Source organism: Paragemmobacter amnigenus (assembly GCF_009908265.2).
Lineage (GTDB): Bacteria > Pseudomonadota > Alphaproteobacteria > Rhodobacterales > Rhodobacteraceae > Paragemmobacter > Paragemmobacter amnigenus.
The window spans coordinates 1-54,021 of sequence record NZ_JAAATX020000012.1 but is presented as its reverse complement, the minus strand read 5'-3'; the positions used below and the strand labels follow the sequence as shown (position 1 = coordinate 54,021).

Here is a 54,021-nt window from a genome sequence, read left to right as displayed (position 1 = left end):
GGCACGAAGACGGGGCAGGCGGTGGTACGGGGGATATTGGGGTCGCTGTTCCGCAGCCGGTAGGCGGCCCGTTCTCGCCGCGTTACGCAACGTCACGGGGCCAAACCCATCCGTCTGGATATGAAGCCCTGCTGTCGGGCAGTGGCGGGGCAGGCGGGCGCGGTCTATGTCCGGCACAGAGGTGTGGGATGATCGGGAAACGGCGCGAATTCATGGTGTTGGAGGGCGATGCCCCGCCTGCCCCCGAGGCGGGCCCAAAGGCGGGGCCGGACGCGGGCCCAGACGCGGGGATGGGGCATTATTTCGACCAGTCGGTCTTTGACCTGCATTACCGGCTGCTGGCGGCCAAGGCGCAGCGCCTTGCGCTGGAGGCGCGGTTCGATGCGGAGGGGTTCGCGGTCGACGCGCAGGGCAATGTGACGCTGAAGGCGGTGCGTTAGAGCGGGCGGACCTTGAGCCGCGTCAGGCGGTTCTCGCGGCGCTGGAGCACCTCGAAGCGGAAGCCGTGGAAGCTGAAGACCTGCCCCTCGGCGGGGATGGTCTGGGCCTCGTGGATCACGAGACCGGCGATGGTGTTCGCCTCGTCATCGGGAAGGGTCCAGTCGGTGGCGCGGTTGAGGTCGCGGATCGTCATGGCGCCATCGATGATGTAGTCGCCGGTTTCGGTGCTTTTCAGCCCGCCATCCTTGGCCACGATGTCGAATTCGTCGGTGATCTCTCCCACGATCTCTTCGAGGATGTCTTCGAGTGTGATGAGGCCCTGAAGCGCGCCGTATTCGTCCACGACCAGCGCGAAATGGGTGCGGCGTTTCAGGAATTCGCGCATCTGTTCGTCGAGCGTCGTGGTTTCGGGGATGAAGTAGGGCTTCATCGCGATGCGGACGATGTCGAGCTGCGCGAGGTTGTCGAGGCTGCCTGAAGTGTCGCCATCGCCGCGGACGAGGCGGTCGACCTCGCGCAAGAGGTCCTTGGCGTGGATGACGCCGAGGATGTTCTCGTCGCTGTCGCGGAAGATGGGCAGGCGGGTGTGCGGCGAGGCGAGTGCCTGTGTCAGGATCCTTTCCGGCGGGTTGTCGGCATCGATCATCTCGATCTGGCGGCGGTGGCGCATGATCTCGTCCACCGTGCGGTGGGTGAGGTCGAGCGCGCCCAGCAGCCGGTCGCGGGCGTCCTTTTCCACCGCGCCCTCGGAATGGCCGAGCGCGATGGTGCCGGCGATTTCCTCGCGGATGGCGGTGATGCGGCCTTCGTCATTGCCGCGGATGCCGATGGCGCGGAGGATGCCGCGCACCAGCAGCCGCACGATGGCCACGACGGGCGAGAAGACGAGGATGAGCACGCGGATGATCGGGGCGACGCGGGTGGCGACGGCTTCGGGATAGGTGATCGACAGGGTCTTGGGCAGCACCTCGCCGAAGATGAGGACGAGGACGGTCATCACCAGCGTCGCCAGCGCGACGCCGCTGTCGCCGAAGAGGCGCGTCAGGAGCGCGGTTGCCAGCGAGGCGGAGAGGATGTTGACGATGTTGTTGCCCAGAAGCAGCGCGCCGATCATGCGTTCGCTGTCCTCGGTCACGCGCATGGCGGCGTTGGCCCCGCGCGAGCCGCGATCCGCCTGTGCCTTGAGCTTGCCGCGCGAGGCTGCGGTCAGTGCGGTTTCCGAGCCCGAGAAGAAGGCCGAAAGGCAGAGCAGCACGAGGATGGCGGCAGAGGTGATCCAGAAGGCGGCGTCAAGGGTCATTGGCGGTCCGTTGTCGGGCGGGCAGGGCGCACTTGCGCCTGACGGCTATATTCGGTGCCCGGGGGGGCGGGTTCAAGTCTTGGGCGGGCGGGCAAGGGGGTGGTTTTGCAGGACCAGCGTCTTGAGATGGTCGTCGAGGACATGGGTGTAGATTTCGGTCGTCGCCACATCGGCATGGCCCAGAAGCGTCTGGATCACGCGCAGGTCGGCCCCGCCCGCCAGGAGGTGGGTGGCAAAGGCGTGGCGCAGGGTATGGGGCGTGACCTTGGCCGGAGAGACGCCCGCCGCGACGGCGATGTCCTTGATGAGCAGGTAGAAGTGCTGGCGCGTCAGGTGCCCTTCGGCCCCGCCGGAGGGGAAGAGGTGGCGGCTGGGGGCGTTGCCCTGTTTGCGGGCGGCCTCTTCGGCGGTGTCGCGATGGGCGAGCCAGCGGGTGACGGCCTCGCGCGCGGGGGCCGAGAGGGGGACCATGCGTTCCTTGTCGCCCTTGCCGCGCACGAGGATCATGCGCGGGTCGCCACGGACGGCGGCGACGGGCAGGCCGACGAGTTCCGAGACGCGCATGCCGGTGGCGTAGAGCAGTTCCATCAGGGCGCAGTTCCGCAGGCGTTCGCCTTCGGTTCTGCCTTTGGACCTTGCGGCGTCGAGCAGGCGGTCGACTTCTTCAAGGCTGAGCGTCACGGGAAGGCGGCGGGTGGCGCCCGGCCCCTTGATCCGGAGCGCGGGATTGTCGGCGCGCCAGCCTTCGTCATGGGCGAAGCGGTAGAGCTGCCGGATGGCCGAGAGGCGGCGGGCGCGGGTGGATTTGGACAGGCCCTGCGCCTCGCAGAAGATGATGTAATCCTCGACCATGGCACGGTCGGCGGTGGCGAGGGTCTGGCCACGCGGGGCGAGCCAGCCTGCGAAATCCTTGAGATCGCGGCCATAGGCGAGGCGCGTGTTGCGCGCGGCGTCGAGTTCGGCGGCCTGCGCGTCGAGGAAGGTCGATATCCAGAGGCTGTCGTCGCGCGGGGCCATGTCAGCCCCTGCGTTCCAGAAGGAGGAGTTCCAGCGCGGCGCGGCGGGCGGCGCGTTCCATGCCGACCTTGCGCAGGAGGGCGAGCCCGTCCGTCACCCCGTCGAGATCGCCCTGCACGCCGCGTTCGACCTTTTCGATGGCGGCAAGGATCGCCTCGCCCGTGCGGTTGTCTTCGGTGAGGCGGGTGAGATCCTCGCCCGGGCTGTGGTCGATGAAGGCGGGGGCGATGGCGCGCGCGAGGCTGTCGGGCGGGGTGAGGCCCGCGACCTGACCCTTGGCGAGGCCGATGAGGAAGGCTTCGCGGTCGTCACGGGGTTGGCGGGCGGCGGCGAGGGCTTCGAAATCGGGGGAGAGAAGGCCGAGGGTGAAGGCGATCTGGCCTGCCTCGCCGTCGAGCGGCAGGGCCGAGAGGCGTTTGCCGTAAAGGTCGGCAAAGGCGGGTTCCAGTTCGGCGGCGGTCATGTGCGACCAGATGTCGGGCAGGGCCAGCGCAATGGCGGTGCGGTCGCCCGATTGCAGGGCGGCGTCGAATCGCTGGAAAGCGGCGATGCGGTCCCAGACCCCGCCGGAGGCCGCGGGTTTGCGTTCGGTATAAAGGCCCAGCAGCAGGTTCGAGGGGATCACCCCCGCGCGGGCAAGGCGTTCGGCGGCCTCGACCTGCGATTTCCAGCCGGCCTGCGGGCGCAGTTCGGCATGGGCAAAGGCGATGGGCAGGGTGGCGGTGGAGAGGGGTTCGCCGATCGCCTCGAGCATGCGCCATGCAAGGGGGGTGATGGGTTTCGGCGCGACGAGGGGGGCTTCGCCTTCGTAGAGGTCGGGGTCGAGGAAGCGCGAGAGCAGCGCGTCTTCCTCGTCGCTGATATGGCCCAGAGCCTGACCGGTGCGGAGCGTCAGCGCGGCGGCGTTCCAGTCGCCCGAGCGGGCAAGGCAGAAGATGCGGGCGGGGAAGGTGGGCGCAAGGCCGGGGGATTCGACCATGATGCGGCAGCCGCGATCCTCTTCCCCCGTGAGGAGCGCCACGTCGAAGCTGCGCCGGAACAGCCCCGGATCGCGGCTGCCCGCGGCATCGAGCAGCGCGCGGGCCTGATCGAGCGCGCCCATGTCGAGCAGCTTGTCGATGCGGGCGGTCAGGAGTTGCGCGGTCTGTCCGGCATCGGCGGGCGGGTCGGCCTCGGCCAGCAGGAGCGTCAGAAGGAGGCCGCGCAGGGCTGGCAGGCTGTCGATGCGTTCGGCAGAGATGAGCGCCGCGATCTGGGCGCTTTTTCCGGGGCCCCAGAGGGCGGCGGGCAGGCCCGTGACCTGTGGCGAGAGAAGGCCCACGGCATCGGCGGAAGGCGCGCCGATGACCGAGACCGCGACCTCTTCGGGCGTGACGTCGGAAGTGGCGGTGGGTTTGGCCGGATCGACCGGCGCGGTGGCAGGGGCCGAGACGGATTGCGACAGCCAGTCGATGGCGGAAAGCGGTTCCTCGGCCCGCAGGGACGGGGCGGCGGCCGCCAGCAGGACCGCCGTGGCAAGCAGGCGGGACCGCGCGGTGTCAGTCCGCATTCAGCGTCACCGGAACCTTCACCTCGGCCTGATCGGGGCTGAGGTCTCCGAGATAGGCAAAGCCTGCAAGACCGGCAAAGGCGATGAGCGCGAGGAAGAAGAGTGCCTTGAAGATGCGTCCCATGTGCCGTGCCTCTTGTCTTTCTGTGCCCGTTCGCTGCGGGCCTTGTTTCGCGGGCCCCGTTGCGGGCCTTTGTGCGACCGCTGCCATCTGTCCGGACTGTTATCCGAACCGGAGGGGAAAGCCACGGCCCTTTGGTGCGATTATATATGGCTTTCGGGCGGAGTTCACGCCATTGAGAGGGATGAAGAGGGCCATCCGGCGGGCGGAATGGCGCCGGACACGCAGGTTTGAACTGGGCGGCAGGGGATGCGGCGGCTGAAGAAGACGGTCGTGATGGTCGGCATGATGGGTGCGGGCAAGACCGCGGTGGGCAACGCCGTCGCGCGGGCCTTGGCGGTGCCGTTCCTCGATTCGGACGAAGAGATCGTGCGGGCGGCCAGCCGGTCGATCGCGGAGATTTTCGAACGCGACGGAGAGTCGTTCTTCCGTGCACGGGAAACCGAGGTTCTGGGGCGGCTGCTGCGCGGGTCGCCCTGTATCCTGTCGACGGGCGGCGGGGCCTTCCTGTCCGAGGCGAACCGCGCGCTGATCCGCGAGTCGGGGGTGTCGGTCTGGCTGCGGGCGGATCTGGATCTTCTGTGGCAGCGCGTGCGGCACAAGACGACGCGGCCGCTCTTGCGGACGGCCAACCCGCGCGAGACGCTGCGCCAGCTTTACGAGGCGCGGGTGCCGTTCTACAGCCTTGCCGATATCGCGGTGGACAGTGCGGCGGACCTGTCGATCGAGGAGATGGCGTCCAAGGTGGTGGCCGCATTGGCGGCTCGGCCGGACGTTCTGGAAGGGGAATAGGGCATGGTCGTCGATGTGGTTCCGGTCGCGCTGGGGGCGCGGTCCTACGAGGTGCGGATCGGCGCTGGGCTGATGGACCGTGCGGGGGCGGAGATCGCGCCGCTGCTGAAGCGCAAGCGCGCGGCGGTGGTGACAGATGAAACCGTGGCGCCGCTGCATCTGGCGCGTCTTGTCGCGGCGCTGGAGGCCGAGGGGATCGCGGTGGCGACGCTGGCCCTGCCTGCCGGTGAAGGCACCAAGGGGTGGGAGCAGTTCTCGCGCACGGTGGAATGGCTGCTGGAGCAGAAGATCGAGCGGCGGGATATCGTCGTGGCCTTCGGCGGGGGGGTGATCGGCGATCTGGTCGGGTTCGCGGCGGCGGTGCTGCGGCGGGGGGTGCGCTTTGTGCAGATACCCACCACGCTCTTGGCGCAGGTCGACAGTTCGGTGGGCGGCAAGACGGGGATCAATACCGCGCAGGGCAAGAACCTTGTGGGGGCGTTCCATCAGCCGTCGCTTGTGCTGGCCGATATCGGGGTGCTGGAGACGCTGCCGCAGCGGGATTTTCTGGCCGGATATGGCGAGGTCGTGAAATACGGACTTTTGGGAGATGCCGCATTTTTCGACTGGCTGGAGGTCGAGGGGCCTGCCCTTTACGCCGACGCCGCAAAGCGGCAGCGCGCTGTGCGGCGGTCGGTCGAGATGAAGGCGGGGATCGTCGAGCGCGACGAGACCGAAGAGGGCGAGCGGGCGCTTTTGAACCTTGGCCATACCTTCTGTCACGCTTTGGAAAAGGCCACGGGCTATTCCGACCGGCTGCTGCATGGCGAGGGCGTGGCGATCGGCTGCGCGCTGGCCTTCGAGCTGTCCCAGCGGCTGGGCCTGTGTTCGCAGGAGGCGCCGAGCCGCGTGCGGGCGCATCTGCGCGCGATGGGGATGAAGGTCGATCTGGCCGATATTCCGGGCGATCTGCCGGGGGCCGAGGCCTTGGTCGCGTTGATGGGGCAGGACAAGAAGGTGGTGGACGGCAGGCTGCGATTTATCCTTGCGCGGGGGATCGGCGAAGCCTTTGTGGCGGAGGATGTGCCGCCTGCGCGGGTGCAGGCTTTGCTGGACGAGGCGCTGGCGGCGCGGCGCTGAGGCGCGCCACGCCGGAGGGCGGGTCAGAACAGCAGCTTGTAGCTGTTGCCCAGCGTGTCGGTGGCGGTGCCGTTACCGCTGGTGGTGCCGCTGCCCATGACGAAGGTGCCCTGCAGGCGGGTGCCGTCCTTGCAGACGGCGAAGATCTCGCCCGAGTTCACGCCCGCGACGGTTTCGTTGGTGCGGCCCAGACGGCCGCCCAGATCGCGGATCGACAGCGAGATGCCGCGTTCGCGCGAGGTGACGCGGGGGGCGACGGTGGACCATGTCCCCTTGCAGCGCGGGCCGTCGGGCAGGCGGAAGGTCAGCTCGCCCGAGGTGTCGGAGGCGTCGCTGGCCTTGGCCACGATCACGGGCGGCGGGGTCTGCGCGGCAAGCGGGCCCGCGGTCGGGTAGAGGCGCATGTCATTGCTGGACCCGCAGGCGGCAAGCAGGCCGAGCGCGGCAAGGGCGGACAAGGCGACGGGACGATGGGACACGGAACACTCCGGCAATGGCTGGTTTCGGGGTCAGGGTCTGGTTTCGCGCGGCAACCTAAGGGCGGCGGGGCGCGGGCACAATATGCCAAAGCGGTAGGGACCGATCACGTTTTGCGGGAGCGGATGCGGGCCTGACGGGCGCGGGCGGCGCGATCAGCCCCGCAGGCGCAGCATCGCGTCGAGGTCGTGCAGCGCGAGGCGGGCATCGCGGAAGATGATGTCGATGTCGGCCAGTTTGCGGATGGACTGGTCGGACATGGCCAGCGCTGGGGCGACACCGATGATCGCGGCAGGACGCAGCAGCCGCAGGGCAACCACCAGACGGACGAGATCGGCAAGCCGTCCTTCGGAGCTGAGCGAGAGGCCGATGATGGCCGGTTCGGTGCGGCGGACATGGTCGGTCAGCGCGGCGAAGTCGAGGTCGAGTTGCAGGTCGATGTCCCAGCCCGCCTCGCGGAAGGTGTCGGCGGCGATGGTGATGCCGATATTGTGCGTCTCGCCCGGGACCGAGGCGAAAAGGGCGTTGCGCCGGACGGGCAGCGCCGAGAGCACGTCGGGGCGGGCCGAGGGGAGCGAGCGCATGAGCGCGTAGAGATGGCCGGTGCCCACGGCCACGTCGAAGAAGCTGGTCCGGTCCGCATCCCAGCGCGCGCCGAGCATGCGGGCGGCGCCTGCGATATAGCCGTGGATGATGGTGTCGCGGGGAATGCCCCTGTCCTGAAGCCCGTGCAGGAAGTCGAGCGCGGCGGCCGCCGTGGGCTGCACCAGCACGTCGCAGAAGGCGGCGATCTCATTTTGGGAAATCGCGGGAGCGGCGGCCAGGCGGTCGGCGCGGTCGACCGAGGAGAGGCGGCGGACGATGTCCTGCGCCAGTTCCTTTACGGCATCCTGTGCCAGATGGGCGCGCTTTGCCTCGAACAGGGCAGAAGTGCGATGGAAAGCGTCAGCATCCACCTGCCCGCATCGGTCAGACATAGCCATCTGTTCCCCCGTCGTCGTCTCTCTGCCCGGACGGTTACCAAGGTCACCATGGCGCGCGGTTTTGCAAGCGGAACCTGTCGTGGCCTGCCGCGACAGATCAATCTGCGAGCGGTTTGGTGAAAAGAATCCAGTCGGTGGCATCGACCTGCCAGTCGCCCTTGACCACGGGACGGCGCGCGATTTCGCGAAAGCCCTTGGCCGCATAGAGGCGGAGCGCGTCAAGATGCGTGTCCTCGGCGATCAGGCTGATCTCGCGGTGGCCGGCGCGGGTGGCGACGGCTTCGGCATGGGCGAGGAGCGCGCTGCCCAGACCCTTGCCGCGGAAGGGTTCGTAGGTGGCAAGCACGTTGAGATACCACGAGGCGGGGGCGAGGGCCTCGAGTTGCAGCAGGGGGACGAAGATCGGGGGGGTGTCGGGGTCGATTGCGGCGGGTTCGGGGTCGGCCGGATAGCCCAGAAGGCAGGCGCCTACCTGACCGCCGGTTTCGGCAAGCCATGCGTTGCGGTAGGAGAAATTCCCCGTCTCGCGCGCGGCGCGTTCGCGGCCATAGGCCCAGGGGTCGGCACCGGCGCCTGCGGATTTCTTCCAGAAATGCAGCGGCAGATCGTCTGCGGCCATGTTGATGAAGCGCACCAGATGGTCGGCATCTTGCGCCGTCGCCGCGCGGATCAGCATGTGGGTCTTCCTTTCCTGCCTGCCCGTTCCCGTCCCGCGACCTGCGGGGCGGTCCGTCCTTTCCCCTTAGCAGCGGCCTTGGGACTTGTCAGCCTGTCGGGGGCGCAATAGGACTTGTCCCGCAGCCACCGGGATTGCTGGAGGAACATGACATGGGCGACACCGTTTTCCGCTTTCCCGCACCCGGCCCCGAGCCGATGGTGACCGACCTCGAGGGCTGGACCAAGGTCGAGGGCCATCCGACCATGAAGACATGGGTGCAGCACACGTCGCTGGATGGCAGCGTGATCAGCGGGACATGGGCCGCGACGCCCGGGACGTGGCATGCGGTCTACAAGTTCTATGAATTCGTGCACCTGATCGAGGGCGAGATCACCATAACGCCGGATGGCGGCGCTGCGGTGACGATGAAACCGGGCGACGGTTTCGTCGTGGAGCCGGGTTTTTCGGGCACGTGGAAGATCGAAAAACCGGTCACCAAGCATTTCTGCATCAAGCTGAAATAGGGCGGCGGGCGGGCGTCAGGTCGCGACGGCGCGGGCCTGCGACGGGCGCGTCGGGACCAGCAGCACCGCAGCACCGCCTGTGGCGATGAGGGCCATGCCGAGGATGGTCCAGAGGTCCGGCACTTCGGAGAAGAAGACGAAGCCCCAGAAGATCGCAAAGATCATGTAGGCATATTCCAGCGTTGCGATGACGGCGGGCTGGGGGGATTTGTAGGCATGGGCCACCCCGATGGAGACACCCGTCATCAGCACGGCGAGAAAGAGGATCACGGCCCAGTCGGCAGGGGCGAGCGGTTGCCATGTCGCAAGCAGGAAGGGGAAATCCACGCCGCGCAGCGTCAGGCCGGACTGGAGCAGCGCGGCCGCGATGCCGCCGGTCACGAGGAAGGCCACGTTCAGCCAGAAGCCCATGACCACGGGTTCCGCCCCCATGCATTTCGCGCGGGTCAGCACGGCGGCGCAGGCATAGCAGAAGGCGGCCGCGACGGGCAGCAGGATGATGGGCGTGAAGGCAAGGCCGAAGGGGCGCACGATGAGCAGGAGCCCCGCAAAGCCCACGAGGATCGCCAGCCATTGCAGCCCCGCGATCCTTTGGCCGAGCACGAGGGCCGACAGGCCCGCGATGAAGAGCGGCGCGGTGTAGAAGGCGGCACCGGCCAGCGACATGTCGATCAGGGGCAGGGCGGGGTACATCGTCAGATACATCAGGATCAGCGCAAGGCAGCGCAGCGCGATCCAGCCCGCCCCCGCGACCCGCACCCGCCCGCCTGCCATGACATAGAGGACCGGCAGCACGACAAGCGAGCGCAGGACCCAGATCTGCCACAGAGAGATGCCCGCGCTCCAGCTTTTGAAGATCGCGTCGGTCAGGGCCATGGCAAAGACCGCGGGGATGATGGCGAGGACGCCTTGGGGCAGACGGGGCAAGGCTTTCTCCTGCGTGGCGGGGGCGGTCGGGTTGCGGGGCGGGGTCAGAGTCCGAAGCGGCCGCGCAAGCGCGCGATCTCGCGCGGTTCGGGGGGGCGGCCCGTATAGATCTCAACGTAGTTGGGGATGCGGGTCAGGCGGGTTTCCAGCGTTTCGTCGGCCTGCGTGGCGATATAGCCGATCTGCACGAGATAGATGGTGCGGGCGCGGACATCGGCATCCTGCGCGTCATGGCCCCAGCGTTCCAGCATGGCGGTCAGGGCATGCAGGCGGCGGTGGTCGGCGTCGTTGATGCGGGCGAGGATGGCGGGATCTTTCAGGCCCCAGCCGCGCATGGCGAATTCCAGTTTCGCGTCGAATGTGTCGGCGCGCAGGAAACAGGCGATGACGTTCAGCATCGCCTCGGTCTCCGTCTCGGCATAGTCGGTGGTGGCGGTGACGAGGGGGGTGGTGGTGCGTGCCTCCCACATGTCGGCCAGAGCGGCCAGGAGTTCGGCGCGGTCCTTGAAGAACCAGTAGAAGCTGGTGCGCGAGAGTTTGAGCTGTTCGGCCAGCGGCAGGATCTTCACCGCCTCGACCCCTTCGCGGATCAGCGCGGCATAGGCGGCGTCGAGCCATCCCTCGCGCGATCCGCGCCAGCCGCTTTCGGGTTTGTCGCCGTCTGTCATGGCGGGCAGGTTAGGGCGATCGGCGGGGCGGCGCAAGGAAATGTGCGGTCATGGCTGTTATCTTGACATGACTGAACATTCTGCGCGAGAGTTCCGGTACTGACAGGAGGCCCCGATGTCCAACGACCCGCTGCTGCAACCCTATCGGCTGAAGCATCTGACGCTGCGCAACCGCATCATGATCACCAGCCATGAACCGGCCTATCCCGAGGACGGGATGCCAAAGGGCCGGTATCGGGCCTATCACGTCGAACGGGCCAAGGCGGGGGTTGCGCTGACGATGACGGCGGGGTCCGCCTCGGTCGCGCGCGACAGCCCGCCGGTGTTCAACAACATCCTCGCCTGGAAGGACGAGGTGGTGGGCTGGATGAAGCAGATGGTGGACGAGTGCCACGATCACGGGGCCGCCGTGATGATCCAGCTGACCCATCTTGGCCGCCGGACGCGGTGGGACAAGGGGGACTGGCTGCCGGTGGTGTCGCCCAGCCACGAGCGCGAGCCGTCGCACCGCGCCTTTCCCAAGAAGATGGAAGACTGGGACATCGACCGCATCATCGGGGATTACGCCGATGCCGCCGAGCGGATGAAGGCGGCAGGCGTGGACGGGGTGGAGCTTGAGGCCTATGGCCATCTGATCGACCAGTTCTGGTCGCCCCTGACCAATACGCTGGATGCGCCCTATGGCGGCGATCTGGACAACCGCCTGCGCTTTGGCTTTGACGTGCTGCGGGCGATCCGGGCGCGGGTGGGCGAGGATTTCATCCTTGGCCTGCGCTATACGGGTGACGAGATGGTCGCGGGGGGCTTCTCGAAGGCCGAGGGGATGGAGCTTTCGCACCGGCTGAAGAACAGCGGGCTGGTGGATTACCTGAACGTGATCCGCGGGCATATCGAGACCGATGCCGCGCTGACCGACGTGATCCCCGTGCAGGGCATGAAGAACGCGCCGCATCTGGATTTCGCGGGCGAGATCCGCGCGGCGACGGGGTTTCCCACCTTTCACGCGGCGAAGATTCCGGATGTGGCGACGGCGCGGCATGCCATCGCGTCGGGCAAGCTGGACATGGTGGGGATGACGCGGGCGCATATGGCCGACCCGCATATCGTGCGAAAGATCGTCGAGAAGCGCGAGGAGGATATCCGGCCCTGCGTCGGGGCGAACTATTGCCTTGACCGCATCTATCAGGGCGGGCTCGCCTTCTGCCTGCACAACCCCGCCACGGGGCGCGAGGAGACGATGCCGCATCTGATCCCGCAGGCGGCGGAGCGCAAGCGCATCACCATCGTGGGCGCGGGGCCGGCAGGGGTGGAGGCCGCGCGTGTCGCGGCGGAGCGCGGGCACGAGGTGACGGTCTTCGAGGCCGCCGACCGGCCGGGCGGGCAGATCCGGCTGACCGCGCAGGACGAGCGGCGGCGCGAGATGATCTCGATCATCGCGTGGCGGATGGCGCAATGCGAGAAGAAGGGCGTGACTTTCCATTTCAACACCTTTGCCGATGCCGATGCCGTGCTGGCCACCCGGCCTGACGAGGTCATCATCGCCACGGGCGGCCTGCCGCATACGGCCGTGCTGGCGGCGGGCAACGATCTGGTGCATTCGGCCTGGGATATCCTGTCGGGCGATGTGAAGCCCGGGACCGATGTCCTGATCTTCGACGATGCGGGCGACCATGCGGCGCTGCAGGCGGCGGACCTGATCAGCGCGACGGGCGCGGCGGTGGAGATCGTGACGCCGGACCGCAGCTTCTCGCCCGAGGTGATGGCGATGAATCTGGTGCCCTATATGCGGAACCTGCAGAAGCGGAACACCACCTTTACCGTCACATGGCGGCTGATGTCCGTGACGCGCGAGGGCAACCGGCTGCGCGCGGTTCTGGGCAGCGATTACGGGGATTTCACGCGCGAGCGGCTGGTCGATCAGGTGATCGTCAATCAGGGCACGCGGCCGCTGGACGAGCTTTACTTCGATCTCAAGCCGCTTTCGCGCAACCGTGGCGAGGTGGATTACGACGCATTGGCGACGGGCGGGGTGCAGGGCGTGCTGCGTAATCCCGAGGCGGAGTTCCGCGTGTTCCGGATCGGGGATGCGGTGGCGGCGCGCAATACCCATGCCGCGATCTATGACGCGCTGCGTCTGGTAAAGGATCTGTAGGGCAGGGACGGCGCGTGGCGCGCGCGGTCTATTCCCGCCCCGCGCGCCATTCCTTCCAGCGCAGATAGGCATTCGCCCCGATCGTGGAGAGCGGTGGCGGGGGAAGTCTCACCGGCTGTGCCTCTTGCAGGAAATGGGCGGTGACGTCGCTTTGGTGTCCGCAGGCCAGTTCGGCGGCGGCCATGCCGGTCAGCGTGCTGCGCGCGGTGCCGAGGCCGTTGCAGACGGCGGCGGCGTAAAGGCCGGTGTCGAGTTCGCGCATGACCGAGACGGCGTTTCGGGACAGGCACAGATGGCCCGCCCATGTATGGGCCATTGCAATGCCGCGCAGTCGGGGGAAGCGGTCGTCGAATTTCCGGCGGTGGACGGCGGCGGTTCTTGCAAGTGTCGCGGCGGAGGGTTCCATGCCCGGCTCGAAGCTGGCGCAGGTGCGGGTGATGATGCGATTGCCGCCCTGTCCGGTGTCGATCCGGCGCATGGTGGTCCCCATCGGATCTGCCGGAGTGACGCCCCAGCGGGGCTGGCCGCCCAGAATGGCTTGTGCCTCTGCGTCAAGCTCGACGGTCATGGAGGCATAGAGGAACAGGTGCATCAGGCGGTTCGCGGCAAAGCCGAAGCTTTCCAGATGGCCGTTATTGGCAAGGATGATCTTGCCCGCCGTCACGCGCCCCTTGGGTGTTGCCACGGTCCAGTGCGCGCCCTGCCGGGCAATCGCCGTCACCGCCGTCTGTTCCGCGACGGTCACGCCGGTGCGGCGCAAACCTTCGCCGAAGCCGCGGATATAGCCCGCCGGTTGCAGCATCACCGTGCCGGGCGTGTAGAGACCCGAGACATAATGGCGGCTGCCCGTCACCTCGGCCATCGTCTGCGCGTCGAGGTGACGGTTCGCTTCGCCCAGACCGTCCAGATGCCGCGCGTAGGAGCGGTTGAGCGCATCTGCCGCCGCGCTTGCCGCGCCGTTGATCTTGCCTGCGGGGTCGAAGAAATCGCGCGGGATGCCGAATTCCTCGACCACGTCGCGGGCAAAGGCGATGGCCTTGCGGTTCAGCGCGATCATGGTGCGGTCGTCGCCATGGCCTGCGTAATCGTCCGAGGTCAGTTCGTGCGGGAGGTCGATCATGAAGCCGGAATTGCGGCCCGATGCGCCTTCGGCCAGCCGCCCCGCCTCGAGCACGACCACCCGCGCGCGGGGGGCGAGGCTGCGGATGTGCCGCGCGGCGGAGAGGCCCGCGAAGCCGCCGCCGATGATGGCGACATCGGCCGTCATGTCCCCGGCAAGGGGGACGGGTGCGGGCTGGTGGGGCAGGATGGCCGACCAAGCGGCGGTGCCGTGCTGCATCGGGGTTCTGCGGGCGGGGTAGGTGGTCATGGGGTTTCCCCGTTCTGGCGGCTGGCCCCCGGAGGCGCCCCGAGGGGAGCCCGGATGCTTTCGGGCGTGACGAAGCTTTCGATGCGGGCGCGCGACAGGTCCCAATGCGCGACCGCAAGGTCGGCGGCGGCGTCGGCATCGCCGGCCTCGATCAGCGCGATGAACATGTCGTGCTGGTCGGCGGCGATGGACTGGGTGTCGGCCATGCGGAGGTGGCGGGGATTGTAGAAGGTCATCGCGATCCGTGTGTGGTCGATCAGCAGCCGCCGCAGGCTGGGCATGAGGAATTCGTTATCGGCCATCTCGCCGATGAGGGAATGGAAGCGTTCGTTTTCCAGCGCGCGGTCGGCGGCGTTGCCGTTGCAGATGGCGGCGCGAAAGGCGCGCTGGACCTGTTTGAGCCGGTCGATCTGCGGGGGTGTGGCATTCAGGGCGGCAAGGCGGGTGACGGCGGCATAGATCATCGGGGCTGCGACGAAGAAGTTTCGCAGGGTCTTGTGCGTCATGGGCGCGACCTGGGCGCCGCGGTTTTCGACCAGCCGCACATAGCCTTCGCCGGAAAGTTGGCGGAGCACCTCGCGCAGGGGCGGGCGCGAGATGCCGTAGCGGTCGGCCAGTTCGGTTTCGTCCAGCGAGCTGCCCGGTTCCAGTTGCTGGGTTAGGATCTGGCGGCGCAGGTCGTCGGCGCAGATGGATTTGCGGCTGCGGCTGTCGGCATCCAAGGCGGCACTCCTTTCGCCTGACGCGGTTCGCCGGCGCGGGGGTCAGGTCTGATGCCGGTCTTGTAGGGATGATAATACATAATGTCTACACATGCTGCGCTGTCGGGCCGGTCCGCAGGGCCGGGGGCGAGGGGCCGTCATGCGGGCCCCCCGACAGGCGCCCTCAGGGTGTCCGGTCGAAGAAGCGCACCATCTCGGCCGTGGCGTCGGGACCGGCCGGTTCGGTGTAGCTTGCGTCAGGATGGCCGCCGGACCAGCCATGTCCCGCGCCGTCGATGCGCCAGAGTTCCACGTCATGGCCCGAGGCGTTTCGCCCTTCGAGAACATCGTAGCGGCGTCCGTTCCGTTCCCCCGATCGTTCGCGGGTTTCGACCAGCGTTCCTGCAAGCCGCCCTGCATTCACCGGAGCGACGGTCCGGTCGGCAGAGCCGTGCAGGATGATGGCGCGGCCCGAGAGCGGTTCGGTTCCGGAAGAGGGATCCCCGCGCATGGCGGCGAAGGCACCGATGACGTCGGTTGCGCTGCCGGTCGGCAGGCCGGAATGGATGCCTGCTGCCGCGAAGACCTCGGGATGCGTGCGGGCAAGGATCGCGGCCATCGCGCCGCCTGCCGAAAGGCCAGCGACGAAGATGCGACCGGGGGGCACGTCATGGCGGGCCGCGACATGGCCTGCCAGATCGGCAAGCAGGGCGGGTTCGCCGCCCTCGCGTCTCTGGTCGCCGGGCCGGAACCAGTTCCAGCAGAGCGACGGATTGTCGGATCGGGGTTGCGCGGGATAGACGACGATCATGTCGCGGGCGGCGGCGGCCAGATGCATGGCGGTGCCGGTCGCGAAATCCTCGGGCGTCTGGGTGCAGCCGTGAAGCATGAGGATCAGGCCGCGGACGGGTTTGCCGGATGACCCGGGGCGGAAGGCCAGATAGCGGCGCGCGCCGTGCGGGGTATGGTGCACTCCGTGGTCGAGGACCAGTCCTGCCGGAGGATCGGCAAGGGTGACAGGTGCGGCGGCGGGCCGGTCGAAGCCTGCCGGTCGCTGCGCCAGCGTGGCGAGGATTTCCGAAAGGGGACGGCGGGTCGCCGCCGCGCGGGGGCTGCGGGGCGGCTTGGCGGCGGGGGTGGGCGGCGGGGGCGGCGTGTCGGTGCCGCCTGCCAGTGCCATCTGGATGTGACGGGTGGCGTCAAGCGGTCTGGACGCGCGGACAAGGGCGAGCGATTGGCGCATCGCCTTGGCGAAGGTGTCGGGCATGGAGATGTCTTTCCGTATGTGGCCGGAGCCGTCTTGTTGCGTGGATGAGTGCGCGATTGGCCAAGCGGGTGATCCGTGCCCCACGCTTTGCTGCGGCCGACAGAAACTGCCTGCACCTTGAACAGGTGGAGCGCGGTATCCGGCAGTTCAAGGCGGGCGGCGAGGTGGGGCTGTCGTTCCGGCGGTGCAGGCGGAAAGCGGCCATGTCAGGGCGCGCGCACCCTGTTCCAGAGCAGGATTCCCGCGCTTTTGCGGCCCGGACTGATGTCGATCAGCCGCCCGCAGGCAAGTTGGCGGTACGCGGAATGCCACGCCACAGGCACCCTTGCCCCTGAAGGAGCATTCCCATGTCCATTCGCCCCCTTTACCTCCTTGCCGCGACGGGTCTGCTGGCCCTTGCGGCGACGGCCGGTGCCGCACAGACCACCCTGACGGGTCTGGATTCGGTCGATGACCGGATCGACGATATCGACCGTTCCGCGCGGATCGAGCTGGACCGCGGCAACGATCCGTTCCGCTATGGCAGCCCCGAATTCCGCAACGGCCTGTCGGGGAGCGCCTCGCTCAGCTATTCCGGCAAGACGGGGGCGACGGATTCAAGCGAGTTCAGCCTCGGGGCGCGGTTGCGCTTTGCCGATGGTCCGCTGGTCCAGAATATCGGGGTCGTGATGGATTTCTCGGAGGCGGGGTCGGTCAAGATGAAGGAGGACGTCTTTGCCATCTATGACGCGAACTACTTCCTGAACGAGAGCTTCTATCTGTTCGCGCTTGGCCGTGTGAAGACCGACGGTCTGGCCGAGACGGCGGAGGACATCAAGACGGATGCCTTCATGGGCGTCGGGCCGGGCTATCGCATCATCAATACCCGCGATCTGAGCTGGCGGGTGCAGGCGGGCATCGGGCTGAGCTATCTGGAGAACGGGTTGGACCAGTCCGAGAGCGAGACGGGCTATATCGGGTCATCGCGGCTGTACTGGCGGTTGAGTGACACGATGTTTGTCACCAACGACCTTGACGTGCTGAAATCGGACAGCGCGTTGCGCGCGAACAGCGATCTGGGGCTGAACGTCAAGATGTCCGAGATGTTCGCCACGCGGATAAGCTATCTGACCGAATACAACGACGCGCGCGACGTCCGCAGCGAGAACAAGCTGGGCGTGTCGCTGGTCTATTCCTTCTGAACTGCCCAATGCAGGCCCGGGCGCGAGGTCGGGCCCGCCCCGCCGCGCGCGTTCGGACCGACGCAGGTCTTGGTGAACGCCCCGACAGGGTGGTGAATCGTCCTGCAGGCCGCCGTTCGGCCGTAGGGCAGCCAGGGCAGCAGGTGATCCCTGTGCTCTTGTCCTTGTCCGTGCCTTCGCCATCTTCCCGACGCTTGATCCGTTCAGGGAGCGGGGCCACGATGTCCCGGGGGAGAGGACACTTACCTGCGCGCGCCACGACACCCCGCCGTTCGCGGCTGGATCGGGTGTGTTCCGAGTTCCATTCTTTTGGGCTGTGGTGTAGCCCTTTCAGCCATGTCGCTTTCGGACAGTGCCGCCGCCGTGCTAACTGCGGCAGATTGCCCACGGGAACGATCCTCCGGCCATCCGCAAGGGGCGGGGGAGGCTGCACAGGAAACCCCGACGCTGTGCACTTTTCCGCGAAAGGGCAAACCGACGGGAAAAGACGGAAATCGCGCGAACCAGATGGCTACGAGAACCCTTATGAAACCTGCGAATGCCTTGTTCTCAGGCGCGCACCGCCTGTCCGTCGCCCCGATGATGGACTGGACCGATCGTCACTGCCGGTATTTCCACCGGCTGATGACGCGGCGGGCGATGCTTTATACCGAGATGGTGACGGCCCCCGCCGTGATCCATGGCCCGCGCGAGCGGTTGCTGGGCTATGGCGATGCAGAGCATCCGGTGGCGCTGCAGCTTGGCGGGTCCGATCCGGCGGAGTTGCGCGCGGCGGTGCGGGCGGCGCTGCCCTATGGCTATGACGAGATCAACCTGAACGTGGGCTGTCCGTCGGACCGCGTGCAATCGGGCTGTTTCGGCGCGGTGCTGATGGAACGGCCCGCGCTGGTGGCCGAGTGCGTGGCGGCGATGATCGAGGTGGCGGATGTGCCCGTGACGGTGAAATGCCGCATCGGGGTGGATGACCAGAACCCCGAAGAGGTGCTGCCCGATTTCCTGCACCGCGTCTCGGTTGCCGGGGTGCGCCATTTCGTGATCCATGCCCGCAAGGCCTGGTTGCAGGGCCTGTCGCCCAAGGAGAACCGCGAGATCCCGCCGCTGGATTACGATCTGGTCCGGCGGATGAAGGCGGAGTTTCCGCATTTGACCATCTGCATCAATGGCGGGATCACCACTCTGGATCAGGCGCGCGCGTTGCTGGAGGCGGGGCTGGACGGGGTGATGATCGGGCGCGCGGCCTATCATGAACCGGGGTCGGTGCTGATCGGGGCGGATGCGCTCTGGGGTGACGGGGCGGGGCGTGATGCCTTTGCTGTGGTCGAGGAGATGAAGCCCTATATCGCCGCGCATCTGGCGGGGGGTGGGCGGTTGCACCAGATCACGCGGCACATGCTGGGGCTGTTCCATGGCCGCCCCGGCGCGCGGGGCTGGCGGCGGGTGCTGTCAGAAGGCGCCTCGCGCGAGGGGGCGGGACTGGCGCTTCTGGACGCCGCGCTGGCCGAGGTGGCGGGTCAGGCCGCCCTTGCGGGCGGCTGAGGCCGCGCCAGCGCGACCCGCGAGAGCACCAGCACCAGCAGCCCGCAGAGCGCGATGGCCCCCAGCATGGGCGTGGCGGTGCCGTCGAAGAAAGGCCCCGTCGCGGCCACCATCAGCCCGCCCGCCAGCATCTGGAGCGTCCCGCCGAGCGAGGAGGCCAGACCTGCAATGTCGCCGTGATCGTCCAGCGCCATGACCATCGTGGTCGGGATGATCAGCCCGAGGAACGCATTGGCAAGGAAGAGCCCCGCGATGCAGACCGCCAGCGACACCATCCCCGCCAGAGCCAGCGCGAAAAGCGCCACCGTGGCAAGAGTGAAGCCCGCGCTTGCCACGGCCATGACCCGCCGCGCGCCCAGCCGCAGGCCGAGCGGGCCCGCCGCCTGTGACGCCGCAAAGAAGCCGATGGCATTGATCGCGAAGGCCACGGAAAAGCCGGTGGGCGAGAGGCCGAAGCTTTCAGTGTAGACGAAGCTCGCGCTTGCGATGAAGACGAAGAAACTGGCCATGCCGAAACCGCCGAGGAAGGTCAGGCCCATGAAGCTGCGGTCGGTGATCAGGCGGCGGCTGTTGCGCAGGGTGTCGGTCAGGTCGAAGCGTTGCCGTGCGGCGGGGGGCAGGGTTTCTGGCTGGGCGAGGGCGAGGGTCAGAAGGCTGATCCCGCCCGCCACGACAAGGGCCGCGAAGATGCCGCGCCAGCCGGTCAGGGCCATGAGGCCCGATCCCGCCAGCGGGGCGAGCATGGGCGAGACCGAGATCACCAGCATCACGGCGGCCATCAGGCGGGTGGCGGCGGGACCGGTGTGCAGGTCGCGGATGATGGCGCGGGGCACCACCATCATCGCGGCCCCGCCAAGGCCCTGCACGAAGCGGCCCGCGATCAGCCATTCCACCGTGGGCGCCAGCGTGCACAGGACCGAGCCCGCAAGGAAGATGCCGATCCCCGCATAGAGCGGTGCCTTGCGCCCCGCCTGGTCGGCCCAGGGGCCATAGACGAGCTGGGCCAGACCGAAGGCGATGAAATAGGCGGTGATCGTCGTTTGCATCGCCGGAACCGATGCCCCCAGCGCCGCGCCGATCTGCGGCATGGCGGGCAGGTACATGTCGATGGCGAAGGGTCCGATGCAGGACAGCAGGCCAAGGACAAGGGCGGGGCGAAGGATGCGGTCGGACATGGAAACGGGCTTTCGGAAAAGGTCTGCTTGCGGCGCTGTGGCACGCGGAAAGAAGGGCTGCGGATACGCCCTTTTGCCGCAGGATGCCAGAGGAATGCCGCAGGACGGCTGGCCTCTGCCGCCGCCGTGCTAGATCGTTGCGGCGGGATGCGGCACGGGCGGGGCAGGGCAGGCGGGGCGGATGGTGGAGGACGGGGTGACGGCGGATTGGCGGGCGCGTGGCTGGCGGCGGGTGCGGTCGGCGGCGATTGAGGACTGGGCTGCGGCAGCGGCGCCCGTGGCGCGGCAGGCCGTGACGGCAAGCGACGTGGCATGGCGGTGCGGCGGGACATGGTTCGTGGGGCTGGATGCCCTGCCCAACGGTGCGGATGGCGCGGTGGGCGATGTGGAATTTCCTTGGCAGGATCTGGGGTTATCGCCTGTTCCCCTGCATCCGGCACAACTGTCGGTAACCCGCGCGGGCTATCCCCGGCCCGGGGCGGAGGAGAGCGCGGCCGCCTTCCGCTTTCGCCTGATGCGGGATGCGGCCCATCTGGACGGGCTTCTGCCCGTGGGGCCGGACAAGCGGCGCATGGTCAAGGAACCCCATGCCTGGATCGCGGGGCTGCCGCTGAACGCGGCGGCTGCGGGGGCGGCGCCGCTTGTGGTGTGGGAGGGCAGCCATCTGGTGATGGGCGCGGCGCTGCGGGCGGCCTTTGCCGGATGCCGTGGCGATCTGTCCGACCATGACATCACCGACGCCTATCAGGCCGCGCGGCGCGCGGTGTTCGAAACCTGTCCCCGTGTGGAGCTTCCCGGCCGCCCGGGCGAGGCGGTGGTGCTGCACCGCCATCTGGTGCATGGCGTGGCCCCCTGGGCCGAGGGCGCCGTGGCCGAGCCGCCGGGGCGGATGGTGGCCTATTTCCGCCCGCTGATGCCATCGGTCGCGGACTGGCTGTCGGATGCCTGATCGCCGCCCCCGCCGCCGCATTCGGACGGGGTGCCCTTGCAGCCCCCCGCCCACGCAACTAAGACTCTGTCAACAGACAGTCGTTTAGATCACGTGAGACAAAGAGGCAGCCCGCGATGCGCGATCCCGTCGATCACTACATGAACACCCTCGTCCCCATGGTGGTTGAACAGACCAGCCGCGGGGAGCGGGCCTATGACATCTTCTCGCGCATGTTGAAGGAGCGGATCATCTTCCTCTCCGGCCCCGTGCATGACGGCATGTCCAGCCTGATCTGCGCGCAGCTGCTGTTCCTCGAAGCGGAGAATCCGTCGAAGGAAATCAGCATGTACATCAACAGCCCCGGCGGCGTGGTGACGAGCGGTCTGTCGATCTATGACACGATGCAGTACATCAAGCCGAAGGTCTCCACGCTGGTGATCGGGCAGGCGGCGTCGATGGGGTCGCTTCTGCTGACTGCGGGGGAAAAGGGGATGCGCTTCTCGCTGCCCAATTCCCGCGTGATGGTGCACCAGCCCTCGGGCGGCTATCAGGGGCAGGCGACGGATATCATGATCCACGCCCGCGAGACGGAAAAGCTGAAGCGTCGCCTGAACGAGATCTACGTCAAGCATACCGGCAACAGCTATGAAACCGTCGAGGCGGCGCTGGAGCGGGATAATTTCATGTCGGCCGAGGATGCGAAAGCCTGGGGTCTGATCGACGAGATCGTGGAAAGCCGCGGCAAGGCGGACGACACGTCGAAGTGAGTATGCGCCCCCCGTCGGCCGGACCGGCGGGGGGCTTTTTGGCATTGTGGGGGCGCGGGCCTTGGCCTAGACTTTCCACCAGCGCGGGCCGCAGGGCCGGCACGAGGCAGAGGACGACCTGATGGCGAACAACTCCGGCAGCGACAGCAAGAACACGCTTTACTGTTCTTTCTGCGGCAAGAGCCAGCACGAGGTGCGCAAGCTGATCGCGGGGCCGACGGTCTTCATCTGCGACGAATGCGTCGAGCTCTGCATGGACATCATCCGCGAGGAGACGAAATCCTCGGGGCTGAAATCCTCCGAAGGGGTGCCCACCCCGCGCGAGATCTGCAAGGTGCTGGACGATTACGTGATCGGCCAGATCCACGCCAAGCGCGTGCTGTCGGTGGCGGTGCACAACCATTACAAGCGGCTGAACAATTCGTCCAAGACGGATATCGAGCTGTCGAAGTCCAACATCCTGCTGATCGGCCCCACCGGCTGCGGCAAGACGCTGCTGGCGCAGACGCTGGCGCGGATTCTGGATGTGCCCTTCACCATGGCGGATGCGACCACGCTGACCGAAGCGGGTTACGTGGGCGAGGATGTGGAGAACATCATCCTCAAGCTCTTGCAGGCGTCGGAATACAACGTCGAACGCGCGCAGCGCGGCATCGTCTATATCGACGAGGTCGACAAGATCACCCGCAAGTCGGACAATCCGTCGATCACCCGCGACGTGTCGGGCGAGGGGGTGCAGCAGGCGCTGCTGAAGATCATGGAGGGCACGGTCGCCTCCGTGCCGCCGCAGGGGGGGCGCAAGCATCCGCAGCAGGAATTCCTGCAGGTGGATACGACGAACATCCTGTTCATCTGCGGCGGGGCCTTTGCGGGCCTGGAGAAGATCATCGCGCAGCGCAACAAGGGCAGCGCGATCGGCTTCGGCGCCGATGTGAAGGGGCCGGAAGAGCGCGGCGTGGGCGAGCTGTTCAAGGAGCTGGAGCCCGAGGACCTGCTGAAATTCGGTCTGATCCCGGAATTCGTGGGCCGTCTGCCCGTCATCGCCACGCTGAACGATCTGGACGAGGGCGCGCTGGTCACCATCCTGACCGAGCCGAAGAACGCGCTGGTCAAGCAGTACCAGCGCCTGTTCGAGATCGAGGGGGTCAAGCTGACCTTCACGCCCGACGCCCTGACCGCCATCGCCAAGCGCGCGATCAAGCGCAAGACCGGCGCGCGGGGTCTGCGGTCGATCATGGAGGATATCCTGCTGGATACCATGTTCGAACTGCCCGGCATGGACGGTGTGGAAGAGGTCGTGGTGAACGAAGAGGCGGTGAATTCCGCCGAGGCCAAGCCGATGCTCGTCTATACCGAGGCGAAGAAGAAGGAACCGGCAACGGCGGGTTGAGACCTGCGCGGTTGCGGCAAAGGGGACGGGCCTGCGGGTCCGCCCTTTTGCTTCGGGGGGCACGATTTTTCTGCGAAAAATCGGCGCGGGGCGGCCACTGTCGGTGCAGGGAGGCAACGGCGGGGCGGGGCGGGATTTTTCGCAGAAAAATCGTCGCGCGCCTGCGATGTGGGGCGGTCACATTCCCGCTCCTGCGGCGGCTTGGTGCTGGACCTTTGCGCCTGCTTCGGCCATATGGGGGCAAAGGTTTCCCGGAGGCTTACGATGGATTTCCTCAAGCGGCTTGTCACATGGTGGAACGGCCAGACGCTCGGCACCCAGCTTTACACCTCGCGCAAGGGCGTGAAGGTGGGCGAGGACGGGCAGGGGAACGTCTATTACGAAACCCGCGACGGCAAGCGGCGCTGGGTGATCTACAAGGGCGAGGCCGAGGCAAGCCGCGTATCGCCCGACTGGCACGGCTGGCTGCACCACACCTGGGACGAGCCGCCGACCAAGGCGCCGCTGAAGCACAAGGTCTGGGAAAAGCCGCATCAGGAGAATCTGACCGGCACGGCGGCCGCCTATGCGCCCCTCGGATCCATCCGCCGCCCCGAACCGGCGGTGCGCCGCGACTACGAGGCGTGGCAGCCCGAGTGATGGCCGAGAATCGCGCAGAGGTTCTGGCAGGCGCGGCCGTGCTGGCGGCGGCGATCGGCTTTCTGGTCTATGCCGGGCAGGAAACCGGCATGACGTCCACGACGACGGGCAGCTATGACCTGACGGCGTCGTTCCGGTCGGTCGAGGGCGTGCGTGTGGGCACGGATGTGCGGCTGGCAGGGGTAAAGGTGGGCACTGTCAGCGCGCTGGAGCTGAACCCCGAGACCTTCTTTGCCGATGCCACGCTGACCGTGCAATCGGCGGTGCAACTGCCCGAGGATTCGGCGGCGCTGATCTCGTCCGAAGGGCTCTTGGGCGGGAATTTCGTCGAGCTGGTGCCCGGCGGGGCGCTGGATGTGCTGCCCGCGGGGGCCGAGATCGAGGATACGCAGGGCGCGGTTTCGGTCATTTCCCTCATGATGAAATTCGCGGGCGGTGGCGGGGATGATGCCGCACCGGCCGAAGGCGGGGCGGTGGAATGATCCGCGCCGGTCTGGTGCTGGCGCTGCTGGCGGCGGGGCCTGCGGGGGCGCAGGGCTTTGCCGATGCCGATGCGGGCATCCTGCGCTGGCTGGACAAGCTGACGGGCGAGACGGCGGATATCGAACTGACCACGGGGCAGGAGGCGGTGTCGGGGCGGCTGTCCATCCGGCTGGATGCCTGCCGCTATCCGGCGGACAACCCCGCCTCGGATGCCGAGGCGCATCTGACCATCCGCGATGCCAGCGTGGCCGATCCGGTCTTTCAGGGCTGGATGATCGCGTCATCGCCTGCGCTGTCGGCGCTGGACCATCCGCGCTATGACGTCTGGGTGCTGCGCTGCGTGACGCCGGAACCGGTGCCCGCGCCGGAAGAGCCTGCCACCTCCGAGGGCGAGGGCGAGTAACCCGCAGGGGAGAAGCTGCCCCGCCCGTCCAGCGCCGCGGCAAGGCGGCGGTGGTAGTCGTGGCGCGGGATTTCCACCCCGCCGAGGCTGCGCAGGTGCGGCGTCAGGAATTGCGTGTCGAACAGCGTGAAGCCGCCCGCGTTCAGGCGGTGCACGGTCCAGGCCAGCGCCAGTTTCGATGCATCGGTGCGGCGCGAGAACATGCTTTCGCCAAAGAAGGCGCGGCCCAGCGTGACGCCATAGACGCCGCCGATCAGATCGCTACCCTCCCATACCTCGACCGAATGGGCATGGCCCGTGCGGTGGAGGGCGACGTAAAGCGCGAAGATCGTGTCGTTGATCCATGTCTCGTCGCGGTCGGCGCAGGCTTCGACCGTGGCGGCAAAGGCGGTGTCGGCGGTGACGCGCCACGGGCTGCGCAGGATGGTGCGGCGGAGCGAGCGCGAGATGTGGAACCCGTCGAGCGGCAGGATGCCGCGGCGGCGCGGGTCGACCCAGTGGATTTCGGGGTCGTCGCGTCCTTCGGCCATCGGAAAGATGCCCGCGGCATAGGCGCGGAGCAAGATCTCGGGGGTGATGGCCTGTTGGTTCATCGGGGGCTGGGGCAAAATTCTTCGAAGAATTTTGCAAATTCCTTCGAAGGAATTTGGCGGCGCCCCATCAGGGGCGCCGCGCTCTGTTCATTCCGCGAATTGCGCGGCGAGCCATTTTTCCAGCCAGTGGATGTTGTATTCCCCGTTCTGGATATCGGGTTCGGCCAGCAGCATGTGGAAGAGCGGGACCGACGTGTCGATGCCGTCGATGATGAGTTCCCCCAGCGCGCGTTTCAGACGCGCCAGCGCCTCGGGACGGTCGCGGCCATGGACGATCAGCTTGCCGATCAGGCTGTCGTAATAGGGCGGGATGGAATAGCCGCCGTAAAGCGCCGAATCCATCCGCACGCCAAGCCCGCCCGGCGCGTGGAAAACCCGCACCTTGCCCGGGCAGGGCGAGAAGTTCGGCAGTTTCTCGGCGTTGATGCGGACCTCGATCGCGTGGCCGTTGATTTCAAGGTCGGCCTGCGTGAAGGACATGGGCAGGCCCGCCGCGACGCGGATCTGTTCGCGGACAAGGTCCACGCCGAAGATCGCCTCGGTCACGGGATGTTCGACCTGAAGGCGGGTGTTCATCTCGATGAAGTAGAACTTCCCGTCCTCGTAGAGGAATTCGACGGTGCCCGCGCCGATGTAATTGATCTTTGCCACGGCATTGGCGCAGATCGCGCCGATTTCCGCGCGCATCTTGGGCGTGATGGCAGGACCGGGGGCTTCCTCGAACACCTTTTGATGGCGGCGCTGGAGCGAGCAGTCGCGTTCGCCCAGATGCACCGCATTGCCCTTGCCGTCACCGAAGACCTGGATCTCGATATGGCGGGGCTTTTGCAGGTATTTCTCGATATAGACCTCGTCATTGCCGAAGGCGGCCTTCGCCTCGCTCCGCGCGGTGCGGAAGGCGATTTCCAGCTCTTCGGCGTTCTTGGCGACCTTCATCCCGCGCCCGCCGCCGCCGGCGGTGGCCTTGATGATGACGGGATAGCCGATCTCGGCCGCGACGGTCTGGGCGGTCTCGAAATCGGGCACGCCGCCGTCGCTGCCCGGCACCACGGGGATGCCCAGTTCCTTGGCGGTTTCCTTGGCGGTGATCTTGTCGCCCATGATGCGGATATGTTCCGCCGAGGGGCCGATGAAGGTGATACCGTGGTCCTCCAGCGCCTGGGAGAAGGCAGCGTTTTCCGACAGGAAGCCGTAGCCGGGATGGACCGCCTGCGCCCCCGTGATCTCGCAGGCCGAGATGATGGCGGCCTTGTTGAGATAGGACTGGGTCGAGGAGGCCGGTCCGATGCAGACGCTTTCATCTGCCATGCGGACATGCATCGCGTCGGCGTCGGCGGTGGAGTGCACGGCCACCGACTTGATCCCCATTTCGCGGGCTGCGCGGATCACGCGAAGCGCGATCTCGCCCCGGTTGGCGATCAGGATCTTTTCGAACATCGGGATACCCTTATTCGATGATCAGGAGGGGGGCGCCGAATTCGACCGGCGTGCCGTCTTCGACGAGGATGCGCTTGACCGTGCCCGCGCGGGGGGCGGGGATGTGGTTCATGGTCTTCATCGCCTCGATGATGAGGACGGTCTGGCCCTCGGCGACGGTCGCGCCCACGGTGACGAAGGGCGTGGCACCCGGTTCGGCGGCCAGATAGCAGGTGCCCACCATGGGCGAGGTGACGGCGCCCGGATGCTGGGCCGGGTCTTCGGGCATGGCTGCGGCGGGGGCCGCGGCGGCGGCCGCGGGTGCGGCAGCGGCGGGGGCGGCATGGTAGACGGGGGCGGGGGCCGCAGCGGCGACGGTCACGACATTCGCCTGCTTGATGACGCGCACCTCGAGGCTGTCGTCATCGCCATATTCCCGTTTCACCGAAAGCTCGGTCAGTTCGTTCTTGTTCAGAAGTTCCGCGAGCGCCTGGATGAAGGCGACATCGGCTTCGGTGGTATTCTTGCTCATGCCGGTCCTCTGCTGGCGCCCTTGCGCCGTGGTTCTTCATTCGTCCCGGCGCGGTGCGAGAGGGGCGCCGCCCGAGGGTTGGCGTGCCTTATACGCCAGCCGGACGGGGGTGAAAAGCGGCGATGTTGCGGGGCGGTTTGCGCGTTTTCGCGGCATCCAAAGCGGATTGGGCGCGCGGGGGCGAAAAATCGGCACCCGTTGTATTTTACCGTTTGATAAAAATATGGCGCTGTGGCAGCGTTTCTTCCAACGAATAAAGCAAACAGGGAGAAACGCCTTGTCCAACAGCCCGCTCACGCCCGGTGTCGTTCCGGGGCGTCTGCCAGCCGAAACCATCGCCCGCAACTTCGGGGATCACGAGGCCCCGCTCGACGCGCATGAGGCAAGGGTCGCGGCGGACCGCTGCTATTTCTGCCATGACGCGCCCTGCATGACGGCCTGCCCGACCGGCATCGACATCCCGCTCTTCATCCGCCAGATCGCGACGGGCACGCCCGAGGCGGCGGCGAAGACGATCCTTGGCCAGAACATCCTTGGCGGGATGTGCGCCCGCGTCTGCCCGACCGAGACGCTGTGCGAAGAGGTCTGCGTGCGCGAGGTGGCCGAGGGCAAGCCCGTGGAGATCGGGCGGCTGCAGCGGTTCGCCACGGATACGCTTATGGCCAAGGGGGTGCATCCCTTCACGCGCGGGGCGGCGACGGGGCGGAAGGTTGCCGTGGTGGGTGCGGGGCCGGCAGGTCTTGCGGCGGCGCATCGGCTGGCCATGAAGGGGCATGACGTGGTCATCTTCGACGCGCGGCCCAAGGCGGGCGGTCTGAACGAATACGGGATTGCGCAGTACAAGAGCACGAATGACTTCGCGCAGGCCGAGGTGGAGTGGCTGCTGAAGATCGGCGGGATCACCATCAAGACCGGTGTGGCGCTGGGGGCCGGTGTGACTCTGGCTGAATTGCAGGCGAGCCATGATGCCGTCTTTCTTGGCATGGGGCTTGCGGGGGTGAATGCCCTGCGCGCGCCGGGCGAGGATATGGCAGGCGTGCGTCCGGCGGTGGATTTCATTGCCGAGCTGCGGCAGGCCAAGGACAAGTCGGTGCTGCCCATCGGGCGTGACGTGGTGGTGATCGGGGGCGGCATGACCGCTGTCGATGCCGCCGTGCAATCGCGGCTGCTGGGCGCGCAGAACGTGACCATCGTCTACCGGCGTGGGCAGGAGAAGATGTCTGCCTCGGGCTACGAGCAGGAACATGCGACGAGCGCGGGGGTGCGGATCGTCACCAACGCCTCGCCCGTAGCGGTGCATCAGGCGGGGTCGGCGCTGGAGGTGGAGTTTGCCTATACCGTCGACGGGCCGGACGGCATGAAGCCCACGGGCGAGACGTTCCGTCTGCGCGCGGATCAGGTGTTCAAGGCGATCGGGCAGACCCTTTCGGGAGCGCCGGAAGGTCTGGCGCTGGCGGGCGGCAAGATCGCCGTGACGGGGGCGGGGCGGACATCGGTTCCGGGCGTCTGGGCGGGCGGCGACTGCGCGGCGGGCGGGGAAGACCTGACCGTGACGGCGGTGGCCGAGGGGCGCGACGCGGCGGAGGATATCCACGCGGCGCTGATGGCGCGGCAATGAAAATGGCACGCTCCCCTTTACCGGGGCGCGGGCAGGCCCCATCTGCCTTGCCGGAAACGGTGAGGGATCATGGATTTTTCGGCCGAGGCGATCATCGCCTTCATGGAGCGGCATCAGGAGTGGTCCTTCTGGCTGTCGCTGGTCTTTGCGGCGGCCGAGACGACGGCCTTCCTGTCGCTCTTGGTGCCGTCGACGGCGATCCTCGTTGGGGTCGGCGCGACGGTCGCCACGGGGGCGGTGCCCTTCTTCCCGATCTGGGCGGGGGCGGCGCTGGGGGCGATGGTCGGGTCCACCTTCAGCTGGTGGCTGGGCTGGCGCTTTGGCGCGCGGATACTGGCGATGTGGCCGCTGAAGGACCATCCCGATCTGGTCGAGAAGGCGGCCGACGCCTTCCGCAAATGGGGGATGGGCGCCGTGTTCATCGGCCATTTCTTCGGGCCGCTGCGACCGGTGATCTTTCTCTTTGCCGGCATGATGAAGATGTCGCTGCCGCTGTTCCTGATCGTGAACACCGTGGCCGCGATGGCATGGGCCTATGTGATCCCCAAGTTCGGCGAGGTCGGCGGGATCATCGTCGGCTGGTTCTGGAACCTGCTCGGGTTCTGATTTCTCAACAAGATAGCAAGACGGCGGCGGGGCTGGCCCTGACCGCGCGCGCCAACATGGAGGCTGATCATGGCTGACCTGACGTCGAATTTCATCGGGATCAAATCGCCCAACCCGTTCTGGCTGGCCTCGGCCCCGCCGACGGACAAGGAATATAACGTCCGCCGCGCCTTTGACGCGGGCTGGGGCGGGGTGGTGTGGAAGACGCTGGGGTCCGAAGGCCCGCCGATCGTGAACGTCTCGGGCCCGCGCTATGGCGCGATCTGGGGGGCGGACCGGCGGCTTCTGGGGCTGAACAATATCGAGTTGATCACGGACCGGCCCTTGCAGGTGAACCTCGACGAGATCCGGCGGGTCAAGAAGGACTACCCCGACCGCGCGCTGGTGATCTCGCTGATGGTGCCTTGTGACGAGGAGTCGTGGAAGGACATCCTGATGCGGATCGAGGATACGGGGGCCGACGGGGTGGAGCTGAACTTCGGCTGCCCGCACGGGATGGCGGAGCGGGGGATGGGGTCTGCCGTGGGGCAGGTGCCGGAATATATCGAGATGGTCACCGCATGGGTGAAGCATTACTCGAAAATGCCCTGCATCGTGAAGCTGACGCCCAACGTCACCTCCATCCTGCCGCCTGCGATGGCGGCAAAGCGGGGGGGCGCGGATGCGGTCAGCCTGATCAACACGATCAAATCGGTGACGAATGTCGATCTGGACACCTTCTCTCCCTTCCCGATGATCGACGGCAAGGGGAGCCATGGCGGCTATTGCGGGCCTGCGGTGAAGCCGATTGCGCTCAACATGGTGGGCGAGATCGCGCGGCATCCGGAAACGCGGGGGATGCCGATTTCCGGCATCGGGGGCGTCACCACATGGCGCGATGCGGCAGAGTTCATGGCGATGGGGTCGGGGAACGTGCAGGTCTGCACGGCGGCGATGACCTATGGCTTCAAGATCGTGCAGGAGATGATTTCGGGCCTGTCGCAGTATCTGGACGAAAAGAACATGCGGCTGGACCAGCTGGTGGGCCGCGCGGTGCCGAATTTCGTGGAATGGCAGGACCTTAACCTGAACTACGTCACCAAGGCGCATATCGATCAGGATGCCTGCATTTCCTGCGGGCGGTGCTATGCGGCCTGCGAGGATACGTCCCATCAGGCCATCGCCATGTCGCCCGACCGCGTCTTCACCGTGAAGGACGAGGAATGCGTGGCCTGCAACCTGTGCGTCAATGTCTGCCCGGTGGAGAATTGCATCACCATGGTCGAGATGCCGAAGGGCGCCACCGACCCGCGCACGGGGCGGGTGGTATCGGATTACGCCAACTGGACCACGCATCCCAACAACCCCATGGCCCGCGCGGCGGAGTGATCCGGCGGGGTGCGAATTTTCTGGCGAAAATTCACGGGCGTCCCCTGACGGGGGCGCCCGTTGCCGTTTCGCGGGAGGGGGGCGGGGGCGACATGGATTGTCGTTCCTGAATTTGACGGGGGGGGATGCGGGGTCCAAGGTCGGGGGCAAGCAAGCGGAGCCTGACATGACCAACACGTCCCAATCCCTGTTCGAGCGCGGCATGAAGGTGCTGGTGGAGGGGGTATCCTCGGCCTCGCGCGGGCCTGCCACCTTTGGCGGCGCGCCGCGTTACATGAGCCACGGGCAGGGCGCGCGGCTTTATGATGTAGACGGGCGGGACTATGTCGACTGGATGATGGCCTTCGGCGCGCTGCCGCTGGGGCATGCCCATCCGAAGGTGGTGGAGGTGGTCGCCCGCGAGGTGGCGCGGGGGACGCATTTCGCCACCGCGTTGGAGGTGGAGGTGGAGGTGGCCGAGATGCTGGTCGGCCTGCTGCCGCATGTGGACAAGGTGCGTTTCGCCAATACCGGGACCGAAGCCGCGATGGGGGCGTTCCGCCTTGCCCGGGGCCATACGGGGCGGCGCAAGATCATCAAGTTCGAGGGGCATTATCACGGCTGGTGGGATGCGGTGCTGGTCAATACCAACCCGCTGCCGCCCACGATGTTCGGCCATCCCAACGATCCGGTGCGGATACCGGACTCTTCGGGGATACCGGAGGAGGCGTGGAAGGACACGATCGTCGTGCGCTGGAACGACTTTGACGCGATCGAGCGGGCGATGAAGATCCACGGGGCGGAGGCGGCCTGTGTTGTGACGGAAGGCGTCATGTCCAACATGGGGGTGATCCCGCCGAAACCAGGATATCTGAAACATATCCAGGACTTGTGCCGCCAATATGGCGCGCTGTTCTATCTGGACGAAACGGTGACCGGCTTCCGTCTGGCCGCTGGGGGGTGCGCCGAGCTGTACGGGCTGGAGCCGGATATCGTGACCTATGGCAAGGCGCTGGGTGGCGGCCTGCCCATGGCGATGATCGGCGGGCGGGACGAGATCATGGCGGGGCTGGAATGGGGCAAGGTGCTGCATTTCGGGACGCACAACGCGGGGCGGCTGGCGCTGCATGTGACCAAGGTGATGCTGGAGACGATGCTGGCCGACAATCAGGCGGGCTTTGCGCGGATCAAGCATCTGGGCCAGAAGATGGCGGCGGAGCTGGAGCGGGTGGCGAAGACGTCGAACCGGCACGCGATGCGGGTGCAGGGGGTGAATTCGATGTTCCAGGTCTTCTTTACCGAGAAGGAGGAGATCAACGATTTCCGTGACTTCTGCACCCATGTGGACCGCGTGAAGTTCCGCAACTTCGTGCTGCGGCTGTTCGACAAGGGGGTCTACATGAACCCCTCGGCCACGCTGCATTCGCTGTCCTCTCTGGTGCATACCGAGGCTGATATTTCCTTTACTGCCAAGGCTGTAGCCGAAGTTCTTGAGGAAATGCCCTAAGTGCGGATCGGCATCCTTGGCACCGGTCATCTGGCGGAATTCCTGATCCGTGGCGCGGGGGGGCGGTATGACTTCGTGGTCTCGCCCCGTTCGGCGGCGCGGGCGGCGGCCTTGGCTGCGTCGCACGGGGTGGGCGTGGCGCCGGATAATCAGGCGGTGGTGGACGGGTGCGATCTGATTCTGGTCTGCCTGCCCGCCGCCGAAGGGGTGGAGATCCTGCGCGGTCTGCGGTTCCGCGCGGGGCAGTCGGTGCTGTCGGCCATGGCGGGGGTGCGGCTGGCCGCGCTGGCGGCGGCGGTGGCACCGGCGGCAGCGGCCTGCAGCATGATGCCCGGGCTTGCCAATGCCCATGGGCTGGGCCCCTGTCTGATCCATCCGGCGCGGGCGGAGTGGGAGGGGTTCCTGTCGGCTTTGGGACCGCTGCATGTCTTTGGAAATGAAGAGGAATTCGTTGCCGCTACGGCCTTTGGCGCGCTGTCGGGGGCGACGTTTTTCTGGATGGACAGGCTCGCCGGTTGGTTCGCCGCGCAGGGGGTGGCGCCTGCAACCGCGCGGCGGCTGGTGGCCGAGACGTTGCGCGGCAATGCCGAGGTGCTGCTGCGCGAGACGGCCTCGCTGGCCGAGATCCAGCGTGGCATCGCCACCCCCGGCGGGATCACCGAGGCGCTGGTCGCGCGGCTGGCGGATCGTGGCGCGCTGGAGGCATGGGGCGAGGGGATGGATGTCGTGCTGGCGCGGGTGCGCGGCCAGAGTGGCGAAAATTCCTGAACAGACCGTTTGCGCCGCGTCCGCCGCGCCCTACATCAGGCGGGCGAAACAGGGACAGACAGGAGAACCCGATGAACTTCAAGGGATTGACGCGCAGCCTTGCCATCGTCGTCGCGATGCTGGTGGCGGTGCCCTATCTGATGATCGCTGCCGTCGAATGACGGCGGAGAGGGCCGGAGCGGGGGCGGAAATCCCTGCTTCGGCCCTTGCATCTGTTGGATTTTCCGCCAAGGTCGGAGTTGCGGAGGGGTTCCGCGACTGACCGTATCTGGCCGATGACAAGACCGCGCACGCGCATCCAGCAGAAGAATTCGGAAACCATCCTCGAGGCGGCGCTGGAGGTGTTTTCCACCTATGGCTTTCGCGGCGCGACTCTGGACCAGATCGCCGAGGTGGCGGGGCTGTCGAAGCCCAACCTGCTTTACTATTTCCCCAGCAAGGAGGCCATGCATCAGGCGCTGCTGACGCGGCTCTTGGAGACATGGCTGGACCCGTTGCGCGAGATGGACGCGGCAGGTGATCCGGTGGCGGAAATTCTGGGCTATGTGCGCCGCAAGGTGGAGTTGAGCCGTGATTTTCCACGGGAATCCCGTCTTTTCGCCAACGAGATCCTGCAGGGCGCGCCGCGGATGCGGGCGGCCATCGAGGGGGATCTGAAGCGGCTGGTGGACGAGAAATCGGCCGTGCTGACCCGCTGGATGGAGGAGGGGCGGATCGCGCGGTTGCCACCTGCGCATCTGATCTTTTCCATCTGGGCGTTGACGCAGCATTACGCGGATTTCGACATGCAGGTCCGCGCCGTTCTGGGGCCGGAGCATGATCCCTTTGCCGAGGCGGGGGATTATCTGGACATGCTGTTCCGGAAGCTTCTGGCGGTCTGACGGTAACCAACACTTTGACTTTGCGGGGCTTTGTCCTTGGGGGACGTGCCGCTGGCTGTGCCGCGGGCTGTACCGCAGAGTGTACATACAAATCCGGAGAGGGTGAGCCGCCGGATCGTGGTTAAGGGTGCGCCTGTGCACAGGGCGGGGGAAAGATTTTCTGGCGAAAATCTTTCGGGGCGATCCTTCTGGCGAAGGATCGGTCACGGCGCGGGCGGCGATCCTTGGCCGCAAGGGGCGGAGGGTTTTCGCAGGAAATCCCTTCTGCGCCCCTTGCCATAGTTCGGGCCTGCGCGGCGGTGGCCGATCACGTCTCGGGCAGCAGGGTCTCGAGCGCGCGGATGGCGAGCCTGTGATCCTCGACCTGCGGGAGGCCCGAGACGGTGAGGCAGGCCACCACGCCCACGCCGCGCACGCGGATCGGGACCGCGCCGCCGTTGGGGGCGTAGTCCTCGGGCGGGAGGCCGTGCTTGGCCAGCGTTTCGCCCTTCGCCTCCATCTGGGTCTGCACATGAAGCGTGGCCATCTGGAATTTGAGCGCGGTGTTCGACTTGCGCCGTGCCCAGAGGTCGTTGAGCGGTGCCGAACCCGGCATGGCGAGGTGGAAGAGCGTCCGGTCGGGCGTGCGGATGTCGATGACGATGGGCAGGCGGTCCAGTTTCGCCATGTTCATGACCGTCAGGCCAAGGCGCAGCGCGGTTTCCTCGGTGAATTCGGGGAGGATGAGGCGGTCGGCTTCGGCTTGGAGGTCGGTGAGTGTGGGGGCGGTGGTCATGGTCGGGCTTTCCTTCGGGTCGCGCGAAGGGTCGGCGCGGATGCGGACGGCGTCAAGAGCGATGGGGCCGGATCAGCGGGCAGATTTCGGTTTGGAGGCGGAGGTTCGGGTCGCTTTCGCCTTGGCCGCGGGTTTCGGCTGGGCCGCCGGTTCGGGGGTGGCCTGTGCCGCGGGGCCTTGCCCGGCCGCGGTGGCCGGAGCCTTGCGGTAGAGTTCGGGCAGGGCGTCCACGTAGCGCGCGGGAAGGTCCGGTTCGACGCGCTTGCGGCGGACCAGTTCGTCAAGGGCATAGAGCGCGGTGGACTGGCTGTGGAACACGCCCGCGCAGAGGATGGCGAGGTGCATCACCTGCGCGTCGGTATAGCTGTCGATCCGGCCCGGATGCCGCAGATAGACGGCGTCGCCGTCGACCAGCTGGTCCGCGATGCGGCGGCGGTTCAGGCGGTCGGCCTGCGAATTGGGCATCGGGCGCGATTTGTTGAACAGGAATTTGTGGAGCATGAAGCCCTGACCGCGCAGGGTTTCATCGACGCCGCCCATCATCGGCTCGTTCTCGTAAAGCTGGAGGTAGCGCAGTTCGATGATGACGGCGACCGCCTCGGTCAGCACGCGGCGGGCATTGTCGATCACCAGTTTCTCGCCGCCCTGAATGTCGATCTTGAGCATGTCGAAGGGCGCAAGGTCGGGGAGCGCGTCCAGCGCCACGGTGGGCAGGTCGACGGTTTCGGTGATCTTGGCCCAGCGTGCCCCGCCATAGACGCGGGCGGCGGGCATGTGCGGGCGGAAGAGCGAGGTGAAGCCACTGCTGCGGTAGATATGCAGGGCATGGGTCTGCCCGTCGCCGACGGCATGGGGGTGATAGGTCTCGTTCGGGCCCTTGATGCGCTGGAGTTCGGCGAAGGCGTCGGTCTGCGGTTCGAAGCCGATGACATGGCAGCCACCGCCGTCGAGCAGGGGTTTGTAGGGATTGTCGGTGATCGGGTTCGCGCCGACATCGACGATGGTGGTGGGGCGCGGAAGCGGCAATTCGGACAGGAGCAGCGCGACATGCGGCGGTAGGGCGACGGGAAGCGTGGTGTCGGGCATGGGCGCACTCGTGTTCGGACAGGACAGGTGGCGGCGAGCCTAGGGGGAAACGCCCGTATTGAGAAGCCGTCCCCGACGGGATCGCGGGGCAGTGCGGCAGGCTTGCCGCAGAGCGCGGTCAGAGCGCGCCGATGCCGCGCAGGATGATCTGCTTGACGCTTTCCGTCGCCTCGCGCCACTGGCGGTCGGTCAGGGGCTGGCCCGCGTTCAGGGTTTCGATCTGGTGGCCGAAATCGGCGTAATGCTGGGTCGTGGCCCAGAGCAGGTAGAGCAGGTGGCGCGGGTCGACGGGGGCCATCTTGCCCTCGTCGATCCAGCGCTGGATCACGCTCATCCGGCCTTCGGTCCATTGGCGCAGGGTGGTTTCCAGATAGTCCTGGATCACCGGCGCGCCGTGCATCACCTCGGCCGCCCAGACCTTGGAGCCGTGAGGGTGGCGGCGCGAGATGTCCATCTTCGCCTCGACATAGGCGCCGATGCCTTCGACGGGGCCTGCGGCATCGTCGAAGGAGGAGGCGGCGTCGAGCCAGATTTCGAAGATGTTCTGCACCACGCGGCGGTAGAGGTCTTCTTTCGTGGGGAAGTAGTAGTGCAGGTTGGCCTTGGGCAGGCCGGCCATGTCGGCGATCAGCTGCATGGTGGCGCCGCCGAAGCCTGCCTCGGCAAAGACCCGTTCGGCGGCGTCGAGGATGAGCCGCTCGTTCTGCTGCCTGATATCCGTGCGGCGGCCGGAACGGATGCGTGAAATGCGGGCAGTTTCCGGCATGTGTCCCTGTGATTTTCGTTGACCGTATGGTCAGGTTGTGGTCGCCTTCGTATTGACCATACGGTCAGGAAACGAGTCGATCAACGATGTGGGAGAGCGGGCCGCAAGACGCCCGCGACGCACAGGGAGAATACCGATGCCGGCACCCGGAGAGAACCTGCGGATCAATTCCGCGCGGCTGTGGGATAGCCTCGAGGAGATGGCGCTGGTCGGGCCGGGCGTGGCAGGCGGCTGCAACCGGCAGACCCTGACCGATGCCGACAGCGAGGGCCGGCACCTGTTCAAACGCTGGTGCGAGGCGGCGGGGATGGTCATGGGGGTCGACACCATGGGCAACATGTTCGCCACGCGGGCGGGGACGGACCCGGATGCGCTGCCGGTCTACATGGGCAGCCATCTGGATACGCAGCCGACGGGCGGGAAATATGATGGCGTGCTGGGGGTTCTGGGCGCGCTGGAGGTGGTGCGAACGATGAACGATCTTGGGGTGAAGACGCGCCGCCCCATCGTCGTGACCAACTGGACGAACGAGGAAGGCGCGCGGTTTGCGCCGGCCATGCTGGCGAGCGGGGTCTTTGCGGGCATCCATACCGAGGAATATGCCAAGGGCCGTCGCGATCTGGACGGCAAGGTCTTTGGCGAGGAATTGGCGCGCATCGGCTGGGTGGGCGACGAGAAGGTCGGCGCGCGCAAGATGCATGCGATGCTGGAGCTGCATATCGAGCAGGGGCCCATTCTGGAGGCCGAGGGCAAGACGATCGGGGTCGTCACCCACGGGCAGGGGCTGTGGTGGCTGGAGATCACGCTGACGGGGAAGGACGCGCATACCGGGTCCACGCCCATGCATATGCGGGTCAATGCGGGCCTTGGCATGGCGCGGATCACCGAGCGGGTGCATCAGATCGCGATGAGCCATCAGCCCAATGCCGTGGGCGCGGTGGGGCAGGTGAAGGTCTTCCCGAACAGCCGCAATGTCATTCCGGGCAAGGTGGTGTTCACCGTCGATATCCGCAGTCCCGAGCAGGGCAAGCTCGATGCGATGAAGGCCGAGGTGATCCGCGCGGCCCATGCGGTGGCGAAGGAGCTGGGTCTGGGCTGCGAGATCGAGGATGTGGGGCATTTCGACCCCGTCACCTTCGACCCCGGTCTGGTGGAGGTGGTGCGGGGCGCGGCGGAGCGGCTGGGATATTCGCACATGGATATCGTGTCGGGCGCGGGGCATGACGCCTGCTGGATCAACCGCGTGGCGCCGACGGTGATGGTGATGTGCCCCTGCGTGGACGGGCTTTCGCACAATGAGGCGGAGAGCATCTCGCCGGAATGGGCGGCGGCGGGGACGGATGTGCTGCTGCATGCCTGTCTGGACGTGGCGGAGGTGGTTTCCTGACTGACCCCCCGGGGGGCCGTCTGCCCCCCGGACCCCCCGAGGATATTTGAGAACAGATGAAGCCTGCGGGTTTCGAGAGGGAGAGAAGCGGATGAGCGCGACGATCATCAAGAACGGCACCGTCGTCACGGCGGACCTGTCCTACAAGGCGGATGTGCGGATCGAGGGGGGCAGGATCACCGAGATCGGCGCGAATCTGACGGGCGGGACGGAGCTGGATGCGACGGGGTGCTATGTGATGCCGGGGGGGATCGACCCGCATACGCATCTGGAAATGCCCTTCATGGGCACCTATTCGGCGGATGATTTCGAGAGCGGGACGCGCGCGGCGCTGTCGGGCGGGACGACGATGGTCGTCGATTTCATCCTGCCGGGGCAGGGGCAGGGGCTGATGGATGCCGCCCAGATGTGGCACAACAAGTCGGGCCGCGCGAATTGCGACTATTCCTACCACATGGCGGTGACATGGTGGGGCGAGAAGGTCTGGGAGGGCATGGAAGACAGCGTGAAGGCGGGGATCACCTCCTTCAAGCATTTCATGGCCTATAAGGGCGCGCTGATGGTGAATGACGACGAGCTGTTCTCGTCCTTCCGCCGCGTGGGCGATCTGGGCGGGCTGGCCATGGTCCATGCCGAGAATGGCGATGTGGTGGCGGAGCTGACGGCGAAGCTGCTGGCCGAGGGGAATACGGGGCCGGAGGGTCATGCCTACAGCCGCCCGCCGCAGGTGGAGGGGGAGGCGACGAACCGTGCCATCATGATCGCCGACATGGCGGGGGTGCCGCTCTATGTCGTGCACGTGTCCTGCGAGGATGCGCATGAGGCGATCCGGCGCGCGCGGCAGGCGGGCAAGCGGGTCTGGGGCGAGCCGCTGATCCAGCACCTGACGCTGGACGAGAGCGAGTATTTCCATCCCGACTGGGACCATGCGGCGCGGCGCGTGATGTCGCCGCCCTTCCGCAACAAGGAGCATCAGGCGTCGCTCTGGGCGGGGCTGATGTCGGGGTCGCTGTCCTGTGTGGCGACGGACCATTGTTCCTTTACCACCGAGCAGAAGCGGTTCGGGGTCGGCAATTTCGCGAAGATCCCGAACGGGACGGGGGGGCTGGAGGATCGTCTGCCGATGCTCTGGACCTACGGGGTGGGGACGGGGCGGCTGACGCCCAATGAATTCGTCGCCGTCACCTCGACCAATATCGCCAAGATCCTGAACCTGTACCCGAAGAAGGGGGCGGTTCTGGTGGGGGCGGATGCGGATCTGGTGGTGCTGGACCCCGAGAAGGAGAAGGTGATTTCCGCCAGCACCCAGCAATCGGCCATCGACTACAACGTCTTCGAGGGGCAGACGGTGAAGGGTCTGCCGCGTTACGTGCTGACGCGGGGGCAGGTGGCGATCGATGACGGGGCGGTGAAGACGCAGGAGGGCCACGGCCAGTTCGTGGGGCGCGAGGCGCGGCCTGCGGTGAACCGCGCGCTGAGCCAGTGGAAGGACCTGACCGCGCCGCGCCCCGTGGTGCGGACGGGGATTCCGGCGACGGGGGTGTGAGGTCAGTCCGTCCGGTCCTCTTCCGCTGCCGGTGGCGGCGGGGGGGCGAAGGTGAGGACGGGCGCGGTGAAGAGATCCTCGTCGAGGTCTTCGGCTGTCGGGGCGAAGGCGAGGGTGGGTTGCATGTGGCCTCCTGCGGTTTGCGGGGAGATGGGAAGGCGGCGGGACCGGGCCAAGCATGGCAGGGGCGCGCAACAGGATTGTGAAGGAACGTGACTGTGAAGGATGGGCGGGCGTGAAGGATACGGTCGGCATGGCGGCAGGCGCGCCGGTGATCGAGGCGAAGGGGCTGAACCTGACCTTCCAGACGGGGGACGGGCCGGTCCATGCGCTGAAGGATGTGAACCTGACGGTGAACCGGGGGGATTTCGTGTCCTTCATCGGGCCGTCGGGCTGTGGCAAGACCACCTTCCTGCGCTGTGTCGCGGCGCTGGAGCATCCGACGGGCGGCACGCTGACGGTGAACGGCATGACGCCCGACGAGGCGCGCAGGAAGCGGGCCTATGGCTATGTCTTTCAGGCGGCGGGGCTCTATCCGTGGCGGACGATTGCGGGCAACATCGCGCTGCCCTTGGAGATCATGGGGTTTTCCAAGGCCGAGCAGGCCGAGCGGATCGAGCGGGTGCTGGAGCTGGTGGAGCTCAAGGGGTTCGGCAAGAAGTTTCCGTGGCAGTTGTCGGGGGGGATGCAGCAGCGGGCGTCGATCGCGCGGGCCTTGGCCTTTGACGCGGATATCCTCTTGATGGACGAACCCTTCGGCGCGCTGGACGAGATCGTGCGCGACCGGCTGAACGAGGAATTGCTGAAGCTCTGGGCGGCGACGGGCAAGACCATCGGCTTTGTCACCCATTCGATCCCCGAGGCGGTGTATCTGTCCACCAAGATCGTGGTGATGTCCCCGCGTCCGGGGCGGATCACGGATGTGATCGACAGCCCCCTGCCGAAGGAGCGGCCGCTGGACATCCGCGACAGCCGCGAGTTCATCGAGATCGCGCATCGGGTGCGGGAAGGCTTGCGCGCGGGGCATGGCGATGAGGTGTGATCGGGTCGGACGCCCCCCCACCCCGACCCTCCCCCACGAGGGGGGAGGGGGGCGCGCAACTGCCGGCGTGGCGCGGGTGGATGGCGTTGCGGTTGGGTATTTGGGCCGAGATGAAGCCGGGGGGCGGGCATGAGCGCGGGGCTGATGCTGTGGCTTTCGGGGGCGATGGCGGCCTTTGTGGCGGCCAATTCCGTGCTGCGGGCCTATGCGGGGTCGGGGGCCTGGCCCACGCTGGGGCTGGCGCTGGGCTTCTTTCTGGTGGGAAACCTGATGATGGTGCGGCTGATGCGGGAGAGCGGGCTTGCGCTGGCGGTGTCGATTTCGTCGGTGGTGCAGCTGGTCGCGCTGGCGCTGATCGGGGTGTTGTGGTTCGGCGAGAAGCTGACCGGATTGCAGACGGCGGGCGTGGTGCTGGGGATCGTGGCGGTGGCGATGATCGCATGGCCGCAGGGAGTGCGGGGATGAGGGAGAAGGTGCTGCCCGTTCTGTCCGTGCTGGGGATCATCGTGGTGATCTGGTATGCGGCGGCGGTGTGGATGAATTCCACATGGGTCTATGATCAGGCCGAGCGGGCGGGCACGACCGTCAGCTTCGCCGAGATGGTGCCGCAGACCATGGCGCAGGACCGTCCCCTGCTGCCGCCGCCGCATCAGGTGGTGAAGGAATTGTGGAAGGGTGTGGCGGGGCAGGCGGTGACGTCAAAGCGCAGCCTTGTCTACCACGGCTTCGTCACCTTCCGCGGCACGATGATGGGCTTTGCGCTGGGGATCGTGATGGGGGTCGCGCTGGCCGTGTCCATCGTGCGCTTCCGCGTCATGGACATGTCGGTCATGCCCTGGGCCATCATCAGCCAGACCATTCCCATCGTGGCACTTGCGCCGATGATCCTGACCGTGTCGAACCAGTTGGGCATCGACAACCGCGAGGTTCCGAAGGCCATCATCTCGGCCTATCTGTCGTTCTTTCCGGTGCTGGTGAGCATGGTGAAGGGCCTGCGCTCGCCCGATGCGATGCAGCTTGACCTGCTGCGGACCTACAATGCCTCGGAAAGCGAGACGTTCTGGAAGCTGCGGCTGCCGGCGTCCATGCCCTATTTCTTTGCCTCGCTGAAGGTGGCGGTGGCGGCGGCGCTGATCGGGACGATCGTGGGCGAGTTGCCGACGGGCGCGATCGAGGGCTTGGGCGCGCGGATGCTGATCGGGTCGCAATTCGGCGAGCCGCTGATCATGTGGGCGGCGCTGTTCGCGTCGGCGATCCTTGCGGGGATGCTGATCGTCCTTGTCGGGACGGTGGAACAGGTGGCGCGGCGCAGGATGGGAGGTCCGGCATGATCTGGCTGGGAGGTGCCATCCTGTTCTGGCTTGCGGCCTGGGCGGTGAATGCCTCGGTCGCGGGATCGGCGGCGGGGCGCAGCCGCGCGGGGCGTGTCTTCGTGCCGCTGCTGTTCGGGATCACGGTTCTGGTGCTGTGGGAGGGGGTGGTGCGCGGCTTTGGCGTGCAGCCCGTCATCCTGCCCGCGCCGAGCGCGATCTGGGCGCGCATCGTCGCCTCGCCCGAGGTGCTCTGGGCGGATTTCGTGCAGACCGTGGTCAAGGGCGCGCTGACGGGCTTTGTCATGGGCGTGGGGGCGGCCTTTGCCATGGCCATCGCCATCGACCGCGTGCCCTTCCTGCAGCGCGGGCTCTTGCCCATCGGGAATTTCGTGGCGGCGCTGCCCATCGTGGGCCTCGCCCCCATCCTTGTGATGTGGTTCGGTTTCGACTGGCAGTCGAAGGCGGCGGTGGTTCTGGTCATGGTCTTCTTCCCCGTGCTGGTGAACCTTGTCGCGGGGTTGCAGGCGTCCGAGCGGATGCAGCGCGACCTGATGGCGACATGGGGGGCGGGCTACTGGCAGGCGCTGGTCAAGCTGCGGCTGCCTGCTGCCATGCCCTTCTTCTTCAACGGGTTGAAGATCGCCACCACGCTGGCGCTGATCGGGGCCATCGTTGCCGAATTTTTCGGCAGTCCCATCGTGGGCATGGGCTTTCGCATCTCGACCGAGGTGGGGCGGCTGGGGCTGGACATGGTCTGGGCAGAGATTGCGGTTGCGGCGCTGGCGGGGTCCGTCTTCTATGGCGCGGTGAGCGTGGTGGAGCGGTGGGTGACCTTCTGGCATCCGGCGCAAAGGCATTAAACGAAGGCCCGCAGGAAAGCGGGTCGCAACATGGAGGTTGAGACGATGAAGAAGTTTCTGACGGGTGCGCTTTTTGCCGCCATGGCGGCGGGCGCGGCGCAGGCCGAGGATGTGACGCTGCAGCTGAAATGGGTCACGCAGGCCCAGTTCGCGGGCTATTACGTGGCCAAGGACAAGGGGTTCTACGAGGAAGAGGGCCTGAACGTCACGATCAAGCCGGGCGGTCCGGACCTTGCGCCGCCGCAGGTGATCGCGGGCGGCGGGGCCGATGTGATCGTGGAATGGATGCCTGCAGCACTTGCCGCGCGGGAAAAGGGCGTGCCGCTGGTGAACATCGCCCAGCCCTTTGCAAGCTCGGGCATGATGCTGACCTGTCTGAAGGAGACGGGCATCCAGTCGCCGGCCGATTTCGCGGACAAGACGCTGGGCGTGTGGTTCTTCGGGAACGAATATCCCTTCCTGTCGTGGATGAGCCAGCTTGGCCTTGCCACCGACGGCAGCCCGGGCGGCGTGACGGTGCTGAAGCAGGGCTTCAACGTGGACCCGCTGCTGCAAAAGCAGGCGGCCTGCGTGTCGACCATGACCTATAACGAATACTGGCAGGTGATCGACGCGGGCATCAGCCCCGATGATCTGGTGACCTTCAAGTACGAGGATCAGGGCGTGGCGACGCTGGAGGACGGGCTTTACGTCCTCGAGGACCGTCTGGCGGATCCGGCCTTCCAGGAGACGATGGTGAAATTCGTCCGCGCCTCGATGAAGGGCTGGAAATACGCCGAGGCGAACCCCGACGAGGCGGCGATGATCGTGCTGGAGAATGACGAGACCGGCGCGCAGACCGAGAACCACCAGAAGCGCATGATGGGCGAGATTGCCAAGCTGACCGCAGGGTCGAACGGCGCGCTGGATGTGGCCGCGGCAGAGCGGACGGTGGCATCGCTGCTGTCGGGCGGGTCGGATCCCGTGATCTCGAAGGCGCCGGAAGGGGCGTGGACGAGCGCGATCACCGACAAGGCGCTGCAGTAACCGTCATCCGGTTACGGAGATCAGGGCGCGTCCGGAGCGATCCGGGCGCGCCTTTTTCCTTGGCCGCGGGACAGGGTTGAAGGACAGGGGTTTGTAAAGTTTTCCGCCCGCTGTAAAGTTCAGCCGCTTGCGGGAGGATGGCAGATGGCGATGACGGCGCTGACGGGAACGCGGCTGCGCGAGCGGCGGCAGGCGCTGGGGCTGCGGCAGGCCGAGGTGGCGGCGGCGGCGGGGGTTTCGGCGTCCTATCTGAACCTGATCGAACATAACCGGCGGCGCGTGTCGGGCACGGTGCTGGAGGCGCTGGCGGCGGTGCTGGGGGTCGATCCCGGCGTGCTGTCGGACGAGGCGGGGGCGGGCATCGTCGAGGACCTGCGCGCGGCGGCCGCGGCGGCGGGATCCGCGACGGGATCAGCGACGGGGGCCGAACTGGACCGCGCCGACGAATTCGCGGGGCGCTTTCCGGGCTGGGCCGCGACGGTCGTGGCGCTGGAGCGGCGGGCGGCGGGGCTGGAGCGGGCGGTGGAGGCGCTGAACGACCGCATGACGCATGACCCCCACCTGTCGGATTCGCTGCACGAGGTGCTGTCGGCGGTGGCCTCGGTCCGGTCGACGGCGGCGATTCTGGCCGAGACGCCGGATATCGAGCCGGAATGGCAGGCGCGGTTCCTGCGGAACCTGCATCAGGATAGCGAGCGGCTGGCGCAGGGGTCCGAGATGCTGGTGGCCTATCTGGACGGGTCGGACCTGTCCGAGGCGGCGGGGATCGCCACGCCGCAGGAAGAGATGGAGGGCTGGCTTGCCGCACGCGGCTGGCATCTGCCGGAACTGGAGGAGGGCGGCGAGGGGGAGGCCGCGCTGGAGCACGAGATCGGCGCGCTGGCTTCGGAGGCGGCGCGGGTGCTGGCGCGCGGCTTTGTCCTGCGCGCGGCCGAGGAGGCGCGGCAGATGCCGCTGGCCGCATTCAACCAGGTGCTGGCGGCCTGTGGCGGCGATCCGCTGCGGGTGGCGGCGCGATTCGGGGTTGAGGTGACGGCGGTGCTGCGGCGCATCGCGCTGCGCCCCGGTGCGGAGGAGGGGCTGGTCACCTGTGACGGGTCGGGGACGCTGACCTTCCGCAAGCCGGCGGCGGGATTTTCGCTGCCGCGTTTCGGCGCGGCCTGTCCGCTCTGGCCGCTTTATGCCGCGCTGGGGCGTCCGGGCAGCCCGGTGGCGGTGCTGGTCGAGACGGCGGGACGGCAGTCGCGGCGGTTCCGCGTGCTGGCGCAGAGCCGTCTGGTCCATCCCGACGGAATCGGCGGGGTGGAACTGCGCGAGGCGGCGATGCTGCTTGGTCCGGTGCTGCGCGACCAGCCGGGCGAGGTGGCGCTGCCGGTGGGGTCAAGCTGCCGCGTCTGCCCGCGCCGTGGCTGTCCGGCGCGGCGCGAACCGTCGATCCTTGGCACCGGCGGGGGAGAGGACAGCCCCTGAGACGGCGGATCATACGAAGGGAGTTTTGACACGCACCAAGGAATCGGGGCATCGTCGCGACAGAGACGGCAAGGGGCCATGGCGCGACGGGACAGGTCGCGTCGGGACGGCGCTGGCGGGGGAGTGGTTCTATGGCAGGTCATGTCCTTCTTATCGAGGACGAACCCAACATCGCCGAGGCGATCCGCTTTCTACTGGGACGGGACGGGATGCGGGTGTCGAGCCTGTCGGACGGTGTCGGTGCCGCCGAGGCGGTGCGCGAGGTGCGGCCCGATCTGGTGATCCTCGACCTGATGTTGCCGGGGTGTTCGGGGCTCGAGGTGCTGGCCGCGATCCGTGCCCATCCCGAGACCGGATCGACGCCCGTGCTGATGCTGACGGCCAAGGGGCAGGGACGCGACCGCGAGGCGGCCGAGAAGGCGGGTGTGGACCGCTTCATGACCAAGCCCTTTTCGAATGCCGAGATGCTGGCTTCGGTCCGCGAGCTTGTCCAGCGATGAGGGCGCGGCGCGCGCCCCTGTTCCTGAAGCGGCGCAGTTACCGGCGGCGCCGGTTGCGGGACGCCGCGCGGATGCTGCCGGTGGTGGGGCTGTTCCTGCTGATGCTGCCGATGCTCTGGGCCAATGGCAGCAGCGAGCGGCAGTCGACGGCCTGGGACGGTCTGTTCGTCTTTGCCGTCTGGTCGGGTCTGCTGGTGGCCGCGGCGGCGATGGCGCCGGGACTGTCCGAGGAACAGGGCGCCGATGGCGAGGGCGGGGCCGCGGCCGCCGGTCGCCCGCAAGATGACGCATAGCCATGCCCTTCAACCTGCTTGTCCTTGCCTGCCTGTCCTATGTGGTGCTGCTGTTCATCGTGGCCTTCGTGGCAGAGCGGCGGGCGGCACTGGGGCGGATCGGCTGGCTGCGGTCGCCGGTCGTCTATACGCTGTCGCTGTCGATTTATTGCACCGCTTGGACGTTTTACGGGGCGGTGGGCTATGCCGCGCGGTCGGGGCTGGAATTCGTCACGATCTATCTGGGGCCGACCATCGTCTTCGTGGGCTGGTGGCTGCTGCTGCGCAAGCTGGTGCGGATCGGGCGGCAGCAGCGGGTGACGTCCATCGCGGACCTCGTCTCGTCGCGCTTTGGCAAGTCGAACCTGCTGGGCGTGGTGGTCACGGCCCTGGCCGTGGTGGCGGCGACCCCCTATATCGCGCTGCAACTGCAATCGGTGACGCTGTCCTTCGGCGTCTTTGCCAGTGGCACGCCCGAGGGATGGGCGCTGCCCGACCGTGATGCCACGGCTATCTGGGTCGCGGGCGGGCTTGCGCTGTTCACCATCCTGTTCGGCACGCGCAATCTGGACGCCAAGGAGCAGCATCACGGCGTGGTTCTGGCCATCGCGGTCGAGGCGGTGGTGAAGCTGGTCGCTCTTCTGGCGGTGGGGATCTTCGTCGTCTGGGGGCTGGGGGGCGGGCCTGCGGCGGTTTTCGCGCGCATCGACGCCTCGGCCATCGGGGAATGGCAGGTGCAGCCGGGGCGGTGGACGGGGCTGATCTTCGTCTCGGCCGCCGCGGTGATCTGCCTGCCGCGCATGTTTCAGGTCATGGTGGTGGAGGACGGGGACGAGCGGCACATGGCGCTGGCGAGCTGGGCCTTCCCTCTGTATCTGCTGTTGATGAGCCTGTTCATCGTGCCCATCGCTGTGGTGGGGCTGGAGCGGATGCCCGCAGGGGCCAATCCCGACATGTTCGTGCTGACGCTGCCGCTGGCCGAGGGGCAGGGGGCGCTGGCGATGCTGGCTTTCCTTGGCGGGTTTTCCTCGGCCACGTCGATGGTGATCGTGGAATCGATCGCGCTGGCCACCATGGTGTCGAACCATGTGGTTATGCCGCTCTGGCTGCGGCTGCGCCCGAAGGCGGCCATTTCGGGCGATGTGCGGCGGATCGTCCTTCTGTCGCGGCGGCTGGCCATCGTGGGCGTGCTGACGCTGGGCTATCTTTATTACCGCATGTCGGGGGGATCGGCGGCGCTGGCCTCGATCGGGCTGATCGCCTTTGTGGGCATGGCGCAGGTGCTGCCGGTGCTGGTGGGCGGGCTGTACTGGCGCGGGGCCACCAAGGCCGGTGCGGTGGCGGGGTTGCTCTGCGGCTTTGCCGTCTGGGCCTTCACGCTGTACCTGCCGTCCTTCGGGCCGGATGCGGCGCTGTCGGCGGCGACCTTCGAGCAGGGACTGGGCGGCATCGGCTGGCTGCGTCCGCAGGGGCTGTTCGGGGTCGAGGCGATGGACCCGCTGTTGCATGCGCTGTTCTGGTCGCTGTCGCTGAACACCGCCGCCTTCTGCCTGTTCTCGCTGCTGACCTTTCCCGGTCCGGTGGAGCGGATGCAGGGCGCGGCTTTCGTCAATGTCTTCGATGCCGAATCCGCCGGAAGCCTGGGCTGGTCGCGCGGGCGGGCAGAGCCCGAGGCGCTTCTGGTCATGGCGCAGCGCATTCTGGGGGACGAGAACGCGCTGGCGCTCTTTGCGTCGGAGGCGCGGGCGCAGGGCAAGGAAGGGTTCCTGCCCGATGCCACCCCCGATTTCGTGGCGGGGCTGGAGCGGCGGCTGGCCGGTTCGGTGGGGGCGGCCACGGCCCATGCGATGATCAGCCAGATCGTCGGGCGCGCCACCGTGTCGGTCGAGGACCTGATGGCGGTGGCCAACGAGACCGCGCAGATCATGGAATATTCCGCGCGGCTGGAGGCCCAGCAGGAGGAACTGACCCGCACCGCGACCCAGCTGCGCGAGGCGAACGAGAAGTTGCAGCAGCTTTCGGTGCAGAAGGATGCCTTCCTGAGCCAGATCAGCCACGAGTTGCGGACACCCATGACCTCGATCCGCGCCTTTTCCGAAATCCTGACCGAAGGCGACCTGCCGCCCGAGATCGTGGCGAATTATGGCCGCATCATCCATGAGGAGGCGATCCGCCTGACCCGCCTGCTGGACGATCTTCTGGACCTGTCGGTGCTGGAGAACGGGTCGGTGCAGTTGAATGTCGGGGTGGCCAATATCCAGCAGCTGATCGACCGCGCGCTGGCGGCGGCGGGGCAGTCGCGGCCCGAGCGGAATTTCCTGATCGTCCGCGATCTTCCGGCCGAGAACATCTTTGTCCGCACCGATCCGGACCGGCTGGTGCAGGTCTTCATCAACCTTGTCTCCAACGCGCGGAAATATTGCGACGCCAAGGAGCCGGAGCTGCGGATCAAGGTGCGCCAGCGCGCGGGGCGGGTGTCGGTGGATTTCATCGACAACGGATCGGGCATCCCCAAGCAGAACCAGGCCATCATCTTCGAGAAATTCGCCCGCTTGACCGACCAGACCCGCGCGGGCGGGGCCGGGCTGGGGCTGGCGATCTGCCGCGAGGTGATGGCCAATCTGGGGGGGGCGATCAACTATCTGCCGGGGCAGGGCGGTGCGGCCTTCCGCGTGACGCTGCCGCTGCGGCTGGACCGCAAGGCCGCTTAACCCCGCCTTAACCGCCCGCGCGCAAGGATCGGGCAGGGCATTGGGGTGGACAGGTGGCGATGGCCTTGATTCGCGCAAGACGGCAGGACAGCGGGGCAGAGGTGGCGCAGGGCGGGCTGGCCGATCTGGCCGCGCGGGCATGGACGCTGGCCGTCGCGCGGGCCGGGCAGGACGAGCTGGGGGTGAGTGTCGAGTTGCGCGGGGTGACGGTGGAACGCCGGATGCTGGCGGAACTGGCCGAGATGCTGCCCGAACGGGCGCTGATCGCGGTGCTGGACGAAGGCGCGGGCGATGCCACGGGCGTCGCCGTTCTGGACGCCGACCTGATGGCGGGGATGGTCGAGGCGCTGACCACCGGCGCGGTGGCGGCGGCGGGCGAGGGGGGCGCGCGGCGGCCCACCCGCACCGATGCGGCGCTGCTGGCACCCGTGCTGGACCGCGCGCTGGCGGGGTTCGAGGCGGCGCTGGCCTCGGCCGAAGGGGTGGACCTGCCGCCGCGCGGATACCGCTTTGCCACCACGGCCGACGGGGCGCGCACGCTGTCGCTGCTGCTGGAGGACGGGCCCTATCGCGTGCTGCGGGCCGACTGCCTGCTGGCGGGCGAGGCGCGGCGGGGCGCACTGCTGCTGGGCCTGCCCGACAGGCGGGCGGCAGCGGTGCCCGCGGCACCGGTCGTCGAAGATGACGGCTTCACCGCCGAACTGGCCCGACAGGTCGAAGGCGCGCAGGTGCGGCTGGATGCGGTGCTGTGGCGTCTGACATTGCCCTTGGGCGAGACGATGGCATTGCAGGCGGGGATGGAGCTTGCCCTGCCGCGCGCCGATATCCGCCGTGTCGGATTGGAGGGGATGGACGGCCGCCGTCTGGCCGAGGGGCGGCTGGGCCGTCAGGGCGGGCTGCGCGCGATCCGGCTGGATGGCCCGCCCGAAGGCGCGGCCCTGCTGCCCGGGGGGTGACGGCGCGGGTCAGGTGCCCTGCGCCAGTTGCTCCAGCGTCGGGCGCAGGTGTTCCAGCTGATAGCCGAAGCGGGCGGGAATGCCGATCAGCTCATCCGCCGGCATCTGGCCCGCATGGGCCAGTGCCCAGACAACGGAGGAGCGGTTGCCGCTGGCGCAATAGGCGAAGACGGGGCCGGAGGCCGCCTCGATCGCCGCGCGCTGCGTGGCCACGTTGTCCATCGTCAGCGCGCCGCCGATCACCGGATTGGCGACGAAGGTCAGACCCAGCGCCTCGGCCGCGGCCTGCATGACGGGGGTGTGCAGGTCGGCGGGGATTTCACCGTCGGGGCGGTTGTCGATGATGGTGGTATACCCCGCCGCCTTGATCGCGGGCAGGTCCGCCGGATCGATCTGCGGCGAGACGGCATAGTCGGGGGTCAGGGCGCGGATATCCATCAGGTCCTCGGGGCGTTTGTGATCCGGTCGAGCCGCGCCTTGGCGGCCGGTGCCGCGACCATACCCCCGAGCATCGCCAGAAGGAAGACCACACCGCCCGTCCCGCCATAGCCGAGCGAGGCCAGCGCCGGGCCGGGGCAGAGCCCCGCCAGCGCCCAGCCCGCCCCGAAGAGGGTGGAACCGACGACCAGCTTGGCATCCACCGGAGTCTCGCCCCGCGCAGGCATGGGCGTGCCCAGAAGCGCCGTCCGGCGGCGCGCGGCGACCAGCCATGCCGCGATCATGGGCAGGATCGCGCCGCCCATCACGAAGGCGAGCGTGGGGTCCCAGTCGCCGAAGACATCCAGCCAGCCCTGCACCCGCGTCGTGTCGGTCATGCCCGACAGCCACAGCCCCGTGCCGAAGACCGCCCCGCAAAGAAGCGCCGAGACGAGCCGCGCCATCACACCCACCCCAGAAGATGCCGCGCGACCGCCATCACCAGACCGCCCGCGAGGATGTAGAAGACCGTCGCTACGATCCCGCGCAGCGACAGGCGCGAGATGCCGCAGACCCCGTGGCCCGAGGTGCAGCCATTGGCCATCCGCGTGCCCAGCCCCACCAGCAGCCCGCCTGCGATCACCACGGCCCAGTTGCCCGTCAGATGCGTTTCGGCCCCGCCTGCCAGCCATGCGACCAGCGCGGGGAATGCCACCAGCCCCGCAAGGAAGGCCGCGCGTTCGGCCCATGTGTCGCGCCCCGATCCGTCGACCAACCCGCCGACGATGCCCGATGCGCCCATGATGCGCCCGTTGACCAGCAGATAGCCCGCCGCCGCGCCGCCGATCAGCAGCCCGCCCAGCAGGCCCCAGAGCCATGCGATATCGAATTCCATGCGATCTTCCCCATTGCCGCCCCGCAGCGGGCGGCGTGCAGCGCAGATGGCGGCTTGCCCCGCCGCCGTCAAGGAGCCGAAAGGCGGGTCAGAGCCCGTTGATCGGCACCTTCAGATAGGCGGTGCCGTTCTCCTCGGGCTCGGGCATCTGGCCTGCGCGCATGTTGATCTGGAGCGAGGGGATGATGAGCCGGGGCATGGCCAGCGTCGCGTCGCGCGCCTGCCGCAGCGCCACGAAATCGGCCTTGGACTTGCCCGCGCCGACATGGACGTTCATCGCCTTCTGCTCGCCCACGGTGGATTCCCAGGCATAGGCGTCGCGCCCCGGGGCCTTGTAGTCGTGGCCGACGAAGATGCGGGTGGCGTCGGGTAGGGACAGGATGCGCTGGACGCTGTCGAACATCGTATCCGCCGACCCGCCGGGAAAGTCGCAGCGGGCCGTGCCGAAATCGGGCATGAAGAGCGTGTCGCCCACAAAGGCCGCGTCCCCGATGACATAGGTCAGACAGGCCGGCGTATGGCCCGGCGTGTGCATCACATCCACGCGCATCTGACCGATCATCAGGCTGTCGCCGTCGCGGAACAGGCGGTCGAATTGCGATCCGTCGCGCTGGAAGCGGGTGCCTTCGTTGAAGATCTTGCCGAAGGTTTCCTGCACGACCGTGATCCGCTCGCCGATGCCGATGCGACCGCCCAGACGTTCCTGGATATAGGGCGCGGCCGAGAGGTGGTCGGCATGGACATGGGTTTCGAGGATCCACTGCAGGTCCAGCCCGCGCTCGCGCACGAAGGCCACCACCGCATCGGCCGAGCGGGTGTCGGTCCGGCCCGAGGCATAGTCGAAGTCCAGCACCGAATCGATCACCGCGCAGGCGCGGCCTTCGGGTTCCTGCACGACATAGGTCAGGGTGTTCGTCGCCTCGTCGAAAAAGGCATGGACGGCGGGTTGCATCCTCGGTCTCTCCCTTGCGGCCGTGGCATCTGCCTTGGCAGATGGGTATCGGGGAAAGATATCACAAGTCCTGAATATGACAAAACCGGCGGCACTTGATCAGGGTCAAGGCGGGGGCGGGGCGTTTCGTTAACCTTCCGTTCCAAGACTGACGGAGGACGAGATGGCATCGGTGGCGGAACGCAAGACACAGCTTGAGGCGCGGCTGGCGGACCTGAGGGGGCGGCTGGCGGGGATCGAGGCCGAGCTTGATTCGCACAATGCCGCGGACTGGGAGGAACTCGCCACCGAGCGCGAGGGGGACGAGGTGCTGGAAGGCATGGGCATCAGCGGCCAGCAGGAAATCCGCATGATCGAGGCCGCGCTTGGCCGGATCGCGAGCGGGGATTACGGATTTTGCGCGAAATGCGGACAGGCGATCGGCGAGCAGCGGCTGGATGTGCTGCCCTTTACGCCCTTCTGCCGCGATTGCGCGTCATGACGGGGGGAAAGATCATGGCGGGAACGGGGGCAGGAACGGGCGTGACGGAGATGGCCGCGCTGATGGGCGCGACGGTCGAGGCGGCGGCCAATGCACAGGCGATGGGCCTGTCGCTGCTGAAGGCAGAGATGGCCGCGCTGGCGCAGATGATGCCCGGGCAAGGGAGCGACCCCGTGACAGAGGCGCGCCGCGCCGCCGAAGAGGCGGAAATCGAGGCCGGATTCGACAACATGCCGGTCTGAAACCCGGGGCTTGGCATTGCCAAGCCCGCGCCGAACCCCCTTAATGGGCCCAAAACGGGCAGGGTGGCAGTTGGGCATGGCAGAGGCGGGCGGGCAGGTGGTGCGGATCACGCGCATCGGGGCCCTTCTGGAAATCCGGATCGCGCATCCGCCGGTCAACGCCTTGGGGCCCGAGGTGCGGCGGGCCCTGTCGGGGGCGCTGGACGTGGCCGAGCGGGACAATTCCGCCGCAGTCCTCCTGCGCGGCGAGGGGGGCGTGTTTTCCGCCGGTCAGGACATGGCCGAACCCCTGTCGGGCGGCACAGTGCCCGGGCTGCACAGCTTGTGCGACCGGATCGAGGCGATGGACAAGCCCGTGGTGGCCTATCTCTCGGGCGCGGCGCTGGGGGGCGGGCTGGAGCTTGCCCTTGCCGCCCATCTGCGGCTGGCCGATGACAGCGTGCAGGTGGCCTTGCCCGATGTGCATCTGGGCCTGACGCCCTGCGCGGGAGGCACGCAGCGCCTGCCGCGCCTTGCGGGGCCTGCGGTGGCGCTTGACCTGCTGCTGTCCGGGCGGGTTCTGGGCGCGGCAGAGGCGCTGGCGCTGGGGCTGGTGGACCGTGTGCTGACCGGCGATCCCGATGCCGAATTGCGCGACGCAGCGGAGGCGCTGGTTGCCGCCGGATCATGGCAGCGCACGGGCGACAGGCGCGACGGCTTTCGCGATCCGGCCGCGTGGCGTCTGGCCATCGATGCCGCGCGCGAGGCGCAGCGTGGCCAGAGGTCGGGCGCGGCGCGGCGGATCGTCGATTGCGTCGAGGCGGCGCTACTTTTGCCCTATGAACAGGGGCTGGCCTTCGAACGGGCTGCCCATGGCGATCTGGCCGCCACGCCCGAGGCGGCGGGGCTGCGCCATGCCTTCCGCGCCGACCGCGCCGCGCGCCGTCTGCCGCGCAACGTGGCCGCCGTGTCGTCTGCGGTTCCGCAGCGCCTGTCGGTCTGGGGAACGGGGCGGGGGGCCATCGCCGTGGTGCGGGCCGCGTTGCAATCGGGCATGGCGGTGCAACTGGCCGAGGCGGGGCGCGCGGAACTGGTCGCCGCGCTGGAAGCCATCGCCGAGGCGCAGGAGGCCGATGTCGCGGCGGGGCGGATGACGGCCAGCGCGCGGGATGCCGACTGGGCGCGGCTGACACCCGCCGTGGGGCAGGCGCGGCTGGGCGAGGCCGAGGTGGTGCTGACCACGCGCGACGATCTGGCGCTGCCCGCCCCGCGCACCGTTCTGGCGCTGGAGGTGGGGCCGCCCAAGGGGGGCATTGCCGTGACGCCGCTTGTGGCAGGGCCGGGATTGGCGGAACTGGCGGTCCTGTCGCCGGACGTGGCGCCCGCGCGGGCGGCGCAGGCGGTGGCGCTGGCCCGCCGCATCGGCTGGGACGTGGTGCCGACGGGGCCGGGGGGGCCGGTGGCGGTGCATCTGGCGACCGCGCTGGCCGGTGCGGTGGCGCATCTG

The 54,021-nt window shown here is 67.5% G+C and carries 59 protein-coding genes (1 of these 59 only partly in view); 35 read left to right on the top strand and 24 right to left on the bottom strand.

The window, feature by feature from the left end:
• Positions 1-63: the 3' end of a helicase HerA-like domain-containing protein gene (locus GU927_RS16420; RefSeq protein ID WP_161763542.1), read on the top strand. The gene continues 1,545 nt to the left of window position 1, outside the view; the window shows 63 of its 1,608 coding nt (coding positions 1,546-1,608); its start codon lies off the left edge, out of view; its stop codon occupies positions 61-63.
• A 125-nt stretch (positions 64-188) separates the two neighbouring features.
• Positions 189-440 (top strand): hypothetical protein, encoded by a 252-nt coding sequence (locus tag GU927_RS16415; RefSeq protein ID WP_161763541.1) that lies wholly within the window; start codon positions 189-191, stop codon positions 438-440.
• On the opposite strand, the gene GU927_RS16410 is transcribed toward GU927_RS16415, so the two are convergent.
• The 4 genes from GU927_RS16410 to GU927_RS20540 form a co-directional block, all read right to left on the bottom strand.
• Complete coding sequence (locus GU927_RS16410; RefSeq protein WP_161763540.1) at positions 437-1,741, bottom strand: HlyC/CorC family transporter; 1,305 nt, start codon at positions 1,739-1,741, stop codon at positions 437-439. The genes GU927_RS16415 and GU927_RS16410 overlap by 4 nt on opposite strands.
• Before the next feature lie 72 nt (positions 1,742-1,813).
• Positions 1,814-2,758, bottom strand: coding sequence for a site-specific tyrosine recombinase XerD (locus GU927_RS16405; protein WP_161763539.1), 945 nt, complete (start codon positions 2,756-2,758; stop codon positions 1,814-1,816).
• A gap of 1 nt (position 2,759) precedes the next feature.
• Complete coding sequence (locus GU927_RS16400; RefSeq protein ID WP_161763538.1) at positions 2,760-4,307, bottom strand: hypothetical protein; 1,548 nt, start codon at positions 4,305-4,307, stop codon at positions 2,760-2,762.
• Entirely contained in the window at positions 4,297-4,431 is a 135-nt protein-coding gene (locus GU927_RS20540) for a hypothetical protein (protein ID WP_269770136.1), read from the bottom strand. Before GU927_RS20540 ends, GU927_RS16400 begins: the two co-directional genes overlap by 11 nt.
• A gap of 246 nt (positions 4,432-4,677) precedes the next feature.
• On the opposite strand from GU927_RS20540, the gene GU927_RS16395 reads away from it, so the two are divergent.
• Both GU927_RS16395 and aroB read left to right on the top strand, forming a co-directional pair.
• Positions 4,678-5,220 (top strand): shikimate kinase, encoded by a 543-nt coding sequence (locus GU927_RS16395; protein ID WP_161763537.1) that lies wholly within the window; start codon positions 4,678-4,680, stop codon positions 5,218-5,220.
• Between the two features lie 3 nt (positions 5,221-5,223).
• Positions 5,224-6,339, top strand: a complete 1,116-nt coding sequence (gene aroB / locus GU927_RS16390) for a 3-dehydroquinate synthase (protein ID WP_161763536.1) — start codon at positions 5,224-5,226, stop codon at positions 6,337-6,339.
• Positions 6,340-6,362: 23 nt separating this feature from the next.
• Here the strand turns inward: aroB and GU927_RS16385 are convergent, their stop codons facing one another.
• The 3 genes from GU927_RS16385 to GU927_RS16375 all read right to left on the bottom strand — a co-directional run bounded on the left by GU927_RS16385 (position 6,363) and on the right by GU927_RS16375 (position 8,475).
• The gene (locus GU927_RS16385; RefSeq protein ID WP_232489246.1) at positions 6,363-6,818 is read right to left on the bottom strand and encodes a hypothetical protein; all 456 of its coding nucleotides are present in this window, start codon (positions 6,816-6,818) and stop codon (positions 6,363-6,365) included.
• A 153-nt stretch (positions 6,819-6,971) separates the two neighbouring features.
• The gene (locus GU927_RS16380) at positions 6,972-7,799 is read right to left on the bottom strand and encodes a cobalamin B12-binding domain-containing protein (RefSeq protein ID WP_161763535.1); all 828 of its coding nucleotides are present in this window, start codon (positions 7,797-7,799) and stop codon (positions 6,972-6,974) included.
• Between the two features lie 97 nt (positions 7,800-7,896).
• The gene (locus tag GU927_RS16375) at positions 7,897-8,475 is read right to left on the bottom strand and encodes a GNAT family N-acetyltransferase (protein ID WP_161763534.1); all 579 of its coding nucleotides are present in this window, start codon (positions 8,473-8,475) and stop codon (positions 7,897-7,899) included.
• 152 nt (positions 8,476-8,627) lie between these two features.
• Between GU927_RS16375 and GU927_RS16370 the strand changes: the two genes are divergently transcribed.
• On the top strand, positions 8,628-8,981 hold the full coding sequence (locus GU927_RS16370; RefSeq protein ID WP_161763533.1) for a cupin domain-containing protein: 354 nt from the start codon (positions 8,628-8,630) through the stop codon (positions 8,979-8,981).
• Positions 8,982-8,996: 15 nt separating this feature from the next.
• Here the strand turns inward: GU927_RS16370 and GU927_RS16365 are convergent, their stop codons facing one another.
• Positions 8,997-9,908, bottom strand: a complete 912-nt coding sequence (locus GU927_RS16365) for a DMT family transporter (RefSeq protein WP_161763532.1) — start codon at positions 9,906-9,908, stop codon at positions 8,997-8,999.
• Positions 9,909-9,952: 44 nt separating this feature from the next.
• Positions 9,953-10,576: a TetR/AcrR family transcriptional regulator gene (locus GU927_RS16360; RefSeq protein ID WP_161763531.1), complete on the bottom strand. Its 624-nt coding sequence runs from the start codon at positions 10,574-10,576 to the stop codon at positions 9,953-9,955.
• A gap of 115 nt (positions 10,577-10,691) precedes the next feature.
• Between GU927_RS16360 and hpbA the strand changes: the two genes are divergently transcribed.
• On the top strand, positions 10,692-12,728 hold the full coding sequence (gene hpbA, locus GU927_RS16355) for an N-methyl-L-proline N-demethylase HpbA (RefSeq protein ID WP_161763530.1): 2,037 nt from the start codon (positions 10,692-10,694) through the stop codon (positions 12,726-12,728).
• Between the two features lie 28 nt (positions 12,729-12,756).
• Here the strand turns inward: hpbA and GU927_RS16350 are convergent, their stop codons facing one another.
• From GU927_RS16350 to GU927_RS16340, 3 genes are all read right to left on the bottom strand, one after another.
• On the bottom strand, positions 12,757-14,097 hold the full coding sequence (locus GU927_RS16350; protein WP_161763529.1) for an NAD(P)/FAD-dependent oxidoreductase: 1,341 nt from the start codon (positions 14,095-14,097) through the stop codon (positions 12,757-12,759).
• The gene (locus tag GU927_RS16345) at positions 14,094-14,819 is read right to left on the bottom strand and encodes a GntR family transcriptional regulator (RefSeq protein ID WP_161763528.1); all 726 of its coding nucleotides are present in this window, start codon (positions 14,817-14,819) and stop codon (positions 14,094-14,096) included. The genes GU927_RS16350 and GU927_RS16345 overlap by 4 nt, the downstream gene beginning before the upstream one ends.
• A 163-nt stretch (positions 14,820-14,982) precedes the next feature.
• Positions 14,983-16,065 carry an extracellular catalytic domain type 1 short-chain-length polyhydroxyalkanoate depolymerase gene (locus GU927_RS16340; protein WP_161763527.1) on the bottom strand — a complete coding sequence of 361 codons (1,083 nt, stop codon included), beginning with the start codon at positions 16,063-16,065 and terminating at the stop codon, positions 14,983-14,985.
• A gap of 347 nt (positions 16,066-16,412) precedes the next feature.
• Between GU927_RS16340 and GU927_RS16335 the strand changes: the two genes are divergently transcribed.
• Both GU927_RS16335 and dusA read left to right on the top strand, forming a co-directional pair.
• Positions 16,413-17,246 carry a DUF481 domain-containing protein gene (locus GU927_RS16335; protein WP_161763526.1) on the top strand — a complete coding sequence of 278 codons (834 nt, stop codon included), beginning with the start codon at positions 16,413-16,415 and terminating at the stop codon, positions 17,244-17,246.
• Between the two features lie 525 nt (positions 17,247-17,771).
• Positions 17,772-18,782: a tRNA dihydrouridine(20/20a) synthase DusA gene (dusA, locus tag GU927_RS16330; RefSeq protein WP_161763525.1), complete on the top strand. Its 1,011-nt coding sequence runs from the start codon at positions 17,772-17,774 to the stop codon at positions 18,780-18,782.
• On the opposite strand, the gene GU927_RS16325 is transcribed toward dusA, so the two are convergent.
• A complete protein-coding gene (locus tag GU927_RS16325) occupies positions 18,758-19,957 on the bottom strand; it encodes a multidrug effflux MFS transporter (RefSeq protein ID WP_161763524.1) in 1,200 nt (399 codons plus the stop codon). The genes dusA and GU927_RS16325 overlap by 25 nt on opposite strands.
• Positions 19,958-20,138: 181 nt before the next feature.
• Here GU927_RS16325 and GU927_RS16320 point away from each other — a divergent pair, with 181 nt between their 5' ends.
• The 6 genes from GU927_RS16320 (at position 20,139) to GU927_RS16295 (ending at position 24,570) form a co-directional block, all read left to right on the top strand.
• On the top strand, positions 20,139-20,906 hold the full coding sequence (locus GU927_RS16320; RefSeq protein ID WP_232489244.1) for a hypothetical protein: 768 nt from the start codon (positions 20,139-20,141) through the stop codon (positions 20,904-20,906).
• Between the two features lie 116 nt (positions 20,907-21,022).
• Positions 21,023-21,655 carry an ATP-dependent Clp protease proteolytic subunit gene (locus GU927_RS16315; RefSeq protein ID WP_161763523.1) on the top strand — a complete coding sequence of 211 codons (633 nt, stop codon included), beginning with the start codon at positions 21,023-21,025 and terminating at the stop codon, positions 21,653-21,655.
• A gap of 121 nt (positions 21,656-21,776) precedes the next feature.
• Positions 21,777-23,045 (top strand): ATP-dependent Clp protease ATP-binding subunit ClpX, encoded by a 1,269-nt coding sequence (clpX, locus tag GU927_RS16310; RefSeq protein WP_161763522.1) that lies wholly within the window; start codon positions 21,777-21,779, stop codon positions 23,043-23,045.
• A gap of 264 nt (positions 23,046-23,309) precedes the next feature.
• Entirely contained in the window at positions 23,310-23,684 is a 375-nt protein-coding gene (locus tag GU927_RS16305; protein ID WP_161763521.1) for an NADH:ubiquinone oxidoreductase subunit NDUFA12, read from the top strand.
• Complete coding sequence (mlaD, locus tag GU927_RS16300; RefSeq protein WP_161763520.1) at positions 23,684-24,166, top strand: outer membrane lipid asymmetry maintenance protein MlaD; 483 nt, start codon at positions 23,684-23,686, stop codon at positions 24,164-24,166. Before GU927_RS16305 ends, mlaD begins: the two co-directional genes overlap by 1 nt.
• Positions 24,163-24,570 carry a DUF2155 domain-containing protein gene (locus GU927_RS16295; protein ID WP_161763519.1) on the top strand — a complete coding sequence of 136 codons (408 nt, stop codon included), beginning with the start codon at positions 24,163-24,165 and terminating at the stop codon, positions 24,568-24,570. Before mlaD ends, GU927_RS16295 begins: the two co-directional genes overlap by 4 nt.
• On the opposite strand, the gene aat is transcribed toward GU927_RS16295, so the two are convergent.
• The 3 genes from aat to accB all read right to left on the bottom strand — a co-directional run bounded on the left by aat (position 24,483) and on the right by accB (position 27,111).
• On the bottom strand, positions 24,483-25,163 hold the full coding sequence (aat, locus tag GU927_RS16290) for a leucyl/phenylalanyl-tRNA--protein transferase (RefSeq protein ID WP_161763518.1): 681 nt from the start codon (positions 25,161-25,163) through the stop codon (positions 24,483-24,485). The two genes, GU927_RS16295 and aat, sit on opposite strands and share 88 nt — an antisense overlap.
• Before the next feature lie 87 nt (positions 25,164-25,250).
• Positions 25,251-26,600: an acetyl-CoA carboxylase biotin carboxylase subunit gene (gene accC, locus GU927_RS16285; RefSeq protein ID WP_161763517.1), complete on the bottom strand. Its 1,350-nt coding sequence runs from the start codon at positions 26,598-26,600 to the stop codon at positions 25,251-25,253.
• Positions 26,601-26,610: 10 nt separating this feature from the next.
• Complete coding sequence (gene accB / locus GU927_RS16280; RefSeq protein WP_161763516.1) at positions 26,611-27,111, bottom strand: acetyl-CoA carboxylase biotin carboxyl carrier protein; 501 nt, start codon at positions 27,109-27,111, stop codon at positions 26,611-26,613.
• A 277-nt stretch (positions 27,112-27,388) separates the two neighbouring features.
• Between accB and GU927_RS16275 the strand changes: the two genes are divergently transcribed.
• The 6 genes from GU927_RS16275 (at position 27,389) to GU927_RS16250 (ending at position 33,838) form a co-directional block, all read left to right on the top strand.
• Positions 27,389-28,729 (top strand): NAD(P)-dependent oxidoreductase, encoded by a 1,341-nt coding sequence (locus GU927_RS16275; RefSeq protein WP_161763515.1) that lies wholly within the window; start codon positions 27,389-27,391, stop codon positions 28,727-28,729.
• Positions 28,730-28,798: 69 nt separating this feature from the next.
• Positions 28,799-29,335: a DedA family protein gene (locus tag GU927_RS16270; RefSeq protein ID WP_161763514.1), complete on the top strand. Its 537-nt coding sequence runs from the start codon at positions 28,799-28,801 to the stop codon at positions 29,333-29,335.
• A 69-nt stretch (positions 29,336-29,404) separates the two neighbouring features.
• On the top strand, positions 29,405-30,703 hold the full coding sequence (gene preA, locus GU927_RS16265) for an NAD-dependent dihydropyrimidine dehydrogenase subunit PreA (protein WP_161763513.1): 1,299 nt from the start codon (positions 29,405-29,407) through the stop codon (positions 30,701-30,703).
• Positions 30,704-30,869: 166 nt separating this feature from the next.
• Complete coding sequence (locus tag GU927_RS16260; RefSeq protein ID WP_161763512.1) at positions 30,870-32,189, top strand: aspartate aminotransferase family protein; 1,320 nt, start codon at positions 30,870-30,872, stop codon at positions 32,187-32,189.
• A complete protein-coding gene (locus tag GU927_RS20645) occupies positions 32,190-32,957 on the top strand; it encodes a pyrroline-5-carboxylate reductase dimerization domain-containing protein (RefSeq protein ID WP_161763511.1) in 768 nt (255 codons plus the stop codon).
• Between the two features lie 275 nt (positions 32,958-33,232).
• Positions 33,233-33,838, top strand: coding sequence for a TetR family transcriptional regulator C-terminal domain-containing protein (locus GU927_RS16250; RefSeq protein ID WP_161763510.1), 606 nt, complete (start codon positions 33,233-33,235; stop codon positions 33,836-33,838).
• A gap of 307 nt (positions 33,839-34,145) precedes the next feature.
• On the opposite strand, the gene GU927_RS16245 is transcribed toward GU927_RS16250, so the two are convergent.
• From GU927_RS16245 to GU927_RS16235, 3 genes are all read right to left on the bottom strand, one after another.
• The gene (locus GU927_RS16245; RefSeq protein WP_161763509.1) at positions 34,146-34,613 is read right to left on the bottom strand and encodes a heme-degrading domain-containing protein; all 468 of its coding nucleotides are present in this window, start codon (positions 34,611-34,613) and stop codon (positions 34,146-34,148) included.
• Between the two features lie 72 nt (positions 34,614-34,685).
• Entirely contained in the window at positions 34,686-35,699 is a 1,014-nt protein-coding gene (locus GU927_RS16240) for an FkbM family methyltransferase (protein ID WP_161763508.1), read from the bottom strand.
• A 118-nt stretch (positions 35,700-35,817) separates the two neighbouring features.
• Positions 35,818-36,465, bottom strand: coding sequence for a TetR/AcrR family transcriptional regulator (locus GU927_RS16235; protein WP_161763507.1), 648 nt, complete (start codon positions 36,463-36,465; stop codon positions 35,818-35,820).
• 136 nt (positions 36,466-36,601) lie between these two features.
• Here GU927_RS16235 and GU927_RS16230 point away from each other — a divergent pair, with 136 nt between their 5' ends.
• Entirely contained in the window at positions 36,602-37,852 is a 1,251-nt protein-coding gene (locus GU927_RS16230) for a Zn-dependent hydrolase (protein ID WP_161763506.1), read from the top strand.
• Between the two features lie 91 nt (positions 37,853-37,943).
• The gene (gene hydA, locus GU927_RS16225; RefSeq protein ID WP_161763505.1) at positions 37,944-39,398 is read left to right on the top strand and encodes a dihydropyrimidinase; all 1,455 of its coding nucleotides are present in this window, start codon (positions 37,944-37,946) and stop codon (positions 39,396-39,398) included.
• 2 nt (positions 39,399-39,400) lie between these two features.
• Here hydA and GU927_RS20525 read toward each other — a convergent pair whose 3' ends face one another.
• Entirely contained in the window at positions 39,401-39,523 is a 123-nt protein-coding gene (locus tag GU927_RS20525; protein ID WP_269770135.1) for a hypothetical protein, read from the bottom strand.
• A 128-nt stretch (positions 39,524-39,651) separates the two neighbouring features.
• On the opposite strand from GU927_RS20525, the gene GU927_RS16220 reads away from it, so the two are divergent.
• From GU927_RS16220 to GU927_RS16175, 10 genes are all read left to right on the top strand, one after another.
• Entirely contained in the window at positions 39,652-40,440 is a 789-nt protein-coding gene (locus GU927_RS16220) for an ABC transporter ATP-binding protein (RefSeq protein WP_161763634.1), read from the top strand.
• Between the two features lie 129 nt (positions 40,441-40,569).
• Positions 40,570-40,905, top strand: coding sequence for a hypothetical protein (locus tag GU927_RS16215; RefSeq protein ID WP_161763504.1), 336 nt, complete (start codon positions 40,570-40,572; stop codon positions 40,903-40,905).
• Positions 40,902-41,771, top strand: a complete 870-nt coding sequence (locus tag GU927_RS16210; protein ID WP_161763503.1) for an ABC transporter permease — start codon at positions 40,902-40,904, stop codon at positions 41,769-41,771. Before GU927_RS16215 ends, GU927_RS16210 begins: the two co-directional genes overlap by 4 nt.
• Positions 41,768-42,613 (top strand): ABC transporter permease, encoded by an 846-nt coding sequence (locus tag GU927_RS16205; protein ID WP_161763502.1) that lies wholly within the window; start codon positions 41,768-41,770, stop codon positions 42,611-42,613. The genes GU927_RS16210 and GU927_RS16205 overlap by 4 nt, the downstream gene beginning before the upstream one ends.
• A 45-nt stretch (positions 42,614-42,658) precedes the next feature.
• A complete protein-coding gene (locus GU927_RS16200) occupies positions 42,659-43,639 on the top strand; it encodes an ABC transporter substrate-binding protein (protein ID WP_161763501.1) in 981 nt (326 codons plus the stop codon).
• A 144-nt stretch (positions 43,640-43,783) separates the two neighbouring features.
• The gene (locus GU927_RS16195) at positions 43,784-45,109 is read left to right on the top strand and encodes a helix-turn-helix transcriptional regulator (RefSeq protein ID WP_161763500.1); all 1,326 of its coding nucleotides are present in this window, start codon (positions 43,784-43,786) and stop codon (positions 45,107-45,109) included.
• A gap of 131 nt (positions 45,110-45,240) precedes the next feature.
• Positions 45,241-45,609 (top strand): response regulator transcription factor, encoded by a 369-nt coding sequence (locus GU927_RS16190; RefSeq protein WP_161763499.1) that lies wholly within the window; start codon positions 45,241-45,243, stop codon positions 45,607-45,609.
• The gene (locus GU927_RS16185; RefSeq protein ID WP_161763498.1) at positions 45,606-45,902 is read left to right on the top strand and encodes a hypothetical protein; all 297 of its coding nucleotides are present in this window, start codon (positions 45,606-45,608) and stop codon (positions 45,900-45,902) included. Before GU927_RS16190 ends, GU927_RS16185 begins: the two co-directional genes overlap by 4 nt.
• Before the next feature lie 2 nt (positions 45,903-45,904).
• Entirely contained in the window at positions 45,905-48,592 is a 2,688-nt protein-coding gene (locus GU927_RS16180; protein WP_161763497.1) for an ATP-binding protein, read from the top strand.
• A 59-nt stretch (positions 48,593-48,651) separates the two neighbouring features.
• Positions 48,652-49,548 carry a FliM/FliN family flagellar motor switch protein gene (locus tag GU927_RS16175; RefSeq protein WP_161763496.1) on the top strand — a complete coding sequence of 299 codons (897 nt, stop codon included), beginning with the start codon at positions 48,652-48,654 and terminating at the stop codon, positions 49,546-49,548.
• 9 nt (positions 49,549-49,557) lie between these two features.
• On the opposite strand, the gene GU927_RS16170 is transcribed toward GU927_RS16175, so the two are convergent.
• From GU927_RS16170 to GU927_RS16155, 4 genes are all read right to left on the bottom strand, one after another.
• Positions 49,558-49,986 (bottom strand): TIGR01244 family sulfur transferase, encoded by a 429-nt coding sequence (locus GU927_RS16170; protein WP_161763495.1) that lies wholly within the window; start codon positions 49,984-49,986, stop codon positions 49,558-49,560.
• Entirely contained in the window at positions 49,986-50,429 is a 444-nt protein-coding gene (locus GU927_RS16165) for a DUF6691 family protein (RefSeq protein WP_161763494.1), read from the bottom strand. The genes GU927_RS16170 and GU927_RS16165 overlap by 1 nt, the downstream gene beginning before the upstream one ends.
• Positions 50,429-50,860 carry a YeeE/YedE family protein gene (locus GU927_RS16160; RefSeq protein ID WP_161763493.1) on the bottom strand — a complete coding sequence of 144 codons (432 nt, stop codon included), beginning with the start codon at positions 50,858-50,860 and terminating at the stop codon, positions 50,429-50,431. Before GU927_RS16160 ends, GU927_RS16165 begins: the two co-directional genes overlap by 1 nt.
• Positions 50,861-50,948: 88 nt before the next feature.
• Complete coding sequence (locus tag GU927_RS16155) at positions 50,949-51,812, bottom strand: MBL fold metallo-hydrolase (RefSeq protein ID WP_161763492.1); 864 nt, start codon at positions 51,810-51,812, stop codon at positions 50,949-50,951.
• Positions 51,813-51,975: 163 nt separating this feature from the next.
• Between GU927_RS16155 and GU927_RS16150 the strand changes: the two genes are divergently transcribed.
• The 3 genes from GU927_RS16150 to GU927_RS16140 all read left to right on the top strand — a co-directional run.
• Positions 51,976-52,293 carry a TraR/DksA family transcriptional regulator gene (locus tag GU927_RS16150; RefSeq protein ID WP_161763491.1) on the top strand — a complete coding sequence of 106 codons (318 nt, stop codon included), beginning with the start codon at positions 51,976-51,978 and terminating at the stop codon, positions 52,291-52,293.
• Positions 52,290-52,535, top strand: coding sequence for a hypothetical protein (locus tag GU927_RS16145; protein ID WP_161763490.1), 246 nt, complete (start codon positions 52,290-52,292; stop codon positions 52,533-52,535). The genes GU927_RS16150 and GU927_RS16145 overlap by 4 nt, the downstream gene beginning before the upstream one ends.
• A 43-nt stretch (positions 52,536-52,578) precedes the next feature.
• On the top strand, positions 52,579-54,021 hold a 1,443-nt coding region (locus tag GU927_RS16140; protein ID WP_217765708.1), incomplete at its 3' end, for an enoyl-CoA hydratase/isomerase family protein.

What these genes read in the sequence shown, in the direction of transcription:
- GU927_RS16415 (WP_161763541.1), top strand. Translation starts at nt 189, where the DNA reads ATGATCGGGAAACGGCGCGAATTCATGGTGTTGGAGGGCGATGCCCCG.
- GU927_RS16410 (WP_161763540.1), bottom strand. Translation starts at nt 1,741, where the DNA reads ATGACCCTTGACGCCGCCTTCTGGATCACCTCTGCCGCCATCCTCGTG.
- GU927_RS16405 (WP_161763539.1), bottom strand. Translation starts at nt 2,758, where the DNA reads ATGGCCCCGCGCGACGACAGCCTCTGGATATCGACCTTCCTCGACGCG.
- GU927_RS16400 (WP_161763538.1), bottom strand. Translation starts at nt 4,307, where the DNA reads ATGCGGACTGACACCGCGCGGTCCCGCCTGCTTGCCACGGCGGTCCTG.
- GU927_RS20540 (WP_269770136.1), bottom strand. Translation starts at nt 4,431, where the DNA reads ATGGGACGCATCTTCAAGGCACTCTTCTTCCTCGCGCTCATCGCCTTT.
- GU927_RS16395 (WP_161763537.1), top strand. Translation starts at nt 4,678, where the DNA reads ATGCGGCGGCTGAAGAAGACGGTCGTGATGGTCGGCATGATGGGTGCG.
- aroB (WP_161763536.1), top strand. Translation starts at nt 5,224, where the DNA reads ATGGTCGTCGATGTGGTTCCGGTCGCGCTGGGGGCGCGGTCCTACGAG.
- GU927_RS16380 (WP_161763535.1), bottom strand. Translation starts at nt 7,799, where the DNA reads ATGGCTATGTCTGACCGATGCGGGCAGGTGGATGCTGACGCTTTCCAT.
- GU927_RS16375 (WP_161763534.1), bottom strand. Translation starts at nt 8,475, where the DNA reads ATGCTGATCCGCGCGGCGACGGCGCAAGATGCCGACCATCTGGTGCGC.
- GU927_RS16370 (WP_161763533.1), top strand. Translation starts at nt 8,628, where the DNA reads ATGGGCGACACCGTTTTCCGCTTTCCCGCACCCGGCCCCGAGCCGATG.
- GU927_RS16360 (WP_161763531.1), bottom strand. Translation starts at nt 10,576, where the DNA reads ATGACAGACGGCGACAAACCCGAAAGCGGCTGGCGCGGATCGCGCGAG.
- hpbA (WP_161763530.1), top strand. Translation starts at nt 10,692, where the DNA reads ATGTCCAACGACCCGCTGCTGCAACCCTATCGGCTGAAGCATCTGACG.
- GU927_RS16350 (WP_161763529.1), bottom strand. Translation starts at nt 14,097, where the DNA reads ATGACCACCTACCCCGCCCGCAGAACCCCGATGCAGCACGGCACCGCC.
- GU927_RS16340 (WP_161763527.1), bottom strand. Translation starts at nt 16,065, where the DNA reads ATGCCCGACACCTTCGCCAAGGCGATGCGCCAATCGCTCGCCCTTGTC.
- GU927_RS16335 (WP_161763526.1), top strand. Translation starts at nt 16,413, where the DNA reads ATGTCCATTCGCCCCCTTTACCTCCTTGCCGCGACGGGTCTGCTGGCC.
- dusA (WP_161763525.1), top strand. Translation starts at nt 17,772, where the DNA reads ATGAAACCTGCGAATGCCTTGTTCTCAGGCGCGCACCGCCTGTCCGTC.
- GU927_RS16325 (WP_161763524.1), bottom strand. Translation starts at nt 19,957, where the DNA reads ATGTCCGACCGCATCCTTCGCCCCGCCCTTGTCCTTGGCCTGCTGTCC.
- GU927_RS16320 (WP_232489244.1), top strand. Translation starts at nt 20,139, where the DNA reads ATGGTGGAGGACGGGGTGACGGCGGATTGGCGGGCGCGTGGCTGGCGG.
- GU927_RS16315 (WP_161763523.1), top strand. Translation starts at nt 21,023, where the DNA reads ATGCGCGATCCCGTCGATCACTACATGAACACCCTCGTCCCCATGGTG.
- clpX (WP_161763522.1), top strand. Translation starts at nt 21,777, where the DNA reads ATGGCGAACAACTCCGGCAGCGACAGCAAGAACACGCTTTACTGTTCT.
- GU927_RS16305 (WP_161763521.1), top strand. Translation starts at nt 23,310, where the DNA reads ATGGATTTCCTCAAGCGGCTTGTCACATGGTGGAACGGCCAGACGCTC.
- mlaD (WP_161763520.1), top strand. Translation starts at nt 23,684, where the DNA reads ATGGCCGAGAATCGCGCAGAGGTTCTGGCAGGCGCGGCCGTGCTGGCG.
- GU927_RS16295 (WP_161763519.1), top strand. Translation starts at nt 24,163, where the DNA reads ATGATCCGCGCCGGTCTGGTGCTGGCGCTGCTGGCGGCGGGGCCTGCG.
- aat (WP_161763518.1), bottom strand. Translation starts at nt 25,163, where the DNA reads ATGAACCAACAGGCCATCACCCCCGAGATCTTGCTCCGCGCCTATGCC.
- accC (WP_161763517.1), bottom strand. Translation starts at nt 26,600, where the DNA reads ATGTTCGAAAAGATCCTGATCGCCAACCGGGGCGAGATCGCGCTTCGC.
- accB (WP_161763516.1), bottom strand. Translation starts at nt 27,111, where the DNA reads ATGAGCAAGAATACCACCGAAGCCGATGTCGCCTTCATCCAGGCGCTC.
- GU927_RS16270 (WP_161763514.1), top strand. Translation starts at nt 28,799, where the DNA reads ATGGATTTTTCGGCCGAGGCGATCATCGCCTTCATGGAGCGGCATCAG.
- preA (WP_161763513.1), top strand. Translation starts at nt 29,405, where the DNA reads ATGGCTGACCTGACGTCGAATTTCATCGGGATCAAATCGCCCAACCCG.
- GU927_RS16260 (WP_161763512.1), top strand. Translation starts at nt 30,870, where the DNA reads ATGACCAACACGTCCCAATCCCTGTTCGAGCGCGGCATGAAGGTGCTG.
- GU927_RS16250 (WP_161763510.1), top strand. Translation starts at nt 33,233, where the DNA reads ATGACAAGACCGCGCACGCGCATCCAGCAGAAGAATTCGGAAACCATC.
- GU927_RS16245 (WP_161763509.1), bottom strand. Translation starts at nt 34,613, where the DNA reads ATGACCACCGCCCCCACACTCACCGACCTCCAAGCCGAAGCCGACCGC.
- GU927_RS16240 (WP_161763508.1), bottom strand. Translation starts at nt 35,699, where the DNA reads ATGCCCGACACCACGCTTCCCGTCGCCCTACCGCCGCATGTCGCGCTG.
- GU927_RS16235 (WP_161763507.1), bottom strand. Translation starts at nt 36,465, where the DNA reads ATGCCGGAAACTGCCCGCATTTCACGCATCCGTTCCGGCCGCCGCACG.
- GU927_RS16230 (WP_161763506.1), top strand. Translation starts at nt 36,602, where the DNA reads ATGCCGGCACCCGGAGAGAACCTGCGGATCAATTCCGCGCGGCTGTGG.
- hydA (WP_161763505.1), top strand. Translation starts at nt 37,944, where the DNA reads ATGAGCGCGACGATCATCAAGAACGGCACCGTCGTCACGGCGGACCTG.
- GU927_RS20525 (WP_269770135.1), bottom strand. Translation starts at nt 39,523, where the DNA reads ATGCAACCCACCCTCGCCTTCGCCCCGACAGCCGAAGACCTCGACGAG.
- GU927_RS16220 (WP_161763634.1), top strand. Translation starts at nt 39,652, where the DNA reads ATGGCGGCAGGCGCGCCGGTGATCGAGGCGAAGGGGCTGAACCTGACC.
- GU927_RS16215 (WP_161763504.1), top strand. Translation starts at nt 40,570, where the DNA reads ATGAGCGCGGGGCTGATGCTGTGGCTTTCGGGGGCGATGGCGGCCTTT.
- GU927_RS16210 (WP_161763503.1), top strand. Translation starts at nt 40,902, where the DNA reads ATGAGGGAGAAGGTGCTGCCCGTTCTGTCCGTGCTGGGGATCATCGTG.
- GU927_RS16205 (WP_161763502.1), top strand. Translation starts at nt 41,768, where the DNA reads ATGATCTGGCTGGGAGGTGCCATCCTGTTCTGGCTTGCGGCCTGGGCG.
- GU927_RS16200 (WP_161763501.1), top strand. Translation starts at nt 42,659, where the DNA reads ATGAAGAAGTTTCTGACGGGTGCGCTTTTTGCCGCCATGGCGGCGGGC.
- GU927_RS16195 (WP_161763500.1), top strand. Translation starts at nt 43,784, where the DNA reads ATGGCGATGACGGCGCTGACGGGAACGCGGCTGCGCGAGCGGCGGCAG.
- GU927_RS16190 (WP_161763499.1), top strand. Translation starts at nt 45,241, where the DNA reads ATGGCAGGTCATGTCCTTCTTATCGAGGACGAACCCAACATCGCCGAG.
- GU927_RS16185 (WP_161763498.1), top strand. Translation starts at nt 45,606, where the DNA reads ATGAGGGCGCGGCGCGCGCCCCTGTTCCTGAAGCGGCGCAGTTACCGG.
- GU927_RS16180 (WP_161763497.1), top strand. Translation starts at nt 45,905, where the DNA reads ATGCCCTTCAACCTGCTTGTCCTTGCCTGCCTGTCCTATGTGGTGCTG.
- GU927_RS16175 (WP_161763496.1), top strand. Translation starts at nt 48,652, where the DNA reads ATGGCCTTGATTCGCGCAAGACGGCAGGACAGCGGGGCAGAGGTGGCG.
- GU927_RS16170 (WP_161763495.1), bottom strand. Translation starts at nt 49,986, where the DNA reads ATGGATATCCGCGCCCTGACCCCCGACTATGCCGTCTCGCCGCAGATC.
- GU927_RS16165 (WP_161763494.1), bottom strand. Translation starts at nt 50,429, where the DNA reads ATGGCGCGGCTCGTCTCGGCGCTTCTTTGCGGGGCGGTCTTCGGCACG.
- GU927_RS16160 (WP_161763493.1), bottom strand. Translation starts at nt 50,860, where the DNA reads ATGGAATTCGATATCGCATGGCTCTGGGGCCTGCTGGGCGGGCTGCTG.
- GU927_RS16155 (WP_161763492.1), bottom strand. Translation starts at nt 51,812, where the DNA reads ATGCAACCCGCCGTCCATGCCTTTTTCGACGAGGCGACGAACACCCTG.
- GU927_RS16150 (WP_161763491.1), top strand. Translation starts at nt 51,976, where the DNA reads ATGGCATCGGTGGCGGAACGCAAGACACAGCTTGAGGCGCGGCTGGCG.
- GU927_RS16145 (WP_161763490.1), top strand. Translation starts at nt 52,290, where the DNA reads ATGACGGGGGGAAAGATCATGGCGGGAACGGGGGCAGGAACGGGCGTG.